The following is a 49,965-nucleotide window of genomic DNA, read 5'->3' on the forward strand; positions in this document are numbered from 1 at the left end:
CGGCCCCGCCGACCCGGGCCCGGCCACCGGGCGCACCGGGGGGGACCTGGGCTCCGCCCTGGAGCACGGCCCCCGGGGCCGGCCCGGGCCCCCCGGGGGGCGCCGGGCCGGCCCTCCCGCCTCTTCGCCCCCCCCATTTCCACCCCCCATCTCCTCCCCCTCCTGAACTCCCACCGAGAGGTGAACACATGAGCAGCGCGGTGCCGCCCGGCGGGGCGGGCCCCGGCCTCGACGACCCGCGCGGGACGGTCGAGGCCCAGGCCGCCCGACTGGCCGCGTCCGGCCTCGACACGCCCGGCCCCTACCTGATCGGGGTGCGCCACCACGCGCCCTCGCTCAGCGCCGTCGTGCCCGCCCTGCTCGACGCCGCCGCACCCGAGGTGCTGCTGGTCGAGCTCCCCGCCGAGTTCCAGCCCTGGCTCGGCCTGCTCGCCGACGAGGCCACCACGGCCCCGGTCGCCCTCGCCGCGGCTCCCGCCGCCGACCGCTCGGACGAGGACGCCGACGGGATCGGCGCCGAGGCCGGCCACGGCACCGGCCTCGCCTTCTACCCCTTCGCCGACTTCTCGCCCGAACTGGCCGCCCTGCGCTGGGCGCGCCGCCACGGCGTCGAGACCATCGCCTGCGACCTCCCCCTCGCCGTCCGCGACCGGTACCGCGAGCGTGAGCACCACCACCCCGACGGTGAGGCCCGCCCCGGTGTCGCCGACGCGCTGCGCCACCGCCTCACCGGGCGCGACGACGACGAGGACCTCTGGGACCGCCTCGTCGAGACCGCCGCCCCCGGCTCCACCCCGGAGGCCGTCCGGCGCGCCGCCCTGCTGGTCGGCTGGGCGATGCGCCAGGACGCCGAGGACGGCCGCGGCGTCGACCCCTACGACCTGCGGCGCGAGGCCTGGATGCGCGAGCGCATCCGGGAGGCGGGCGCCGGCGGCCGCCGGGTCGCCGCCGTCATCGGCGCCTTCCACGCCCCCGCGCTCACCGGGGACGAGCCCGCCGCGCCGGCCGAGCGCCCGGCCGAGGCCGCCCCTGACGCCCGGCACGTGGTCTCCCTGATCCCGTACACCTATCCGCTGCTCGATGCCCGCTCCGGCTACCCGGCCGGCATCCGCGACCCCGAGTGGCAGCACACCGTGCTCGACGCCGGGGGCGATCCGGACCGGCTCGCCGAGGCGCTCGTCCGCACCGCCGTGCGCATCTGCGAGGCGCTGCGCTCCCAGGACCACCCCTCCGGCCCGGCCGACGCGCGCGAGATCGTCCGGCTCGCCGGTGACCTCTCCCGGCTGCGCGGCCTCGCCGCCCCCGGGCGCGGCGAACTCGTCGAGGCGGTGCAGACCGTCCTCGCCCAGGGCGAACCCCTCGGCCGCGGCCGGGCGGTGGCCCGCGCGCTGGAGAAGGTCCTGATCGGCACCCGCACCGGCGAGCCCACCCCGGCCGCCCCGCGCAGCGGGCTCGCCCCCGCCGTCGAGCGGCTGCTCGCCGAGCTCGGCCTCCCCGGCCCCGGCGACACCGCCGAGTCCGCCCCCCGTGAACTCCGCCTCGACCCGCTCCGCTCGCCCCTCGACCGGCGCCGCGAACTGCTCCTCCACCGCCTCGGCGCGTGCGGTGTCCCCTACGCCGAGTCCGTCGAGACCACCGGCGCGGGCGGCACCGAGACCCTCACCACCCGTTGGCGCGTCCGCTGGACCCCGGCCGTCGCCGCCATGCTCACCGTCGCCGGAACCCGGGGTGTCACCCCGGCCCAGGCCGCCGAGGGCGTCCTGCGTGAACGGCTCCGCCGCGAACAGCAGGCGGACGGCCCCACCGCCCGCGAAGTCCTCCGGGGCCTCGCCGACGCCGCCGCCTGCGGCCTCCCCGCCCTCACCGGCACCCGCCTCACCCAACTCACCGCCGTCCTCCCCGCGAGCGGCACCCTCCCCGACCTCCTCGACGCCCTCGCCCTCCTCGACCGCCTCACCGCCACCCACCACTCCACCCACCCCGACACCCCCACCCCCGCCCTGCCCACCGGCACCGGAGCCGCCACCTCGTCCGCTGCGCCGCAGGTCCGGGCGGACCTGTCCGCCGGTTCGGGGGCCGGCGACACGTCGGCTGCGCCGTACGTCGGGACGGACCAGCGCGCCGGTTCGGTCCCGTCCTCGGATGGCGCGTTGTCCGCTGTGCCGCAGGTCCGGGCGGACCTGTCCGCCGGTTCGGGGGCCGGCGACACGTCGGCTGCGTTGCAGGTCGGGACGGACCCGCTTGCCGGTTCGGTCCCGTCCTCGGATGGCGCGTTGTCCGCTGTGCCGCAGGTCCGGGCGGGCCTGTCCGCCGGTTCGGGGGCTGCTTCTGCCGCGTCCTCCGGCGGGGGGCTGCCGGGCGAGGTCGCCGCGTCCTCCGGGGGAGGGGCTGCGGGGATGGCCGGCGAGGGATTCCCGGACGGGGCCGGTGGCCCCTCCGCGCAGCCGGGCCCGGACGAGGACCCGGCGCTCGCCGTGCTGGCGGCGGCGGCCGAGGTGGTGACGGTGGCGGCGGTTCGTCAGCTGGAGGGACTGGGCGGGTCCGACGAGGCGGACGACGCCCGGGCGCTGGTGGAGCTGGCGCGGCGGGCGGACCTCTCAGGAGGCGTGCGGCTGCGGCACACGCTCACCGAACTCGCCGACGGCGGAAGCCCCTTGGTGCGCGGTGCGGCCGGGGCGGTGCGGGTGCTGCTGCGGCAGGAGGATCCGGCGGTGTTCGGCGACCGGACCGCCTCCTGGGTCGACGGCGCCACCGGGCCCGAGGCCCGGCACGCCCTCGGGCGGTCCCTGGTCGGGCTGCTCACGGCGGCGGAGGGACTGTTCTCGACCGCCCCCGAGGTGCTCGAACCGGTGCTGGAGCGGGTGGTCGGCCTCCCCGACACCGCTTTCCTGGACCGCCTGCCGGCACTGCGCGGCGGGTTCGACACGCTCAGCCCGGCCGCCCGCGACCGGTTGCTGCACCTGGTCGAGGAACGCCTCGGCACCCGGTTGGACACCCTCCCCGCGGAGCTGCCGCCCGCGCTGCTCGCCGACTGGTCCCGCGCCGACCTGGCCGCCCGCGCCGCGCTCGCCCGCCGCGGACTGCTGCCCGCGCCGCTCCCGGCACCCACGACGGACGCGCCCATGACGGACGCGCCCACCACGGACGCGCCCACGACGGACGCGCCCACGACGGACGCGCCCGCCCACACCCACGAGCACACCGGCACCCACGCCCTCGGCCCGGCCGAGCGCTGGCGGCTGCTGCTCGGCCGACCGGGCAGCGGCGGCCTCGGCGGCCGGGCCTCGCGCCTGGCGATCGCGCTCGACGAGCTGTACGGCACGGGCCACGGCGAGGGCTCCGGCCCGGGTCTGGACGGCCGCGGCGGTGCGGGCGGCAACCGGGGCGGGCGCGAGGCGCCGTACCCGGGCGTGCGCGAGTGGTCCGAGGAACTGGAGGCGCTGTTCGGGCCGGGTCTCCGCGAGGAGGTGCTCGCGGCCGCCGTCGCCCAGGGCCGCGGGGACGTGCTGGAGGCGGTCGACCCGGACGCCGTCCGCCCGTCGGTCGACCTGCTGCGGGCCGTCCTGGAGCACGCGGGCGGCCTGCCCGAGGCCCGGTTGGCGGCGCTGCGTCCGCTGGTCCGACGCCTGGTCGACGAGCTGAGCCGGGAGCTGGCGACCAGGCTGCGCCCCGCCCTCACCGGAATCAGCGTGCCGCGCCCGAGCCGCCGCCCCGGCGGTGGTCTGGACCTGCACCGGACCATTCGCGCCAATCTCGCCACCGCCCGCCCGGTCGACGGTGACCCGGGCGCGATGACGATCGTGCCGGAGCGCCCGGTCTTCCGGACCAGGGCCCGGCAGGCGTCCGACTGGCGGATGATCCTGGTCGTGGACGTCTCCGGCTCGATGGAGGCGTCGACCATCTGGGCGGCGCTGACCGCCTCCATCCTGGCCGGGGTGCCCTCGCTGAGCACCCACTTCGTCGCCTTCTCCACCGAGGTGGTCGACCTGACCGACCGGGTGACGGACCCGCTGGGCCTGCTCCTGGAGGTTCAGGTGGGCGGCGGCACGGACATCGCGGGCGGACTGCGGTACGCGCGGAGCCTGGTGACCGTGCCGTCCCGCACGCTGATCGCGGTGGTCAGCGACTTCGAGGAGGGCGGCCCGGTCGGCGGGCTGCTCGCGCAGACCCGGGCACTGGTCGGCTCCGGCTGCCACCTGCTGGGCTGCGCCGCACTGGACGACACCGGGAACGCCCGGTACTCGAAGGCGGTCGCGGGCCAACTGGTCGCCGCCGGGATGCCGGTGGCGGCGCTCAGCCCGCAGGAACTGGCCCGCTGGGTGGGGGAGAAGGTCCGATGACGGAGGTGGCAGGGGCAGTGACGGTGACGGGCACGGACGCGCAGTGGCCGGCGGTGCGGCCGGAGGTGGTCGCCGAGGTGGTGGCCGGGCTGTCGGCACGGTTGCAGAAGCGCCTGGACGGCGCCGCCGCCAAGCTGGCCGGGCGGCCGGTGGAACGGGACGGCGAGGACTGGCGGATCGCCCTCGACGAGGAGACGGTGCTCGTGCTGCACGCGCCGGGCGGGGTGCTCGCCGACCAGGCGGACGTGCGCTGCGGCTGTCTGCTGGCGCCCGCCTGTGTGCACCGGGCCGCGGCGGTCACGGTCTGCCCGCTCGCGGACGACGAGCCGCCCGCCGAGCCGCCAGCCGAGCTGCCCACCGAGGCGCCGTCGCCCGACCGGACGGACCGGGAGAGCTCGACGGACCGGACGGCCACGGCACCTGAGCCCGGCCCCGCCCGGCCCGCCGGGGCCGCGACCGCCGGGGCCCCCACCCCCGCCGAACGGGCCGCCGCCGAGCACCTGCACCGGGTGGGCGCCGCCGTGCTGGCGGCGGGCGTCGGCGGCGCGGGCGCGGTGCTCCAGGCGGAGCTGCTGCGGGCGGCCCACCGGGCCCGGCTGGCGGGCCTGTACCGGCCGGCGGCCGCGGCGGTGGCCGTGGTCACCCGGATCCGCGCCGCCCGCTCGGGCGAGCCGGACCACCGGCTCGCCGACCTGGTGGCCGGTCTGCGCGAACTCCTCGGTCTCAGCACGGCGCTGGCCCTCGCCGCCACCCCGGCCGCCACCCCGGACGCCGGGCCGGCCGTCGCGGAGCTGCGCGGCACGGCCCGCCAGAGCTATGCGCCGGCGGGCGGCCTGCGGCTCTACGGGTTGTTCTCCGAGCCGGTGCTGACGGCCACCCACGCGGGGGTGCTCACCTGGGCGGTGGACGCGGGCGGCGGGCTGCACACGATGGCGGAGATCATGCCGCACAGCGACGCCGCGGCGGCGGCGCCGCAGGCCGTGGGCGCCGGGAACCGCACGGTGCGGCTGGGGGACGCGATGCTCAGCCACCGCGAGTTCACGCGGGCCGGGCTGGCCGTGCAGGGGGCGACCAGGTCGCCGGCCGGACGGCTCGGGGCGGGCGCCTCGGTCCGGGCGGTCCGCGTGGCGGGCGCGGCCTGGACGGCGGAGCCGCTCGCGGGGCTCTGGGGCGAGCCGCGGGCCGCCCAGGTGGCCCGGGCCCTCGCGGCGGGGGCGCTGCCGCCGGAGGCCCGGCCGGCCGGGAGCGAGCTGCTGTTCCTGGACGTCACGCTGCTCGGCGCGGTGCCGTACGGGCCGGGGGGAGAGGCGCGGCTGCTGGCGGAGTGCGAAGGGGTGGTGCTGGCGCTGCGCGCTGCGCACGACCACCCGGGGCTGGCGCACCGGGGCAACCTGGCGCTGCTCGCCACCGCCCCCGGCCTGCGGCTGCGGGTGATCGGCCGGCTGGAGCGCTCGGCCCGCCCGGAGCTGCGGCTGCTGGCCGTCGGCCTGCCGCCCGCGTCCGCGACCCCGGAGGAGCCCTCCCTCGCGCTGCCCGCCGACCGCGCGGGCCGGGTCAACCTGGGCCTGGAGCGGCTCCAGACGGCGGACCTCGTCCTTCCGCCCGCCACCGGCCTCGTCGACACCGGCCTGCCCGCCACCGGCCCGACCGGGTCCGTACCGCCGGCGCCGTCCGGCGTGCCGGCCGCCGGTGAGGCTCCGACCACCCCCGTGCATCTGCTCGCCCGCCGGGTGGAGCAGGCGGTGACCGGCGGCCGGGCCGCGCTGGCGCTCGGCTCCCGGGCGACCGGGGGCGACCGGGCCCGGCTGCGTTCGGCGGGGCTGGCCACCGGTGCGGCGCTGCTGGACGGGCTGCTCGCGGCGGCGGCGGACCAGCCGCGCGACGTGTTCGGCCGGGTGGTCACGGACGACCACGGCGCCTTCGCGGCCGCCTGGCTGGCGGCGGCCTGGTACGAGGAGGAACTGGCCTCGGCGCTCTGCGTGACCGGTTGGGAGCCCGGAGAAAACTAATTGCACAAGCAGGTAAGCCGCGCTGAGTGGCATAATCGGGCAGAGAAGGACGTTCCACCGCGTGAGCGGAACCGACCACAGAGAGGCGAGCCATGGGGATCCAGGACGACGCCGCCGAGATCCGCGCCGGCGGCTGGCGGACGCTCGCCGCGCTTCACGGGCTGATCGACTCGGCGCTGGAGAAGACGCTGCAGGCGGAGCACCGGCTCTCGGTGGTCGAGTACACCGTGCTGGAGGCGCTGTCGCGGCAGGACGGCTGGCACATGCGGATGCAGCAGCTGGCCCGCGCGGCCGCGCTGAGCAGCAGCGCGACCACCCGGCTGGTGAGCCGGCTGGAGGAACGGGGGCTGCTCAGCCGCTACCTCTGTGCGGACGACCGGCGCGGCATCTACACCGAGCTGACCCCGCAGGGGCGCGAACTGCTGGCGGCGGCCCGTCCGACGCACGACGCGACCCTGGAGGCGACGCTCACCGAGGCCGCCGACCTCCCCGAGCTGGCGCCGCTGGTCCGGGCCCTGTACGAGCTGGAGCTGGCCCCGACGGTCCCGGCCACGTCCTGACGGGCCGGCCCTCCCCGGGGCCCGGGCCTGCCCGGCCCGTCCGGGTCGCCCGGGTCGCCCGGTTTCACCGGTGCGCGGCGAGCGCGTCCCGGTGGACCCGGTCGAGCAGGGCGAGCAGCAGTTCCTTGCTGGACGCGCGCTCCCGGACGTCGCAGAGCACCACGGGGACGTCCGGGTCCAGGTCCAGCGCGCGTCGGACGTCCTCGGGGGCACAGTCGCGGCGCCCGTAGAAGCAGTTGACGCCGACGGCGAAGGGGATGCCGCGCTGCTCGAAGAAGTCCACGGCGGCGAAGCTGGACTCCAGCCGCCGGGTGTCGGCCAGCACGATGGCACCGAGCGCGCCGAGCGCCAGGTCGTCCCACATGAACCAGAAGCGGAACTGTCCCGGGGTGCCGAACAGGTAGAGCACCAGGTCCTCGCGGACGGTGATCCGCCCGAAGTCCATCGCCACGGTGGTGGTCGACTTCTCCTGGACGCCGTCGAGGCTGTCGACCCCGATGCTGGCGCGGGTCATCCGCTCCTCGGTCTGCAACGGCTCGATCTCGCTGACCGAGCCGACCATGGTGGTCTTGCCGACGCCGAAGCCGCCGGCGACGAGGATCTTGACCGCGCCCGGCACCAGGCTCTGGGTCGTCACGTCGGGTCTCCTGAAAGGGGGAACGGGGCGGGGCGAGGGGAAGCGGGGGCGGCCGAGCGGGGCGGCTCAGAGCCGCCGCACGCCCTCGATCACGGCCTGGATGAGCGCGATGTCCGGCGCCTCGGCGAGCTCGACGGGCGCCCGGGTGAGGATCATCCGGGCCTCGGCGAGGTCGTCGAGCAGCACCTTGACCACGCTCACCGGGAGATCCAGGACGGCCGCGATCTCGGCCACCGCGAGCGGGCGTTCGCGGCAGAGGTCCAGGATCGCGGCCGGCTCGGGCGTCATCCGGCTGGTGTCCGTGCGCGGGTCGGCGGTGACGACCAGGGTGATCAGCGCGAAGCCGTCACGGACCGGGCCGGTGCGCCCGTTGGTGATGGCGTAGGGGCGGACCAGGTGGCCGGCCTCCTTGTCGAAGAACCAGGCCTCGGCAGCGTCGACGGTCACGCACCGCCACCCGCATCCGGTTGGCCGGCGTCGCTGCGCGGCGCTGCGGTGAGGTACTGGCCGACCTGCTTGACGAGCATGTTGATCTCGTAGGCCATCAGCCCGGCGTCGACCGCCTCGCTGGTGAGCACGGCGAGCCGGGCGCCCTGGCCGGCGGTCGTGACGAACAGGAACAGCTGGTCCATCTCGATCACGGTCTGCCGCACCCGCCCGCCGCCGAACCGCTGGCCGGCGCCGCGCGCGAGGCTCTGCAGGCCGGAGGCGACGGCCGACAGGTGCTCGGCGTCGGCCCGGTCGAGGCCCTGGGAGAGCCCGACCAGCAGGCCGTCCTCGGAGAGCACGATGGCGTGCCGGGTCTCCGGGACGCGTGCCACCAGCTGGTCCAGCAGCCAGTTGAGGTCGCGCTCGGTGTCGGTGTGCTGCGTCGTCATCGCTGTTCCTTAGCTGTGGGGGGCGCGTCCGGGTCGGGTGTGGCGGCACGGGCCGTGCGGGTGCCGTGCTGGATGGCGGCCATGGTGGCCCGTGAGCGCTGCGGCGAGGGGTCCTCGCCGGGCTGCGCGGGGGAGCCGGGCGGTCCGTACGGGGCGGTGGGGGACGCCTGGGACTCGCGCAACTGTTCGGCGAGGCTGGCGTTGCGGACCCGCCGGGGCAGGACGCGCGGGGTGCGAAGCTCACCCTCGGGCCCGTACTCCGCCAGGGCCTCCTCGGGACGCTGGTGCGTGGGAGCGGGAGTCGGCGTGGGTGCCGGCGATCCGGCCTGTGCGGCCGACGGCTCGCCGGTCCCGCCCCAGAACCCGGCCCCGCCCCCGAGGACGTCCGGGCCGGGCTCGCCCGCCGGGTCCTGGAACGGCCGGGGCCGTCCGGGCCGGGCCACGACCACCGCGCCCGGCAGGCCGGGGATCGGGGAGCCCACCGGCAGACCGCCGTTGACCGCCGGATCGCCCTCGTCCTGCGCGCCGCCGTCCCGCGCGCCGCCGTTCGCAGGGTAGTGCGCGACCAGCTCGCCGATCACGACACCGCCGTCGACCGCCCCGCCACCGCCGACCCCACCGACCCCTCCGGCCTCTGGGGAGACGGCCGGCCCGGGAACGGCCACCCGGCCCGATGCCGCCACCGGCTCCGCCACCGGCCCGGGGCCGGGCAGCCCGTCGCGCACCCCGGAGAGCGCACCCGGCACCTCCCGGCCGCCCGCACGGCCGCCCGCACGACCACCCGGCGCGAGGCCCGCGCCCGAGCCGCCGTCTGTCCCGGCGCCCGCGCGGCCCGTCCCGGCCCCCGTCCCGATCCCGGCCCCCGCCACCGTGTCCGCCCCGGCCCCCGGCCGCAGGTCCGGCACCGGCGAGCGGGTGACCCGGGCGCCCGCCGGCAGTCCGCTGAAGGCGCACGGCGGCTCGGCCTGCTGCAGCAGCACCGCCGGCACCAGCACCACGGCCCGCGTCCCGCCGTACGGCGAGGGCCGCAGGGTGACCTGGACGTCGTGCCGGGCGGCCAGCCGGGCGACCACGAAGAGCCCGAGCCGCAGGTCGTCGCCGAGCGCGGAGACGTCCAGCTCGGGCGGGTTGGCCAGGTAGTCGTTGAGCCGCTGGTACTCCTCCTCGACCATGCCGAGGCCGCGGTCCTCGACCTCCACCACCAGGCCCTTGGGCACCTCCTGCGCGGAGACCTGCACCTGGGTGTAGGGCGGGGAGAAGGTGGTGCCGTTCTCGATCAGCTCGGCGACGAGGTGGATCACGTCGGCGACCGCCTGACCGCTGAGCGAGGTGCGGGGCACGCCCTGGACGACGACCCGCGAGTAGTTCTCGGTCTCGGAGACGGCGCTGCGCAGCACGTTGACCATGGGCACGGCGTTGCGCCAGCGCCGGGCGGGCAGCGCGCCGCCGAGGATGACCAGGTTCTCCGCGTTGCGCCGCATCCGGGTGGCGAGGTGGTCGACGGCGAACAGCTCGCGCAGCAGGTCGGGTTCCTCGTGCTCGCGCTCCAGCGCGTCCAGCATGCTGATCTGGCGGTGGATCAGGATCTGGGTGCGGCGCGCGATGTTGAGGAAGACCTTCTTCGTCCCCTCGCGCCCCTGGGCCTGGTGGACGATGGCGGCGACGGCGGCCTGCCGGATGCCGGCGAGGCTGTCCGCGGCCTGCTGGAGTTCGTCGCCGCCCCGCCGCGGCGGGGTCCGGGCGGGGGGCGGCACGGGGACCGACTCGCCCGCCCGCAGCCGGCCGACGACCCCCGGGATCTCGTGCTGGGCGAGCGCCAGGGCGTCGACGTGCAGGGCGGCGATCCGGGCCGGCAGGGTGCGGGCGGTGCGCAGACCGCGCACCAGGCTCCAGAGCAGGACCACGCCGACCGCCGCGCTGCCGGCGTACAGGGCGGTGCGCTCCCCGGCGTCGCGCAGCAGGTAGGCGGCGTAGCCCCAGGCGGCGGCGAGGCCGAGGCCCGGGACCAGGGCGAGGGCGAGGAGCGAGCTGCGTAGGGAGCCGGACCGGCCGGCGCGGTGGCCCGTCCGGGGAGCCGATATGCCTGGCATCTGATTCCTTGTAGCAGGGCGAACGGCGGGGTGTCCGTGTGCGGTCCGGCCGGGGCTGCTGGGGTGCCACGGCCGACGGTGCCCGGAGGGTTGCCGGAGGTGGTGACCCGTGGGGTCACCGTCCGGACGGATGCAGCACGGCCGCCGACTTCAGGCACGCTACCAGCCCCGGGTGCCCTTCGGGCAACATCAACTGACCATATGTGAACGCCTGATGACAGCGTGTCGGGAACACCGGAGGGTGTCCCTCCGGGCATTCGCACTGGTCAGCGAAGTGCGGCGAGTGCCGGGGGAGCGCCGGACGGCTTTCCGGCGGCCGGATCCGGCCGCCGGAAAGCCGTCAGGGACAGGTCAAGGAATGGAATCCCGCGGTCAGCCCGCCAGCGGCATCCGCAGCACGGCCGCCGACCCGGCCTGGAGCTCCGCCTCCGCGCGCGCCTCGCGTTCGGCCGCCTCGCTCCACGCCCAGCCCGCCAGGCCGGCGAGTTCGGCCGACCACTGCTTGCCGTAGGTGCCCGAGGCCACCTGGCCGAGCCGCAGCCGCTGGACGTCCGAGGTGCCGGCCGGCGGGTAGGTGTGGGTGGCGTCGCGCAGGTAGCGCTCGATGTGGAACTCCGCCTGCAGCCCGCGGGCCGCGTGGATCTCCATGGCGTTGCGCGCCGAGTCCATCGCGTACTCGGTGTTGATCAGCTTGGCGTTCATCAGTTCGGCGTCGCAGGCCTTGCCGTGGTCCAGCAGGTGCGAGGCGTGGTACGCGGCGAGCTTGGCGGTCATCAGCCGGGACTGCATCTCGCCCAGCTTCAGTGCGATGTTGGGCAGTTGGGAGAGCGGCTTGCCGTAGAGCATCCGCGCCTCGGCGAACCGCACGGTGTCCTCCACGATCGCCACGTGGAGGCCGAGGGCGACCGCCGCCAGGTTCAGCCGCCCGTACAGCGTGGACGAGGAGTAGGCGACGTCCAGGCCCTGGCCCTCCCGGCCGAGCAGGTTGCCGGCCGGGATCCGGCAGTCCTCGAATACCAGTTCGCCGAAGCTGAAGCCGTGCAGGCCGCTCTGCGAGCCGAGGGCGCCGGTGCGGAAGCCCGGGCGGTCGCTCTCGACCAGGAAGGCGGACAGGCCCCGGCTGCCCTGGCCGGTGCGCAGCACCACGCCGTGCACGTCGCCGATGTGGGAGTTCCCCACGAACCACTTGCGGCCGTCGAGCACGTACTCGTCGCCCTCGCGCCGGGCGGTGCCGCTCATGCCGAGCACATGACCGCCGGACTCCGGTTCGGTGACGGCGATCGTGGGCAGCGCCGCTCCGGAGGCGAACCTGGGCAGCCAGTACCGGCGTTGGGCGTCGTTGCCGAAGTGGATGACCTTGGCGACGCCGAGCTGCGAGGCCTGCGCCACCGCCCCCATGGCGCCGCTGACACGGGACAGCTCCTCGACGATGACGGTCTTGGCGAGATGCCCCAGCCCCAGCCCGCCGAACTCGCGCGGGATGGTCACTCCGATCCAGCCCCGGCGGGCGATCTCCCGCGCGAGTGCGAACTCGACCTGGCGCTCGGCCTCCATTCTGGCCACCTGCGGGCGCACTTCCTTCTCCGCGAACTCGCGCACCTCCGCACGGAGGTGCTCGTGTCGTTCGTCGGTGAAGTAGTCCATCGCCATGCCCCGGTCCTCTCGGGTTCGGTTCGTTCGGTGGAAGTGCCTCCGTCCGTGCAGCCGATCCGCTCGGCCGCCGAGGGCGTGGGGGAGGTGACGGTGGCGGCCGGGTGCCCCGTTGCATCCGGGTGCGCGCGGAGTGCCGGCGGTGGCCCACGCTGCCCATGGGGACCGCCGATTTTCGGCAGGGCTCATTGTCATATGTGTGTCGAAAGTGCTCTACGGAGGATCTTGGATTGGCGCGATCGGGTCGTTCGGGGACTGCCGAGGGTTGAAACGCCGGAAGAAGGGGATACGACGTTCCCCCGATTCCCGGATCCACCGGAGCCGAGGGTTCCGCTTCCGGTTCCCCTCCCGTTCCCGTCCGGAGGTCCGCCCGCCGTCTCGCCGTCCGCCGTGTGGCTTTGACGGAGCATCAACAGGCGCGGTGGTGCGGACGGAGAAAGCCGAAGGTGCCGGATGTCTGATTACATGTGCGCCATGACTGATGTGATGAGCACTCAAGGCCAGTTCCCGGGTGCCGCCGGGGAGTCGGAGCGGGCCCGCAGGCTTCGCAGCCTGGGCCTCGACGAGCCCACCGCGGACGAGGCCTTCGACCGCTTCGCCCACCTGGCCGCCAGCATCACCCGCGCCCCCATCGCGATGGTCAACTTCATCAACGACGAGCGCCAGATGTTCCGGGGGCTCTACATTCCGCCAACCTCCCCCGACATTCCGGCCGACGAGGGCTCCTCCTGGGCCGACCGGGGCATCGCTTTCGACCTGCCGACCCGTCAGATGCCGCTGAGCCACGGCTTCTGCCCCCACGTCGTCGCCCAGCGCTCCCCCCTCGCGCTGGACGACATCCTCGCCTACCCCCGGTTCTCCGGGAATCCGGTCGTCGACGAGCTGGGCGTGCGCGCGTACCTCGGCGCCCCGCTGGTCGACGACACCAACACCGTCATCGGCACCGTCTGCGTCCTCGACCGCGAACCCCGCCAGTGGGGCCGCGAGCGCCTGCGCGACATCCAGCACCTCGCCGAGGCGCTGCTCTCCGAGATCCGGCTGCGCGACAACCTGCTCGCCCAGCAGCAGGAGATGTTCGCGGCCTTCGACGGCTCGCCCTTCCCGATCATGCTCACCGACGGCCCCGGCCAGGAGATCCGCTACGCCAACGCCCAGCACGCCGAGGTCTTCGGCGCCCCGGCGGCGTACGGCACCATCGGCCAGGCCTACCCCCAGCTCGGCGCCGCCGGCCTCCAGCAGGCGGTCTCCGAGGCCTACCGCACCGGCCGCGCCACCGTCCTCAACGACGTGCGCGTCCAGTCCCTGCGCCCCGACGCCCAGCGCGGCCAGCAGATCTTCAGCTTCACCAGCAGCCCGCTGCGCGCCGTCCGCACCGGCCAGGTCAGCGGCGTGCTGACGGTCGGCATGGACGTCACCGCGCAGTCCCGCACCGAGGAGGAGCTCGGCACCCTGGCCGCGCTCCTGGTCGACCGCCTCCAGCAGAGCGGCGGCGCCTCCGCCGTCCGCCCGGGCACCGGCGGCGGCGACACCGGGCTCGTCCTGCCGGCCTGAGCACGGGCCGCCCGGACCACCCGGTCCGGTCTCCCACCCGTTCTCGTGGTACCGCTCGACCCTGCACCACCCGGCACGACCCAGCACCACCCGGTACCGCCCAGCACCACCCGGTACCGCCCAGCACCACCCGGTACCGCCCAGCACCACTCGGAACCACCCGCTCCACCCGCTCCACCGCGTCCGCGACGGCTCCCGCCACCGCGGCGGGGCGCCTCTCACCCCCGAGGAGAGGCCCCCCGCCACGGTGCAGTACCGCCGGACGCCGTCCGCGTCGAACGCCGTCCGCGTCGACGCCCATCGGGTGAACGCCCGCCGTCGCTCCGCCGTCCGGGTGAAAGCCGTCCGGGTGAACCGCCGGGCGCCCTCCCGCCGCACCCGCCCGCACGGCACGGCCGGTGGTAGGCATGGGCCGCATGCAGTGGTTCGCCGCCCCCGAGTACTGGCTCAGCAGACTGCTCGTGCAACGGCTGCTGGCCGCCCTCTACCTCACCGGCTTCCTCGCCGCGGCCCTCCAGTTCCGCGCCCTCCTCGGCAGCCGCGGCATGCTCCCCGTCCCCCGCTTCACCGCCCGGGTCCCGTTCCGCCACGCCCCCGGCCTCTTCCACCTCCACTACAGCGACCGCTTCTTCGCCGCCGTCGCCTGGAGCGGCGCCGCCCTCTCCGCCGCCCTCGTCGGCGGCCTCGGCGACGTAGTCCCGCTGTGGACGGCCATGCTCTGCTGGGCGGCGCTGTGGGCCCTCTACCTCTCGATCGTCAACGTCGGACAGACGTGGTACTCGTTCGGCTGGGAGTCGCTGCTGCTGGAGGCGGGCTTCCTGGCCGTCTTCCTCGGCAACGCCGACACCGCCCCGCCGGCCCCCGTGCTCTGGCTGCTGCGCTGGCTGGTCTTCCGGGTCGAGTTCGGCGCCGGGCTGATCAAACTGCGCGGCGACAGCTGCTGGCGCGACCTGACCTGTCTGCGCTACCACCACGAGACCCAGCCGATGCCCGGCCCGCTCAGCTGGTTCTTCCACCACCTGCCCGACCCGCTGCACCGCGTCGAGGCGGCCGCCAACCACCTCACCCAACTCCTCGTGCCGGTCGGCCTGCTGCTCCCGCAGCCGGTCGCCACCTACGCCGCCTGCGTCGTCGTCGCCACCCAGCTCTGGCTGGTCGCCTCCGGCAACTTCGCCTGGCTCAACTGGCTCACCATCGCCCTCGCCCTCGCCGCCGTCGACCCCGCCCGCCTCGGCCTGCCCGTCCACCCGCGCGCCTACGCCGCCACCCCCGTCTGGTTCGAGGCCCTGGCGCTCGCCCTCACCGCCGCCGTCCTCGTCCTCAGCTACTGGCCGGTGCGCAACATGGTCTCCCGCCGCCAGGTCATGAACCGCTCCTTCAACCGCCTCCACCTGGTCAACACCTACGGCGCGTTCGGCAGCGTCAACCGGACCCGCCAGGAGGTCGTCGTCGAGGGCACCGACGACGCGGTGGTCACCCGGCACAGCGTGTGGAAGGAGTACGGGTTCAAGGGCAAGCCCGGCGACGTGCGCCGCCTGCCGCGCCAGTACGCCCCGTACCACCTGCGGCTCGACTGGCTGATGTGGTTCGCCGGCATCTCGCCCGGCTACGCCCGGCCGTGGTTCCTGCCGTTCGCCGCCCGGCTGCTGGTCAACGACCCGGACACGCTGCGCCTGCTGCGCCACAACCCCTTCCCGGACGGCCCGCCGACCCACGTCCGGGCGACCCTGCACCTGTACCGGTTCACCGATTGGCGCGAACTGCGGCAAACCGGCGCCTGGTGGCACCGCACGGCGCTCTACGAATACCTCGCGCCGGTCGACCTCGCGACCCTGGCCCGCGCCGGCCACCGGCCGCCGCCCGCGCAATAGGCGTACGGCGGCCGCCGGTGTACGGCGACCGGCCCACGGGCGACCACCCGACCGGCCCTCCCGGGTGGCGTCCGGGCGGGCGGTACGGCACGCCACACCGGCCCGAGGGGCGGTGGGTGCGTGCATGGCTCGAACGGGCACCCGTATTCTTGGCCTCCGACCGGCAGCCCGACCGCGCGCCCCCCGGCCCTCACTCCGAGACCCACCGCGCACCCGGACCGCCACCCCCTCGCCGCCCGTCCACGCCCCCGCCGCAGCCGCCCAGAACCGGACCTCACATGACAGTGCTTCACTCCCGCAACGCCGACGCGGCCGACGCAGCCGGCTCCGCAGACGTCAAGGACACCACGGACACGGACACGGACACCAAGGCAGCCACGGAGACCGCCGACACCACGGACACCTCGGACACGACGGACACGACGGACACGACGATGGACACCACGCACACGACGGACGTCGCGGACACCGCGGCCGCGGCCGACACCGACCTCCGCGAGGACCTCGGCCGCTACGCCGAACTCGGCGCCTTCACGCTCACCACCGAGGCCCACCCCTGGTACGCGGCCCTCGACACCGTCGCCACCCCCGAGGACGCCCGCGCCGCGTCCACCGTCCTCGCCGAACTGCGCGGCCACGACCTCCAGCAGGTCTGGGAGGACGTCACCACGCTCGCCGCCGACGTCAAGCTCGACGCACCGGACACCGTCGGCAAGACCGCCGTACTGGTCGAGATGCTCCAGCTCGTCCGCCGCACCTCGGCCGTCCTCGCCCCCGCCGCGTACGACGCCGACCTCGAATCCCTGATCGCCGCCACCGCCGACCGCAACTGGCGGCGCGAGCGCGGCGTCAAGCTCTCCTGGCTGCGCGGCCGCTCCCTGCGCAAGCAGGCCGCCGCCCTCGCCGCCACCAGCACCGGCCGCCCCCGCGCGCAGGACCTCCACGAGGCCCTTGCCTCCGCCGAGGTCGAGCGCCGCGCCTGGACCGCCCTGGCGCCCTCCGGCACGCTGCCCACCGCGCCGTCCGACGCCGACCTGGCCCACCGTACGGCGCAGAGCTTCGAGGCCGTCAACACCGGAGTGCGCGAACTCGCCCGCCTGCTGCCCGGCCAGGACCTCGACGCGCTGTCCTTCCCGGACCTGATCGACCTGGTCGAGCGCCTCGCCGCCGACGAGGGCACCCTCTACCGCCTGCCCACCCTCCGCGGCCTGCGCACCACCCTGGAGGAGGCCGGCCTCGCCGAGCTCCTCACCGAACTCGCCGCCTCCCACGCCGACCGCCGCGCCGCCGAGGCCGCCTACACGGCTCGCCAGGCGCTGGCGGGCGGACAGCGCGACGGCCTGACGCCGGAGACGGCGGAGGAGCCGGAGGCGGTCGCCACCGGGACGCCGACCGAGGCGGAGGAGGAGCCCGGGGCGAAGGCCGAGACGAAGGCGGAGCCGGAGACGGCGGACGCGGAGACGGCGGCGGAGAACCCGGCCGAGGAGCAGCCGCTCACCGTCACCCTCCCCGCCCCCTCGCCGGCCGCCGACGACCTGGTCGGCATCACCACCGCCCCGCCGGCCCAGCCCTCCGCCCCGGACGCCGAGACCATCGACCCCGCCGACGCGGAGGCCGAGGAGACCCCCGAGCCGGCCGTCGCCGCCGTCGCCGTCACCACCGAGGACGACAGCGCGCCGGAGCCGGTGGCCGCCGCGGCCGAGGCGGAAGCGGAGGCGGAGCCCGCCGCGAAGGCCGAGGTCGAGCCCGAGGTCGAGCCGGTTGCCGAGGTTGCGGTCGAGGTTGTTGCGGAGTCGGTGGCGGAGGCGGTCGTCGAGACCGAGCCCGCTGCGAAGGCTGAGGCCGAGGTCGTTGAGGATGTTGTGCCCGAGGCGGTCACCGAGGCACCCGTCGAGGCCGAGCCGGTGACCGAGGTTGCCGTCGAGGATCTTGCGGAGCCCGTTGCGGAGGAGCGGGCCGAGCCGGTGGCCGCTGCTGCCGAGGTGGAGGCGGAGCCTGCCGCGAAGGGCGAGGTCGAGCCGGTTGCCGAGGTTGCGGTCGAGGTTGTTGCGGAGCCGGTGGCGGAGGCGGTCGTCGAGACCGAGCTCGCCGCGAAGGCCGAGGCCGAGGTCGTTGAGGGTGTTGTGCCCGAGGCGGTCACCGAGGCGCCGGTCGAGGTCGAGCCGGTTGCCGAGGGTGCCGTCGAGGATGTTGTGGAGGCCCCGGCCGAGGAGCCGGCCGAGCCGGTGGCCCTTGCCGCCGAGGTGGAGCCGGAGCCCGCTGCGAAGGCCGAGGCCGAGCCCGAGGCGTCGGTCGAGCCGGTTGCCGAGGTTGCGGTCGAGGTTGTTGCGGAGCCCGTCGCGGAGGCCCCGGCCGAGGATGACACCGCGCCGGAGCCGGTGGCGGAGGTCCCGGCCGCCAAGGCCGAGGTCGAGCCCGAGCCCGAGCCGGTGGCCGAGGCCGTCGTCGAGTCGTCGGCCGAGCCGGTCACCGAGGTTGCGGCCGAGGTCGTGGCGGAGCCCGTCGCGGAGGCCCCGGCCGAGACCGAGGTTGTCGAGGCCGTTGCGGCCGAGCCGGTCACCGAGGACGCCGTCGAGGTCGCTGCGGAGCCCGCCCCCGAGGTCCCGGCGGCAGCCGAGACCCCCGAGCCGGCCGTCGGGACCGCCCCCGGGGCCGGTGGGCGGCCGGAGAAGCCGGACTTCACGCCGGGGCGGCCGGTGACCGCGTACTCGGCGGAGGAACTGCTCGCGATCGTGCGCTGGGTCGACGGCGACGGGGTCGAGCGGAGTGACGAGGAGCTGCTGCGCGCGGCGATGAAGGAGCTCGGCTTCGCCCGCCTCGGGCCGCGCATCAAGGAGGCGCTCGGCGGCGCCGTCGCGGCCGCACGCGGCTGACACGCACGACGGAAGGCTCCGGGTGGCACGGTCGTTCACCGGCCGCGCCACCCGGGGCCTTCCCGCGTGTCCACCCACCGAAATCCGATTGCCGCACAACCGTGGGCCGTTGAGACTCGGCGAGGGTCGGCCGGTCGGACGGGCGATCCGACCGACCCCGACCGAGCGGAGCCCGCCCGTGCCCGACGTCCTGCGCCCCCGCGCCCTCGCCCCGGGCGACCTCGTCGCCGTCGCGGCGCCCGCCGGACCGCTGGAGGCCGACGCCGTCCCGCTGCTGGAGCGCGGCGTCGCCACGCTCACGGCCATGGGGTTCCGGGTGCGCCGCACACCGCTGACGGAGCCGGGGCGCCGCCGCTGGTGGGCGGCGGACGGGCCCGACGCGCAGGCCGAGGAGTTCAACCGGCTCTTGCGCGACCCCGAGGTCCGGGCGGTCGTCGCGCACACCGGCGGGCAGGCCACCGCCGGCTGGCTGGACCGGGTGGACGTCGACGCCGTGCGCGCCGACCCCAAGCCGGTGCTCGGGTGCAGCGACGTCTCGCTGCTCCTGCTCGCGCTGCACGCCCGCACCGGCCTCGCCGCGCTGCACGGCGACATGGCGACCTACGGCCTCGGCGGTTCGTGGCACGCCGCCCCCGGACCGACCGCCGCCACGCTCACCGGTCTCTACCGCCGCGCCCTCACCGACCCGGCGGCGCCGCTCGGACCGCTCCCGGAACTCCGCACGTCCGGCGACGGCCGGGAGTGCTGGCGGCCGGGACGGGCCTCCGGGCCGCTGCTCGGCGGCCTGCTCGGGCGGCTGGTCGCGCTCCAGGCGACGCCCTGCGCGCTGCCCGCCGAACGCTTCGACGGGGCGGTGCTGTTCTGGGAGGAGGTGGAGCGTCCGCTCTCCGCCGTCTGGCAGGACCTCCACCTGCTCCGGATGTCCGGCGTGTTCGACCGGATCGCCGCCATGGTCGTCGGTGTCCCGCACCTGGTCACCACGGCCGGCTGCGCGGACGACGCCCCGGCGCCGTCGCTGCGCGAGGTCGTGCTCGACGTGCTCGGCGACCGGCCGCTGCCGGTGCTCGGCCGGCTGGAGCTCGGGCACGCCGGCCCCAACCTGCCCCTGCCGCTCGGCGTCCGCGCCACCGTCGACGCCACCGCCCGCACCCTGAGCCTGGACGAGCCGGCCGTCGCCCCGCGCCGACCGAGCCACCGGGGGCTGTCCGGACTGCCCTGAAGGCGTGGCGGTCTGGGAGCATGGGGCGATGGATCACGATCGACAGACGATCTCCTCGGGCTCGCCGCTCGAACCTCGGATCGGATTCTCCCGGGCGGTCCGCAAGGGGGCGCACGTCGCGGTCGCCGGGACCGCTCCCCTCGGGGACGACGGGACGACCGTGGGGCCGGGCGACGTCCACGCCCAGACCGTCAGGTGTCTCGACATCGCGGAAGCCGCGCTGAAGGCGGCGGGCGCCTCGCTGGGGGACGTCGTGCGGACCCGCATCATGCTCACCGACGTGACCCGCTGGAGGGAAGCCGCGCGGGCGCACGGCGAGCGGTTCGCGTCCGTCCGCCCGGCCTGCACCTTCGTCGAGGTCTCACGCTTCATCGATCCCGAGTGGCTCGTCGAGGTGGAGCTCGACGCCATCCTCGACTGACTCCCGATCACGTCTGCCCCGATCACGTCTGCCCAGATCACGCCTGCCCCGACCCCGAACCGCCCCGCCCCACCCCGAGCTGCGCCGCCAGCACCGTCGGGGCCTCCACCAGCGACGGCCCGTACCAGGTGAGGTGGCGGCCGCTCACCAGGGCCGCCGGGACGCCGGGGAAGGCCTCGGGGCCGTCGTCGGCGGTGAAGCGGTAGGGCTCGTCCGGCAGGACGACCAACTCCGGCCGGGCGGCGAGCAGTTCGGGGAGCGGGACGGCAGGGTAGCGCTCCGGGCGGGCCGGGTCCTCGGCGTGCGGCAGGTGCAGGCCGAGGCGGCGCAGCAGGTCGCCGGCGAAGGTGTCGTGGCCGAGCACCATCCAGGGGCGGCGCCAGATCGGCACCACCGCCCGCCGGGCCGGACCGGGCAGCGGGCGGACCGCGGCCCAGGCGGCCTCGGCGGCGTCCAGCCAGGGCGGGCGGGGCAGGCCGCAGCCCGCGGTGAGCAGCCGGTCCAGCGAGCGGACCGCCTGGTCGAGGGCGCGGACGTCGGTGACCCAGACCGGCTGGCCGGCCGCCCGCAGGGCGTCCAGGTCGGGGCGGCGGTTCTCCTCGTCGTTGGCGATCACGAGGTCCGGGGCGAGCGCCACGATCCGGGCGACGTCCGGGTTCTTGGTGCCGCCGATCCGGGGCACGTCCAGGTCGGCGGGGTGGCTGCACCAGTCGGTGGCCCCGGCCAGCAGCCCGGGTGCGGTGGCGGCGACCGCCTCGGTGAGCGAGGGCACCAGCGACACCACCCGGCGCACCGGCCCCGGGCCGAGCGGCACCGCCGACCCGAGGTCGTCGACCGCCGGGGGACCGCCGGGCGCGTGGAGGGACGTCATCGCACCACCCTAACCACCCCGGCCGTCATCGCACCGTCACCCGACCGCTTCCCGGATGCCGCCCGTACGGGCAAACTCACGGGAACCGGCCGGGCACAGTGGCCGACTACTGGTCCGGGTTCACCGGACGGACCCGAGCACAACCATTGACCAGGAGAGTTTCTGATGCGCCCTCGCGTCTTCTGCGGTATCGCGGCCGCCGTCGCCCTGTTCACGACGGCCTGCTCCGGCGGTGGTGACGGGGCCGGGGACGCCGCGGGGGGCGGCGGGAGCACGCAGCAGGCGCGGGCCGGCGGCGCGTTCCCGGTCAAGGTGGCCGACTGCGCGGGCAAGGAGACCGGCGTCAAGCAGGCACCGCAGCGGATCGTCACCAGTGACGCGGCCGGGCTGGAGATGCTGCTCCAACTCGGCGTCGGCGACCGGGTCATCGGCACCGGGTTCCCGCCCGGGAAGGGCAGCCTGCCGGCCGCCGTGGCCGACCAGGGCGCCAAGGTGCCGGTGCTGGGCGACACGCTGATCCCGAAGGAGAAGCTGCTCGGCTCCGGCGCCGATCTGTACGTGGACACCTTCGGGCCGATGCCGGGGATGGGCGCGGCGGGCGCCGGGCCGAGCGAGGAGGAGCTGAAGGCGGTCGGCATCCAGCACGTGCTGCTGCTCTCCACGGCCTGTGCCACCGGCCCCAAGGCCGCCCAGGGCCCGCGCACCGACCTCGCCGCGGTGGAGGAGGACGTCCGCCGCCTCGGGGCGGTCACCGGGACGGCCGCCCGGGCCGAGGAGCTGGTCGGTGCGATGGAGAAGCAGATCACGGACGTCAAGAACGCCACCGCGGGCGTACCGGAGGCGCAGCGTCCCGGGTACTTCCTCTTCGACTTCGATGCCGGTACAAAGCAACCGATGGCCGTCTGCGGCAAGCAGGTCGCCAACGCCGTGATCACCCTGGCCGGGGCTCGCAACGTGTTCGCCGACTGCGACGCCGACTTCCGGCCCGTCTCCTGGGAGGACGTGGTGGCCAAGAACCCGGACTGGATCCAGCTCGCGGTGCGCAACCGCGGCAGCGAGGAGGCGACCCGCAAGGCGTTCGACGAGGCCGAGGCGTTCCTCAAGGGATTCCCGGCCACCCAGGGGCTGAAGGCCGTGCAGGAGGGGCACCTGCTGCGGATCGGTTCCGAGGCCACCACGATCGCCGGGACCCGCACCGCCGACACGGTGCGGCAGATCGCCGCGGCGGTCCACCCGACGCTCGTCAAGAACGGGCAGTAGCCGATGGCCGGGGCCACCACCGCCACCACCGGTGCCGCGGGCACCGCCGTGCGGCGCACACGCGTCCGGGCGCTGCGGGCCGGACCGCTCGCCGCCCTGCTCACCGCCGCCCTGGTCGTGGCCCTGACCGCCGCCGTGTCGCTCGGCGCGGTGGACATCCCGCCCGGCGAGGTGTGGGAGGTGGTCGGGCGCCGGATCACCGGGCAGCGGCCGGCGGCCGGCACCCGGGACCTCATCGTCTGGCAGCTGCGGGTGCCGCGCGCCCTGCTGGCGGCCGTCGTGGGGGCCGGACTCGGTGTGGTCGGCACCGCCGTGCAGGCGCTGGTCCGCAATCCGCTCGCCGACCCGTTCCTGCTCGGCATCTCCTCCGGGGCCTCGCTCGGCGCGGTCGGCGTGATCGTGCTCGGGGCCGGCCTCGGGCTGGAGCTGACCATCGGCGGGATCGCCGGGATCACCGTCTCGGTGGCGGCCTTCCTCGGCGCGCTGGCCGCGTTCTCGCTGGTGTGGCTGCTGGCCCGGCGCGGCGGCGGGTTCTCCCCGTTACGCCTGGTGCTGGCCGGCATCGGCATCGGCCAGTTCCTCACCGGCCTCACCAGCTACCTGGTGCTGCAGACCGGCGACGAGCAGCAGACCCGGGGCGTGCTGTTCTGGCTGATGGGCAGCCTGAGCGGGGCCACCTGGGGTCAACTCGCCGTCCCCGCGGTGGCCGTGGTCCTCGGCACGGTCCTGCTCCAGGGCCGCGCCCGGGGGCTGAACGCGATGCTGATGGGCGACGAGACGGCGGCCGGCCTCGGCGTGGACGTGGCCCGGCTGCGCCGCGAGATCTTCGCCGTCACCAGCGTGCTCACCGGTGTGCTGGTCGCCGTCTCCGGGGCGATCGGCTTCGTCGGACTGATGGTCCCGCACGTGTGCCGGATGCTGGTCGGCGGCGACCACCGCCGGCTGCTGCCGCTGTCCGCCCTCACCGGCGCGGTCCTGCTGGTGGTCGTCGACCTGCTCGCCCGCACCGCGCTGGACGGCCAGGAGGTGCCGATCGGCGTGGTGACCGCCCTGCTCGGCGCGCCCACCCTGCTCTACCTGCTGGACCGACGACTGGAGCGGAATTGAGAATCGCCGTCGAAGACGTGAGCGTCGCCCTGGCCGGGCGGACCGTGGTCGCCGGGGTCCACCTGGTGGCCAAGGAGGGCGAGATCGCCGGCCTGGTCGGTCCCAACGGCAGTGGCAAGTCCAGCCTGCTGCGCACCGTGTACCGGCATCTGCGGCCGAGCGCGGGGCGGGTGCTGCTGGCGGGGCGGGAGCTGTCCGGGCTGAGCCCCGCGCAGTCCGCCCGGCACATCGGGGCGCTGCCCCAGGAGCGCGGCGGGGACTTCGAGTTGACCGTCCGCGAGGTGGTCGCGATGGGCCGCACCCCGTACAAGCGGGCATTCGCCAAGGACGACGCCGAGGACCACCGGCTGGTCGCCGAGGCGCTGGAGCGGGTCGGCATGGCGCACGCGCCGGACCGCCGGTTCGCCCAGCTCTCCGGCGGCGAGCGCCAGCGGGTGCTGCTGGCGCGGGCGTTGGCCCAGCAGCCGGACGTCCTGGTGCTGGACGAGCCGACCAACCACCTGGACGTCCGGCACCAGGTGGAGCTGCTGGCGCTGCTGCGCGAGCAGCGGCGCACCACGCTGGTCGCGCTGCACGACCTGAACGCGGCCGCCTCGGTGTGCGACCGGCTGCACGTGCTGCACCGCGGCACGCTGGTCGCCTCGGGGGAGCCGCGCGAGGTGCTGACCGCGGAGCTGCTCGCCGAGGTGTTCGGGGTGCGGGCGGCGGTGGTCGACCACCCGTTGACGGGTGACCCGTTGATCGCGTTCGACCACCGCACGCCGGCCGGGGCGCCGGAACCGGTGAACACCCCCGGTCCCGGCGGCCCCGGGGCGGGGGACCGGGTGTTCACCGAACTCCCGGTCGCCGCCGCCCCGGTCCGTACCGAGTGTCAGGAGGTCTCGTAGTGGCTCGGGCGGCCGTTGCGCTCGACCAGCCGGCCGGTCTTCGCGGCCTCCTCGCTGCGCAGCAGCTCCCAGCCGCCGTCCTGGCGGTGCAGCACCGAGGAGTGCCACGGCGTCATCCACATGTCCGCGTGCTCCAGCAGCCGGATGCCGAACTTCAGCACGCCGACCTTCTGCGGGTGGATGGAGAGCCGGAACGAGCGGGGGTGCTGCTCGGCGATGAGGTCGCCCCAGGCACGGCTGCGCTGGATGACGCCGTAGGCGCGCTGGCGGCAGTCCTTCTGCAGGGCGGACTTGGTGCCGGTCCAGCCGAAGGTGTCCTCGGTGAGGAAGCGGGTGATGCCGCGATAGAGCTTGGCGGTCTCCTCGTCGGTCAGCACCTGCTCGCGCAGCTCCTCCTTGGTGGGCGCGTACTGGGCGTGCACCCGGGCGCGCTTCTCGTCGAAGGGCAGGTCGCCGAGGACGGCCCGCAGGTCGAAGGTGTCGAGGTGGGTCAGGCCCTCGCGCTCGATCAGCGCGGACAGCTCGTCGGAGTACTGGTCGATGTGGTCGTCGGGGACGTGGATGAGGTCGCCGAAGATGTGGCCGTCGGAGCAGATCAGGATCTTGGCGCCGGGCTCGTAGATCTTGCCGATCTGCTGGGCGAGGCCGTTGAGGAAGGTGAGCGAGAGCCGCTCGCCCTCGTCGGGCAGGTGGCCGAGCACCTTGGCGAGGTTGGGGGACTTGCAGGGGAACCCCGGCAGGGTGAACAGGATCGGGTCGCCGGCCGTGATGAAGTCCGCCAGCTGCTCCATCTGGAGCGGGAAGTCGGCGGGCACGGCGTCGACCTCGGGGTCGGAGGCGCGGCGGTGCGGGAGCAGCAGGTCGAGGATCTCGGCCGAGAGCCGGGTGACGGTCTGCTGGTCGGGCACGGTGTACCCGGTGGTGCTGTGCGCGGTGGTCACGTTGCTCTCGTGGCTGTCGGCCTGGGAGTTGCTGGAGTCGGTGGTGACGGTGCCGGCGCGCGGCATGGTGGTCCTCCATGGAACGTCGAACGGGCTTCGGGCAGGCGGAGCCACGCCCCGGCGGTGTTCGCCGGGACGCTGTGGTGGGTGCAGGGAGAGGCGTGGTCGGCCCTTCGGAGGTGCTCAGACCCGCCGGTCGTAGGCGACCGGGAGCCGGTTCACCCCGCGGGCCAGGACGGCGGGCACCCAGGCGAGCGCGTCGATGCGCTCGTCGTCGGCGACCGAGGGCCGCAGCCCGGGCAGCCGGGTGAGCAGGGTGCCGATGGCGATCTGGAGTTCGGCCCGGGCCAGGGCGGCGCCGGGGCAGAAGTGGATGCCGTGGCCGAAGGCCAGGTGGGCGTTGGGGGAGCGGTCGAAGTCCAGGACGTCGGTGTCCGTGAACTGCTCCTCGTCCCGGTTGGCGGCGCCGAGCGAGACGATCACCGAGTCGCCGGCCGGGACGGTGGTGCCGTGAAGGTCGCTGTCGGTGGCGAAGAAGCGCCAGGTGGTCAGCTCGAACGCGCCGTCGTAGCGGAGCAGTTCCTCGATCGCCCGGGTGAGCAGGCCCGGCTCGGCGCCGGGGTTCTCGGGGTCGAGGGAGGCGCGCAGCCGGTCGAGCTGCTCCGGGTGGCGCAGCAGGGTGATCAGCATGGTGGTGATCTGGTTGGTGACCGGCTCCTGGCCGGCGACCAGCAGCTGGAACACCATCGAGTCGAGCTCCTCGGGGCTCAACTCGCCGGCGTCGCAGGCCGCGACGAGCCGGCCGAGCAGGTCCACGCCCGGCCCGGCGGGGTCGTGGGTGGCGCGCTTGTGGGCGACCACGTCGGCGATGTAGGTCTGCAGGCCGCGCAGCCGGCCCTCGTACGCCGGTCGGCCCGGGTCCTGCGGGCCGACCGGTTGCACCACCTTGCCCCAGTCGCGGTCGAACTTGACCGCCAGCTCCTGCGGGAGGCCGATCACCTCGGCCAGCACCCGGAAGGGGTAGTGGGCCGCGAATCCGGCGACCAGGTCGCTGCCGCCGGCCGGGGCGGTCGGCGGAAGCTCGTCGACCAGGGCGTCGGCGAGCTCCTGGATGCGCGGGCGCAGGGCCTCCACCCGGCGCGGTGAGAAGGCCTCCAGGACGAGCTTGCGCATCGTGGTGTGCTTCGGCGGGTCCTGGTGCAGCAGGTGGACCTGGAGCTGGGAGTGCTGCGGCTCGGGCATGATCGAGGCGAGCCGGCGCCACTCGTCGTTGCCGAGTTCGTGGTTCTTGCCGAGCCGGGGGTCGTTGAGCGCCTCGTGGGCGGCCTTGTAGCCGGTGACCAGCCAGGCGCCGACGCCGCTCGGGAAGGTCACCCGGTGGACGGGGCCCGCCGCCCGCATCCGCCGGTACAGGGGGTAGGGGTCGCTCTTGTACTCCGGGCCGAACAGCGGCACGGGGTCGGGGAGTTCGTCGTAGCCGAACGGGCAGCGGGGCCCGTCGGGGGCCTCGCCGGCCGCGGTCGGCTCGTGGACGGTGTCGGTCATTGCGGATGTTCCTCCGGTGTGGATCTGTGGTGTGCAGGCCCGGTCGTGACGCTGCGTCAGGCCGGGCTGCCGATCGTCCGGTCGTTCTCTTCGTTCGCCGGCGTGCTCCCGGCGGTGCCGGTGGTGCCGGTGGTGCGGTCGGTGGGCTTGGCGCCCCGGTCGGTGCGGTGGTGCAGGGTCAGCAGGGCCACGGCGAGGGCGGCGGCGGCCGCGGCGAGGGCGAGGCCGGCCCGGACGCCGGCGATGTCGGTGGTGCCGTACAGGGTGGCGGCGGTGGCCAGCGCGGGGCCGAGCGCGAAGCCGAGGCTGCGCGACAGCTGGACGGCCGAGCCCGCGGTGGCGAGCTGGTCCGGCGGGGCCGAGGTCATCACCAGGGCCTGGACCGGGCCGCCGTTGAGGCCCATGCCGACGCCGGCCACCGCGAGCCGCCAGGCGATGTCGGGCGAGGACCAGTCGGTGTCCACCGGGATCAGCAGCAGCATGCCGAGGGCGGTCACGGCGGCGCCGGTGAGCGCGGTCGGACGGGCGCCCCAGCGGTCCGCGAGCCGTCCGCCGAAGCGGCCGGCCACCACCATGCCGAGCGGGAACGCCAGCATGGTGAGGGCGGTGGCGGTCGCGCTCTCGCCGTCCTCCCGGCGCAGGTACTGGGCGAGCAGGAAGTGGTTGGCCGCGAAGCCGGCGGCGAGCGCCAGCACCGAGCCGTTCACGGCGGCGGTGCCGGAGGTGCGCAGCACGGTGGCGACCGGGCGCCCGCCGGGGCGGCGCAGCCAGAACAGCAGCAGCGGCACGGAGGGCAGCGCGAGCAGCAGCCACAGCGGGGCGTCGGGGGCGAGGGTGAGGCCGAGCAGCACGGCGGCGATCGCCGAGCCGATCAGCGCGGCGTCGCCGAGCGACCCGCGGTCGGGCAGCCGCAGCCGCCCGCCGCCGCGCGGGGCGTCGCGGTGGGCGATCAGCCAGGCGGCCAGGCAGATCGGCAGCTTGACCAGGAAGATCGCCCGCCAGCCGACGTGGTCCAGCAGCAGGCCGCCGATCACCGGGCCGAGCACCGCGCCGAGCGGGCCCAGGGTGGCGGGCACGCTCATCGCCCGTCCGCGCAGCTCCGGGCGGACGGCGGTGGCGGCGAGCACCGGCATCAGGACGAACAGCACGGCGCCGAACGCGCCCTGGGCGAGGCGGGCGGCGATCAGCCAGCTCGCCCAGGGCGCCGCCGCGGCCAGCGCGCTGCAGAGCGCGAAGCAGCCGACGGACAGCAGTAGGGCGGCGCGCAGGCCGACCTGGTCCAGCCACCGCCCGGCGGGCAGCAGCAGGGCGACCAGGGGGAGCTGGTAGCCGAGCACGGCCCACTGGGCGGTGGTGGGGGAGACGTCGAGGGCGTTCGCGATGTCCGTGAGCGCGAGGTTGACGACGTTCATGTCGAGCATCGCGACGAAGGAGATCAGGCCCGCGGCGAAGACCAGACTCCACCGGTCCACCACCCCGGCCGAGTCGTCACCCGGTGTGCCGGTCGCGGGCGACTGCTGCGTTGCCATGGGTCATCCTCCGTTCCCCCGTGCTGTCCGGACGCCACCTCGGCGGCGGCGTCCGGTACAGCAGTCGGAGGCACCCGGGCCCCGGTTCCGAACAGGTGGGGGATTTTTACGGCTTGGCCGGATCATGACGACGGTGGCCGATCTTGCCCGCCCGTCCGGAGCGCCCGTCGCGGGCCCCGGGCGGGCGGGGCCGCCGGGGTGACGACCGCCCGGCGGGTCTCAGCCGACGGCCGCCAGTTCGGCCGCCGAGGCCGCTGCCGGCTCCCCGGCCTCGGCCGCCCGCAGCCGGGCTATCAGCTCCTCGCGGGCCCGGGCCACCCGGGAGCGGACGGTGCCGACCGGGCAGCCGGCCACCTCGGCGGCCTCGGCGTAGCTCAGCCCGACGACCTGGGTGAGCACGAAGGCCTCGCGCCGCTGGGCGGGCACCCGGTCCAGCAGGTCGCCGAGCGCCACACCGTCCTCGAAGCCCGCGGCGGGCGCGGTGCCCTGCCGCTCGGCGGCCTCCTGCCAGTCCGGCAGTGCGGCGCAGCGCGGCCGGGCGGCGGCGGTGCGGTAGCGGTCGATGACGGTCCGCCGGGCGATGGACAGCAGCCAGGTGCGGGCGGAGGAGCGTCCGGCGAACCCGGGCAGGCTGCGCAGGGCCCGCAGGAAGGTCTCCTGGGCGAGGTCGTCGGCGGACTGCACGTCGGTGAGGTGGGCGACGAACCGCCAGACGTCCCGCTGGGTGGCCCGGACGAAGGCCTCGACGTCGGCGGACCGGCCCTCGCGGGCGGCCAGCGCGAGCGCGGTCAGCTGGTCGTCATCCACGACGGCCCCCCACCCGGTCGGTCCCAGCTCGGAGAAGGTGCGGGACGATGGTCATATGAGATGCGCGCAACTCCGTACCGCTCTGTCCGCCCGCCTCGACGGCGAACCGGCCGGTGTGCCGGACCGCCGGCTGGACAAGCACGTCGCGCGGTGCGCGGCCTGCCGGGAGTGGCTGGAGCGGGCGGAGCGACTGCGCGCCCCGCTGCTCGCGGACGGGGCCGACGAGCCGTCGGCGGAGTGGACGGCCGGGCTCCTCGCGCGCATCGGGGGCCTCGGCGGGGAGGACGCCGGCGTGGTCGAGGACGGTGGAGCCGAGGAGGGCCGCCCCGGGCAGGGGGGCGGCGGGCGGACGCGGTAGGACGGTGGCGCCGGGCGAGGCCGGTGCGCCGTCGAAGTCAGGCATGAAGAGGTCCTGAGAGGAAGACGGGGTGCGGTGCCGCTGCGGGCGGCACCGGCGGCGTCGGTGGGCGGCCGCGCGGCTCCCGGCCCCGGCCGGCAGGGCGGCGGGGACGGTCGGCACGCGCGGGCCCGGGCCCCGGCGGCAGCGGCCTCCGTCGGCACCGGCGGCTGTCCCGCTCCCGGCGCACCGGCCGCCCGTGGCGGCCCCGGCCTTCCCGGCGCACGGCACGGGAGGGCGGGGGAGCACGGTCGGCCGGCGCTCGTCCGGGGCGGGCGGCGGTACCCGGCGGCGCGGCTGCGGCGCGGGGCGACCTGCCCACCGCGCGGCGGACACCGGCGGTGTCCGCGGACGGCGGCGGGCGCGTCAGCGGGCGAACGCGGCCGCGGGAGGTCCACGGCGGGCCAGGGCGTGCGCGAGCAGCACCGACCGCGGCAGCCGGGCCCGGTGGCCGACGGGTCTGGGCGCGTCGGGCGGCCGGAAGCCGGTCGAACGGGCGAACAGCACGAGCAGCGGCGTCAGCAGCGCCCCCGCCAGCACCGAACCCAGTGCGCCGAGCAGGTCGAACAGCCGCACCAGCGCGGTCTCACCGCGCCACAGCAGCAGCGCGCAGGCCAGTGCGGCGATCACGTGCGCGGTGATCATGCCGGTGGACATGCCGTGCGCGGCCATGTCGTGGCCGCCCATGCCGTTCGACCCGCCGGCTCCGGTCATGCCGGTCATCCCGCTCATCCCGTGCCCGGCCATCCCGGACGCGGCCGCGGAGCCGGAGCCCGGCACCGGCGTGCCCGCGGCGGCCGTGAGGTCGGCGGCGGGCGCCGCCCCGTGGGTGTGGGCGACGGCGGCGGCGCCGGTCGGCGGGACGTCCGGGTCCAGCCCGGCCATCAGCGCCAGGTCGTCCGAGGACAGCCCGGTGGGCGTCGCGTCCGGATTGCACAGCAGCAGCGAGGCCCAGTCCGTCGCCGGGGCGCCGGCGAGGCCACCGCCCCCGAACAGCGAGCCCGCCTGTTCGAACGTCAGGTGCAGCCCGGTCTGCGCGGCCACCATCCAGCAGCTGATCACCGTGAGCCCCCGGCGCCGGCCGGCCAGCAGCCAGGTGAGACCGAGGGTGAGACCGAACGCGCCCGCCAGGACCGGGGCCGAGACCCCGGAACCGGCCATGGTGACGTGCGCCGTGGCGGCCAGCGCCACGCAGAGCGCGGCGAAGACCACGGCGCGCAGCGAGCGGATCCGGTCGGTCATCACGATGACACTCATCGTCGCACCCGCCTCCGCCGACCTGTACCGCACCCTCCGGTATTGGCCGGTTCCGCCCCTGTCGGGGCATGTCCGGGCACCTGGGGGCCGCTCCGTCCGGGCAAGCCGTTCGGGCACCCGCCCCGCCCCGGGGCCGGTGGGGGCGCTGGTGGGAGCGGTGACGGCGCGGTGGCCGGATCCCGACGGTGCGCGAGCGACCACGGTGCGCAGCGTGCCGGACTGGTCCCGGAAGAGATGTTCTTCATGCCGTCATATCGGTTTGACACCTCCGTGCAGATACGTACTGAATGTGACGCCCCGAATGTGACGGCGCACACGCAGGACGGGTGCCGACGACGACAGGCGACAGGCGACAGGCGACAGGAGACGGACCCGGCATGGACACCACCGCACCCGAGGCCGGCACCGCACCCGGGGCCGCCGTGCCCCCGGCACCCGGAGCCGCGGACGTCGATCTCGCCGACCCCGCGTTCTGGGGGCTGCCCGACCGGGACCGCGCCGCCGCCTTCGCCGTGCTGCGCCGCCTGCCCGCCCCGGCCCGCTTCGGCGACGCCCCGGGCTTCCACGCCCTCGTCCGGCACGCCGACGTCGTCGAGGCCAGCCGCAATCCCGCCGTCTTCCTCAGCGGACCCGGCGTCACCACCCCCGAACCGGCCCGCTGGGTGCGCCTGCTGTTCGGCGACTCGATGGTGAACCTGGACGACCCCCGGCACGCCCAGCTGCGCCGCATCGTCTCCCGCGCCTTCACCCCGCGTCTGATCTCCCGGGTGGAGGACGACATCCGCCTGGTCGCCGCCGAACTGGTCGACCGCGTCGAGCGCGAGCGCCCGGCGGACTTCGTCAAGGCGGTCGCCGCCGAACTCCCCTTCCGGGTGATCTGCAACATGATGGGCATCCCCGAGGAGCCCCGTCGCGCCGTCCTCGACCAGATCGACCACGCCTCCGAGCACACCGGCGTCCGGCGCCCGCTGCTCCGGCGGATCCGGATCCCCGGCCGCGGACTGCGGGCCCTGGCCCGGATGCAGGGCATGGTCGCCGAGCTCGGCCGCGAACGCCGCCGCCGGCCCACCGACGACCTGATCTCCGCCCTGGTCACCGCCGACGTCGACGGCCGCCGCCTCACCGGCCGCGAACTCGGCGCCTTCTTCTCCCTGCTGCTCGTCGCCGGCGTCGAGACCACCCGCAACGCCCTCGCGCACGGCCTGCACCTGCTCACCACCCACCCCGACCAGCGCGCCCTGCTCCTCGGCGACCTCGACGGGCGGCTCGGGGGCGCGGTCGACGAGATCGTCCGCCACGCCACGCCGATCATCCAGTTCCGCCGCACCCTGGCCGTCGACCACCGGCTCGGCGGCCCCGACGGGCCGCTGCTGCGGGCGGGGGAGAAGGTGGTGCTCTACTACGGCTCCGCCAACCGCGACGAGACCGTCTTCACCGACCCCGAGGCCTTCGACATCACCCGCAGCCCCAACCCCCACCTCGGCTTCGGCGGTGGCGGGCCGCACTACTGCCTCGGCGCGCACCTCGCCCGGCAGGAGATGAAGGTGCTCTACCGGGAGCTGTTCACCCGGCTCCCCGAGGTCCGCTCGCTCGGCGAACCGGAGTTCGTCCCGTCCAGCTTCGACCACCGGATCCGCTCGCTCCGGTTCGCCTTCTGACCCCCGCCCCGGCCCCTCACCCCTCCGCGGCCGGCTCCCAGACGGCGTGGTCGTGCGCGAACAGCACCCGGCGCGGCCCGAACCGCGCCAGCCGGTCCAGCCAGGCCGGGTAGCCGGGCAGCGGCGCGCCGACCACCCCCTCCCGGGCCGCCCGCCGCGCCAGCGCGGCCGCACCGAACGCGGACGCCGTGTCGAACGCCTGGCCGGCCAGCACCGTGCAGCCGTCCGGACCGGTCACCACCAGCGACTGGTGGCCCGCGGTGTGACCGGGCGTCGGCACCACCCGCACACCCGGCCACACCTCCGCCTCCCCGTCCAGCTCCCGGTGGCGCACGCCCGGCGGGTCCACCAGCGCGTCGATCGTGTAGCCGCCCGCCCGGGCCTGGGCCAGCTCCACCGCCTGCGTCCACACCGGCACCCCGGCCAGCAGCGGGTTGCCGCCGCAGTGGTCGAAGTGCAGATGGCAGTTGACGACCGCGGCCACGTCCCCCGGTGCCGCACCCGCCGCCGCCAGCGCCGCCGTCAGCGGCCGCCGCACCGGGCGGTAGTGCGCGTCCGCCTCCGGATCGCCCTCGCCGAGACCGGTGTCGAACAGCAGCAGCCCCTCCGGCCGGCGCACCAGGTACGCCAGCACCGGCTCCACCCGGGGCTCCGGATTGTCCGCCTCCCCCGCAGGGCGGACGAAGTAGCCGAGGTCGAGCCGCCGGATCGCGGACGCCGGGCCGGGGCGGGACCCGTTCATGCTGCTCCTCCTGAGGGGCGCGGTGGCGGACGTCACTGCGTCTACCCACCACACGGAGCACAATGCCGACATGACCGACCGTCCGCTCCCCGCACCGTCCGGCCCCGACGACCCGCTCCCGCCGCAGGCCGACCTCCCCACCGCCGACGCCTGGCGCGCCCTCGGCGGGCCGGCCGCGCTGCTGGAGCGGGTCTCCTTCCACGGCCCCGACGCCGTGCTGCCCTCCCGGCTGCCCGTCCGGCGCCTCGCCCGGGCCACCGTCGCCGCCTGCTCGCTGGCCGCCGCCGAACTCGCCGCGCTGCGCTGCGGCGGCGCCGTGCCCCGGGTGCGGATCGACCAGGGCGCCGTCGCCACGGCCTTCGTCAGCGAGCGCCACCTGCGGATCGACGGCCGCGCCCCGGTCTCCTTCGCGCCGCTCTCCGGCTTCTGGCCGGCCGCCGACGGCTGGCTGCGCACCCACGCCAACTACCCCCACCACCGCGACCGGCTGCTCACCGCCCTCGGCCTGCCCGGTGACACCGGGCCCGAACGGCTCGCCGCCGTGCTGCGCGAGCTCCCGGCCGCAGCCGTCCAGGAGCGCGCGTACGCGGCGGGGGCGCTCGCCGTCGCGGTCGCGCCGGTCCGGGACACCGTGCTGCCGCTGGTCGACGTCCGCGCCGTCGACGAGACCGCGCCCCGCCCGCTCGCCGCCGCCCCCGGCCCGGCCTCCGCCTCCGTCGGGCAGCCCGCCGCCGGGATCCGCGTCCTCGACCTCACCCGGGTGATCGCCGGCCCGGTCGCCACCCGCACCCTCGCCCTGCTCGGCGCCGAGGTGCTGCGCCTCGACCCGCCGCGCCTGCCCGAGGCCGACGACGCCCACGCCGACACCGGCTTCGGCAAGCGCTCCGCCCGGCTCGACCTCGCCGACGGCGCCGGGCGGGCCGCCTTCGAGGAGCTGCTCGCCACCGCCGACGTCGTGGTCACCGGCTACCGCCCCGGCGCGCTCGACGCGTACGGGCTGGCCGCCGGGGCCCTGCTCGCCCGTCGGCCGGGCCTGGTCGTCGCCGAGCTGAACGCCTGGGGCTGGACCGGCCCGTGGGCCGGGCGGCGCGGCTTCGACAGCCTGGTCCAGGCCGGTTGCGGCATCGCCGCGACCGAGGCCGGCGCCGACGGCCGCCCCGGCGCCCTGCCCGCCCAGGCCCTCGACCACGGCACCGGCTACCTGGTCGCGGCCGGTGTGCTGCGCGCCCTCACCGAGCAGCGCACCGGCCGCCCCGGCGGGCGCCACCTGCGCTATTCCCTGGCCGGCACGGCCTCCTGGCTGCTGCACGGCATCGCGCCCACCGCCGACCCGCACCAGCCGCCCAACGAGGAGCGCCACGACCCGGCCCGGTGGCTCACCGAGACGGACGCGCCGTACGGCCGGCTCCGGTACGCGCTGCCGCCCGTCGGGTACGACGGCGCCCCGGCGGACTGGACCCGCCCGCCGGGGCGCTGGGGCACGGACGCGCCGCGCTGGGCCTGAGGGCGGCCGGCCGGTTCAGACGCCGGAGGGGATCTGCTCGGCGGTGCGGTGCACCTGGAACGCCGTCACGATCTCGATCAGCCCCAGGATCACCAGCCAGCAGCCGGCCAGCACGGTCAGCGCGGTGATCGAACCGGCCGGCCAGACCATCAGCAGCACCCCGGCCAGGGTGTTCGCCGCGCCCGCGAACGCCTGCCAGCCGCGGGCCGGCATGGCCTCGTCCGAGAGGGCGGCGGCGATCTGCGTGATGCCGCGGAACAGCCAGCCGATGCCGATCCAGATCGCGAGCAGCAGCACCGACTGCGCCGCGCTGCGGAAGCAGAGCAGGCCGAGCAGCACACAGATCGCGCCGCTGATGAACGCCAGCACCCGCATCGCGGTGGCGGCGTGCGTGCCGAACGCGGCGACCAGCTGCACGATGCCGATGACCAGCAGGTAGAGGCCGAACAGCACGCCGACCACCAGCAGCGTCTCCTCCGGCCACACGAACACGACGATCCCGAGGCCCAGCGAGACGAGTCCGGCGACCAGCAGGACCTGCCAGGCGGCCTTGGCGAGCAGCCCGAGCGGGCCCCGGACCGGGGAGCCGTCGGGGGTGATGATCGGGGAGACCACAGGGCGTCCTCCAGGGGAGCGGACGCCCCGGCGTGTGCGCGGGCGCCCTCGGCGTGCGGGTTTCGGGCGCTCCTCACAATCGCTCCACGCGCCCGCGTCCGCGCGTCGGATGCACCCGTTCGGGCGACCCGGCGGGTTTCCCCCGGGATTCCCCCGGGATTCCCGGAACGCCATCTGGGCCTCATGTGCCATCGATAGGATCCGGCGATATGACTTCTGAAGGGTGGGGGACCCCTCCGGTCGAGCCGATCAGCCAGCACTACATCGTCTGCGGCGGCAATGCGCTCGCCCACCGCCTGGCCCACGAACTCGTCGAGCACTACGACGTCCCGGTCGTCGTCCTCGTCCCGGACCGCGCCCGCGACCACGCGCCCCGGATCGAACAGCTGGAGGGCGTCGCCGCCGTCGTCGAGTACAGCAGCGTCACCGAGGAGGCCCTGCGCGCCGTCCGGGTGGAGACCGCCCGCGGCATCGCCTTCGTCGACGGCAACGACCAGGAGAACATCCACGCCGCGCTGTCCGCGCAGGGACACAACCCCGCCATCCGCATCGTCCTGCGGATGTTCAACCAGCGGCTCGGCGCCAACATCGAACGCCTGCTCAGGAACGGCACCGCGCTGTCCGGCTCCGCCACCGCCGCCCCCGCCTTCGCCGACGCCGCCCTCTCCCGCCCCAACTCCGTCCAGGTCGGCGACCGCTTCCTGCACATCGCCTACGACGACGACATCCAGTCCGACCGGCTCTGCATCGTCGCCGACCGGATCGACCGCCAGGACCTCGGCCGGATCCGGCTGCTGCCCGAGCAGGAGGGCGACTCCGCCTCCTTCGTCCGGCTGGCCAGCGAGTTCGGCGACGACGGGCCGATCCGCTCCGCCGCCGAGGCCCGCCGTGCCGCCGAGGCGTCCTCCGGCGCGTCGTCCGACCCGGCCGGGCCCGGCGGCGGCATCGCCGCGCTGCAGACCCTGCGCAGCGAGCCCGCCGTACGGATCGCCTGGTGGCGGCGGCTGCGCTGGCGGCTGCTCGACACCCTGCGCTTCTTCACCAGCGCCCGGCTCCGGGTGGTGCTGATCACCGCGCTGGCCGCGGTGCTGCTCGCCTTCGCCCTGCTCTGGCACCTGAACGGCAACTTCGCCTGGACGCTCTACACCTCGCTGCTCGACCTCGCCGGCGCCGCCCAGCCGGACCAGCCCGGCGAGGCCGGCGGAACCGGGGGCACCTGGCAGCGGGTCGCCCAGGTCGTGATCACCTTCTGCGGCATCACCTTCGCCCCGGTCGCCACCGCCATCATGGTCGAGGTGCTCGCCTCCGGCCGCCGCGGCCAGCACCGCAACCCGGGCGCCGGCACCCGCGACCACGTCGTCGTGGTCGGCCTCGGCAACGTCGGCACCCGGGTGGTCAGCCGGCTGCACGGCCTCGGCGTGCCGGTGGTCGGCCTGGAGAGCGACCCCCAGGCGCGCGGCATCTCCGCCGTGCGCGCGCTCGGCGTCCCGGTGGTCGTCGACGACGGACCGCTCGCCGAACAGCTGCGCCGGGCCCGGCTCAAGCACAGCCGCGCGGTGGTCGCGGTCAGCGGCGACGACGCCACCAACCTGGAGGCGGCCCTGGAGGCGCGCGCCGGACGCCCCGACGTCCGGGTGGTGCTGCGGCTCTTCGACGACAGCTTCGCGAGCCATGTGTACGCCACGCTGGACAACGTGGCCTCGCGGTCCACCTCCTACCTCTCCGCCCCGGCCTTCGCCGCCGCGCTGATGGGCCGTGAGGTGCTCGGCACGCTCTCGGTGTTCCGGCACGTGCTGCTGATCGCCGAACTACCGGCCGAGCTCGGCAGCGGCCTGATCGGCCTCAACCGCCACGACCTGGAGGACGGCGGCGGCGTGCGGGTCCTCGCCGTCCGGCTGGCCCGCAGCCCCCGGATCTACCAGTGGCGGTACGCCGACCGCAGCCGCGTCCTGGAGCCCGGCGACAGCGTCGTGGTCGCCGCCACCCGCAGCGGCCTGGCCCGGCTCAACACGGCGCTGGTGGCGGGCAACTGAGCGTCCGTGGGGGCCGGTGAAGCCATCACGTCGCATTCCGGTTGTGAAGGGACGGAAACGGTCGTCATCCGTCTTTCTTGGGGCCGTCGGCGTGCGTGAGGATCCTGTGCTCCGACGCCGCCCGGCCGGGGGGTCGGGCGTATCCGAACCCGCGGAGAGGCGGAGCACGTGGCACTGGTACTGCGGCGAGGAACGGCGGCGACCGTGACGGCCGCGGTGCTGGGCAGCCTGGGCGCGGTCGTCCCGGCCGCGACCGGACGAAGCCTCGCCGACACCGGGACCACCGCGTTCACCACGGCGACGATCAGCGCCGCCCTGCTGATCCTCGGCGGCCTCGCCGTCGCCCTCGGCCGCCGCCGTCGCCGGCACGGCTGAGCCGGTAGGGCCGCACGGGTGGGGTGGTCGTGGCATCCAGCCTCGACCGCCCCACCAGCGTTACCCTGCCTCCTGGAGCCGTCCGCGGAGCGGAAGGGGTGCAGGCGGTGCCTCTTGAGGGCGAGTACGACCCGAGTCCGGCGCAGTGGATCCGCGAGCAGGTCGAGCTGTACGAGAGCTCGGGCGGCACACGGGGCACGACGCTCTGGGACACCGGTCTGCCGGTCGTCATCGTCACGATGCGCGGCGCGAGGAGCGGCCGGATCCGCAAGATCCCGTTGATGCGCGTGGAGCACGGGGGACGGTACGCGGCGGTGGCCTCGAAGGGCGGCTTCCCGAGCCACCCGGACTGGTACTTCAACCTCAGGGCCAATCCCGAGGTGGATCTCCAGGACGGCCCGGAGGTCCGGAGCATGACGGCCCGGGAGCTCACCGGCGACGAGCGGGACCGGTGGTGGGAGCGCGCGGTCGCCGCGTACCCGACCTACGCCGAGTACCAGGAGAAGACCGACCGCGTGATCCCGGTCTTCGTCCTCGAACCGACCGGCACCTGAGCGACGGCCCCCGCCCGGCGGCCCCACCTCAGCTCGCCGGCCCGATCCCCTCGGGCAGGGCGGCCACCACCAGGGCGACGGCCTCCTCCGCGGTCCCGGTGCGGGCCACCACGTCGCCCCCCTTCCCCACCGAGTACGGCCCGTCGTGGTCCACGGCGATCACATAGCCGACGTTCGCCGTCCAGGGCCGCTCGATCCTGGTGGAGAACCAGAGGTCGAAGTGGCTGTTGACCGGCATCAGCCGGCGGAGCACCGGCTGGGCGTACGCGGCCGCCAGCAGGGCGTGGGCCCGCGGGTGCCGGTCGTAGGGCGGCATGTGGACGCGGTCGAGCTTGATCCGCCACGTCAACTCCACGCCCACGAAGGGCTCCCGCTCATGGTCGAGGGCCCAGGGCCGGAACCGGACGAACGGGGCGCGCGCCCTGGTCCGCTCCAGGCCATCTCCGCCCAGCCACGCCGTCGTCGCCCCGACCACCTCGGCCAGGTCCGAGGTCCGCCCGTAGGCCAGGCGCGTGCGGCGGTCCTGCAGACTCACCTCGAAGGTCCGCCGCCTCCCGGCGGGCGGATCCACCTGCACCCGCCGCCCGCTCCCCGCGTCGACGTACGTCGCGCGCTCACCCGGCAGCTCCTCCGCCCCGGGCAACACGAGCCCGAGCCCCTCCGCCGTCCGGCTCAACGCCGCCCGAAGAGCCCGGCCCCCGCCACCATCATCCCGATCACCCATCCCCCCAGTATCGGGCTCCGGACGGCCCCTGCGGAGGCTCCGGCTCACGGACCGGAGCCGCTGATCCCTGCCCGCGCCACCGTCGCAGCGGCGGCGCGGGCAGGGCCTTCCGGCGGGGTGTCAGCGGTGCTTGAAGACCGCCGGGCGCTTCTCGGCGAAGGCGGTCATGCCTTCCTTCTGGTCGGCGGTGGCGAAGGCGGCGTGGAAGAGGCGGCGTTCGAAGCGGACGCCCTCGGCGAGGGTGGTCTCGAAGGCGCGGTTGACGCTCTCCTTCATCATGATCGCGGCCGGGGTGGACATCTCGGCGACCTTCTCGGCGGTGGCGAGGGCCTCGGCGAGGAGGTCGTCGGCGGGGACGATGCGGGAGACCAGGCCGGCGCGTTCGGCCTCCTCGGCGCCCATCATCCGGCCGGTGAGGCACAGTTCCATGGCCTTGGCCTTGCCGACCGCCCGGGTGAGGCGCTGGGAGCCGCCGATGCCCGGGATCACGCCGAGCTTGATCTCCGGCTGGCCGAACTTGGCGGTGTCGGCGGCGATCAGGATGTCGCAGAGCATCGCCAGCTCGCAGCCGCCGCCGAGCGCGAAGCCGGCCACCGCCGCGACGACCGGCTTGCGCAGCGCGCCCAGGCGGTCCCACGGGCCCAGCCAGTCGTCCAGGTAGACGTCCGGGAACCGGTTGCCCTGCATCTCCTTGATGTCGGCGCCCGCCGCGAAGGCCTTCGCCGATCCGGTGATCACCAGACAGCCGATCTCCGGGTCCCGGTCGAAGGCGGTGGCCGCGGCCACGACCTCGTTCATCAGCCGGTTGTTGAGCGCGTTGAGCGCCTCCGGCCGGTTGAGCGTGATCAGCCCGACCCGGCCCTTGCGGTCCACCAGGATCGTCTCGTAGGTCTCGGTCATCGCCGTTGACTCCCATTCCGTTGTGCTCCGACGGACCCAACGATCTCCGAACCGGACCGCCTCGCGCCAGTCTCGATCCGCGAGACGGTCGTCACCCGAGCCGCAGGTCACCACCGTGCGGCGGCTCGAAGAACGCGGCCACCGTCCGCGGGCCGACCTCGGCGAGGGTGGCCGGCGACCAGTGCGGGTCGCGGTCCTTGTCGACGACCTGGGCGCGGATGCCCTCGACCAGGTCGTGGTGGCCGAGCGCGGCGCAGGACACCCGGTATTCCTGCGTCAGGCCCTCCTCCAGGGAGCCGTGCGTCCGGGCCCGGCGCAGGGCGGCCAGGGTGACCTTCAGCATCGTCGGCGAGCGCTCGGCGAGCTCCTCGGCGGCCTGCTTGGCCTCGGGCACGCCGCTCGCCGTCAGCCGCGCGACGATCTCCTCGACGGAGTCGGCCGCGTAGCAGGTGTCGATCCAGGCGCGACGGTCGGCGAGCGGCGCGGCCGGGGCGGGCTCCGCGTACCGGCGCAGGACCTCGTCGACGGGCGCGCCGGCCAGGTCGGCCAGCAGCGCGGGCAGCTTCTCCGACGGCACGAAGTGGTCGGCGAACCCGCACAGCAGCGCGTCCCCGGCGGTCATCGAGGCGGCGGTGAGCCCGAGGTGGGTGCCCAGCTCGCCCGGCGCGCGCGACAGCAGCCACGTCCCGCCGACGTCCGGCACCAGGCCGATCCGGGTCTCCGGCATGGCCACCACCGAGCGCTCGGTGACGATCCGCACCGACCCGTGGGCCGAGACCCCGACGCCGCCGCCCATGGTGATGCCGTCCATCACCGCGACGTAGGGCTTGGGGTAGCGGGAGACCAGCGCGTTCAGCCGGTACTCGTCCCGGAAGAACGCGCGCGTCCCGGCCCCGCCCACCTTGGCGTCGTCGTGCATCGTCCGGATGTCGCCGCCCGCGCACAGCCCGCGCTCCCCGGCCCCGGTCAGCACCACCACCCGCACCGCGTCGTCCCCGGCCCACTCCTCCAGCACCGTCCGCATCCGCACCACCATCCCGTGCGTCAGCGAGTTGAGCGCCCTCGGCCGGTCGAGCACGATCCGCCCCACCCCGCCGTCCCGCGACGCCCGCACCTCGTCAGCCATCGTCCCCACTCCCGTTCGTCCTCGACCGGCCGTACTCGCGTCAAGACTTCAAGACTTCAAGAATTCAAGACTTCAAGGCTTCACGATTCCAGGGTTTCAAGCCAAGCACGAAGGGCGGCTCCGGTGGTGACCGGGGCCGCCCTTCGTCCGGCGGGGGAAAATGGTTCGGGGGTCCTCAGGGGAGGATGCGGCCGGAGACGTCGCCGAAGCCGACGACGGTGCCGTCGGGGCCGGGGGCGGTGGCGGTGATGGTCACCTCGTCGTCGTTCTCCAGGAAGGCGCGGGTCGTGCCGTCCGGGAGCTTGAGCGGGTTCTCGCCGTTCCAGGTGAGCTCGATGAGGGCGCCGCGGGTCTCGACGTCGGGGCCGCTGACGGTGCCGGAGGCGAAGAGGTCGCCGGTGCGCAGGGAGGCGCCGTTGACCGTCATGTGGGTGAGCTGCTGGGCCGCCGTCCAGTACATGGAGGCGAACGGCGGGCGGGAGACGGTGTGGCCGTTGAGGCGGATCTCCATCGCGAGGTCCAGGCCCCACGGCTCGCCGTCGCGGTCGTCGAGGTAGGGGAGCGGCTCGACGTCGCGGGCGGGCGGGGCGACCCGGGCGTGCTCCAGGGCGTCCAGCGGCACGATCCACGGCGAGACGGAGGTGGCGAAGGACTTGCCGAGGAACGGGCCGAGCGGCACGTACTCCCAGCCCTGGATGTCGCGCGCGGACCAGTCGTTGACCAGGCAGACGCCGAAGACGTGCTCGCGGAAGGCGTCCAGGGCGACGGGCTCGCCGAGCACGGAGGGCGTGCCGACGACGAAGCCGACCTCGGCCTCGATGTCCAGCCGGCGGGTCGGGCCGAAGGACGGAACGGCGTCCGCCGGGGCCTTGCGCTGGCCGTGCGGGCGGACCACCGGCGTGCCGGAGACCACGACGGTGCCGGAGCGGCCGTGGTAACCGATCGGCAGGTGTTTCCAGTTGGGGGTGAGCGGCTCGGAGCCGGGGCGCAGGATCCGGCCCAGGTTGGTGGCGTGGTGCTCGGAGGCGTAGAAGTCGACGTAGTCGGCGACCTCGAACGGCAGGTGCAGTTCCACCTCGGCGAGCGGCAGCAGCAGCGGGGTGAGGGCCTCGCGGTGGGACTCCTCGGTCAGCCAGCGGGTGAGCGAGGCCCGCACCTCGGTCCACACCGGGCGGCCGGCGGCCAGCAGCGGGTTGAGCGAGTCCGCGTCGAGGAGCACCGACGGCTCCCCGGCGGCGCGGGCGGCGGCGCCGGCGTCCAGGACGAAGTCGCCGACGCGCACGCCGATCCGCCGCTGCCCCGGCCGGTCGCCGGCCGTGAAGACGCCGTACGGCAGGTTGTGCACGCCGAACGGCGAGTCGTTCGCGGGGGCGAGCCAGCTGCGGGGGGTGGTCAACGGTCCTCCTGGGGCTTCGGGTCGGGCGACAGCAGGCCGAGGGCGGCCAGGTCTTCCAGGGGCTCGGCGATGCTACAGGTGCCGAACGCGGTGAACGAGTTGCGGATCACCGTGACCTGACGGTCGCTCAGGGCCTGCACGGCCTTGGCGAGCACCTCGCCGGAGCGTTCGGCGAGCACCTCGGCGGCCGCGGCCGGGTCGGTCTCCTGGGCGGCCAGCAGGACGTTCAGGAAGCCGTGGTGCTCGAAGCCGGTCACCGGGTCGGTGTGCCGGACGGCGTGGTGCAGCCCGGCCGTGCACTTGTACGGCAGGCCGCGCTGGGCGCACCCGGTGAGGAAGCCGGCCAGCTCCCGCTCGTCCGGGAAGGCTCCGGCGACGATCCCGCCGGTGCGGAACTTGGCCCGGTAGGGGCTGTCGACCAGCACGTCCAGGACCTCGTCCAGGCCGTCGCCGCGCAGCAGTTCGCGCGGCAGCTCGACGGCCGCCGGCACGTCGGCCGGTAGCAGCAGGTCGAGCGCGGCGACCGCCTCCCGGGCGTCCCGGGTGGCGAGTTCGACGCCGGCCACCTCGAAGGGGGCGGCGGCGGCCAGTGCCGGGCCGAGCTCGGAGCTGCCCCCCGGCAGCACCAGCCCGACCCGGAGGGCGGGGGCGGGGGCCTGGGCCGCGGCAGGGCCGGCGCCCTGCGCCGCGGCCGCCAACTCGCCCAGCCGGCCCGCCCCGCAGAGCAACGGGCCGACCGCGTCGGCGTACCAGGCGGTGCGGTGCGCGCGGTGCGCGGGCACCGCGTCGGCGACCGGCAGGTTCCCGGGCGGGAACACCGCCGCGTCGTCGAAGAGCCCCTGGAACAGCGGCGGGATCACGGGGGTGGTGCTCACTGCTGCGGCCCCCGACCGGACCAGGTCCAGGCGTAGCCGGAGTCCTCCGAGGCGCGGCCGCCCTCGCCCAGCTCCAGCGGGCGGAAGGTGTCCACCATGACCGCGAGCTCGTCGAAGAACTCCACGCCGATGGACCGCTCGTACGCGCCCGGCTGCGGGCCGTGGGTGTGGCCGCCCGGGTGCAGCGAGATCGAGCCCTGGCCGATGCCCGAACCCTTGCGCGCCGCGTAGTCGCCGCCGCAGTAGAACATGACCTCGTCGCTGTCCACGTTGGCGTGGTAGTACGGCACCGGGATCGACAGCGGGTGGTAGTCCACCTTGCGGGGAACGAAGTTGCAGATCACGAACCCGTTGCCCTCGAACACCTGGTGGGCCGGCGGCGGCTGGTGGATCCGCCCGGTGATCGGCTCGAAGTCCCGGATGTTGAACGCGTACGGGTACAGGCAGCCGTCCCAGCCGACCACGTCGAACGGGTGGTGCGGCACGGTGTACCGGGTGCCGGAGATCCCGTTCGGGCCGCGGTGCTTGACCAGGACGTCGACGTCGCCGCCGTCGACGAGCAGCGGGCCGGACGGGCCGCGGAGGTCCCGCTCGCAGTACGGCGCGTGCTCCAGCAGCTGGCCGTACTTGGAGAGGTAGCGCTTGACCGGGGTGATGTGGCTGTTCGCCTCGATGCAGTAGGCGCGCAGCGGTTCGTCGCCGGACGGCACCCAGCGGTGGGTGGTCGCCCGGGGGATGACCACGTAATCGCCCTGGCCGACCTCCAGCGCGCCGAAGACCGTCTCCACGGTGCCGGAGCCGGACTCCACGTACACGCACTCGTCGCCGAGCCCGTTGCGGTACAGCTCGCTCGGCGCCCCGGCGGCGACGTAGGAGATCCGCACGTCGCCGTTGCCGAGGACGAGCCGGCGCGAGGCCACGACGTCCGCGGACTTCCACTCCTGGCCCGCGAACAGCTCGTGCAGCTTGAGGTGGCGGGGGAGCAGGGGATGGTTGGGCACCGTCGACTGGTCGGGCAGTTCCCACGGCACGGCGTTCACGACGGCCGAGGGGATGCCCCGGTGGTAGAGCAGCGAGGAGTCCGAGGAGAACCCCTCCTCGCCCATCAACTCCTCGTAGTACAGCCCGCCCTCGGGCGTGCGGTGCTGCGTGTGCCGCTTGGGCGGGATGCTGCCCAGCTGCCGGTAGTACGCCATCGTCCCTGCTCCTCCCGGACCTTCCTGTGGCCCAGCGCTTCCTACGGCTCCAGCGGTGGCTGCGTGCCCCGGAGATCGCCGGCCCCGGAGACCGGCGGCCTCCGGGGCGGCCCGCCTCAGAGGTTGCCGCGGCGCTCCTGCTCGCGCTCGATGGCCTCGAAGAGCGCCTTGAAGTTGCCCTTCCCGAAGCCCAGCGAACCATGCCGCTCGATGAACTCGTAGAAGACGGTCGGGCGGTCGCCGATCGGCTTGGTGAAGATCTGCAGCAGGTAGCCGTCCTCGTCGCGGTCGACCAGGATGCCGCGGCTCTTCAGCTCCTCGATCGGCACCCGGACCTTGCCGATCCGCTCGCGCAGCTCCGGGTCGTCGTAGTACGAGTCGGGGGTGTTGAGGAACTCGACGCCGCGCGAGCGCAGCACGTCGACGGTGGTGAGGATGTCGTTGGTGGCCAGCGCCATGTGCTGGCAGCCCGCGCCGGTGTAGAACTCCAGGTACTCGTCGATCTGGGACTTCTTCTTGGCGACGGCCGGCTCGTTGAGCGGGAACTTCACCCGGTGGTTGCCGCTGGCGACGACCTTCGACATCAGCGCGGAGTAGTCGGTGGCGATGTCGTCGCCCACGAACTCGGCCATGTTCACGAAGCCCATGACCTTGTTGTAGAAGGTGACCCACTCGTCCATCTTGCCGAGCTCGACGTTGCCGACCGCGTGGTCCAGGGCCTGGAACAGGCGGCGCGGCGAGCCCTCCGGGTGCTGCACCTTGCTCCGGGCGGTGATGTAGCCGGGCAGGTACGGGCCGGTGTAGCGGGAGCGGTCGATCAGGGTGTGGCGGGTCTCGCCGTAGGTGGCGATCGCGGCGCGGCGCACGGTGCCGTTCTCGTCGGAGACGTCGTTCGGCTCCTCCAGGACGGTGGCGCCCTGGGCGCGGGCGTGCGCGATGCACTTGTCGACGTCCGGGACCTCCAGGGCCAGGTCGACGACGCCGTCGCCGTGGCGGCGGTGGTGGTCCAGCAGCGGGCTGTCGGGGGAGACACCGCCCTTGATCACGAAGCGGCAGGAGCCGGAGCGCAGCACGAAGGCCTTGCGGTCGCGGCGGCCGGTCTCCGGGCCGGAGTAGGCGACCAGCTCCATGCCGAAGACGGCCTGGTAGAACTGGGCCGTCTGGGTGGCGTTGCCGACCACGAACACGACGGCGTCCTGCGCGGTGACCGGGAACGGGTCGCTGGCGGGGTCGTGCTCGACGAGGCCGACGAGGCGGCGCAGCTGCTCGGCGTCGAGACCGGCCTCGCGCTCCTCGGGGGTCAGCTCAAGGGCGTGGGACTGCGGGGTCATCGGTCGTTCCTCCACATTGAGGCCTCGGCATTGAGGCATCCGCTTGAGGCTGCCGCTCCGCGGGGTTGGGGTGGGGGCGGATGCGGGCGGCTGAGCGGAGAGCTTGCTCCAGTCGGGCGGATTGGGCAACAGATCGGGTTTTCACTGTTCAATGTGTACAAGGTGATCAGGAAATCGCTGGTCGTGCTGTGCAGAATGCTCGGTGGATCGGGGGGGTTTCACGAGTTCTGCGCATCGGCCCCGATCGGGCGAGTGCGCTGGTCAGGGCGGTGGAGCCGGGTGGAGGGGGTGGAGGCAGGTGGAGGGGGGAGGGGCGGTGGGAGCGGCTCAGGGCGGGGGAGCGCAGGGGGCGAGGTGGCCGTCGAACCAGTCGCGGGCCAGCTCGGCGACCCGGTCCAGCGTCCCGGGCTCCTCGAACAGGTGCCCGGCGTGCGGGACGACGGCCAGCTCACTCTCGCAGCGCAGCCGCTCGCGCGCCCGCCGGTTGAGGTCGATCACCACCTCGTCCCGGCCGCCGACGATCAGCAGCGTCGGCGCGAGCACCGTGCCCAGCGCCTCCTCCCCGGCGAGGTCCGGCCGCCCGCCCCGGGAGACCACCGCGCCCACCCCGTGCCCGAGCCGGGCGGCCGTCCACAGCGCGGCGGCGGCGCCGGTGCTCGCACCGAACAGCCCGAGCGGCAGGAACGCGCCTCCGGCCGCGCGGGCCTGCTCGGCGGGCAGCGCGCGGGCCACGTCGGTCAGCCGGGCGCCCAGCAGCTCGACGTCGAAGACGTTGCGCCGGTCCTCCTCCTCGTCCTCGGTGAGCAGGTCGAACAGGAAGGTGGCCAGCCCGGCGTCGTTCAGGCGGGCGGCCACGTGGCGGTTGCGCGGGCTGTGCCGGCCGCTGCCGCTGCCGTGCGCGAACACCACGATGCCGCGGGCGCCGGCGGGCACCGTCAGCCGGCCGGTCAGCCGGGCGCCGGCGGCGGGCAGCGTCACCTCGCGGTCGGACGCCGGAACCCCGTCGTCGTCGGCTCCCGGTGGGTCGGTGGACGCCGCCCCACCGCCGGACCCCGCTTCGCCGCCGGACCTCGCCCCACCGCCGGACCCCGCTTCGCCGGCGCGGGCCGCGGCGAGGTGGCGCAGCACCTCCGCGTCCTCGGTCTGCGAGAAGTCCGCGTAGAACTCGCCGATCGCGAAGAACGGCGACGGCGTGCCCACGCACACCAGCTCGTCGGCGACCCCGCTCAGCCGCTCCGTCCACTCCCGCGGCGCCACCGGCACGGCCAGCACCACCCGCTCCGCCCCGCGCGCCCGCACGATCAGGCAGGCGGCCCGGGCGGTCGAGCCGGTCGCGATGCCGTCGTCGACCACGACCACCGTCCGCCCGCGCAGGTCCACCGGCGGGCGCCCGCCCCGGTAGCGGTGCGCCCGGCGTTCCAGCTCGGTCCGCTCCCGGGCCTCCACCGCGGCCAGCTGCTCCGGCGTCACCCCGGCGGGCCGCAGCACGTGGTCGTTGATCACCCGCACCCCGTCCTCGCCGATCGCCCCCATGCCCAGCTCCGGCTGGTACGGGACGCCCAGCTTGCGGATCACGCAGATGTCCAGCGGCGCGCCGAGCGCGGCGGCCACCTCGGCGGCCACCGGGACGCCGCCGCGCGGCAGGGCCACCACCACGGTGCGGGGGCCGCGCAGGTGGCCCAGCAGGGCGGCCAGCCGGCGTCCCGCGTCGGTGCGGTCGGTGAAGTGGGTACCGGTGGCGTGCATGGTGTCGGCCTCCGGTTCCACCGTACGTCGCCGGGGTGGCGCGCGGCGCGACCGGGAGGCCCGGGGCCCGGCCCGTCCACCCACGTCCCGGGCGGGGCCGGGACGGTCCGGGACGCGGATGGGGCCGGCCGCCCGTGCGTCCGGGACGACGGGCGGTCCAGCGTGGTGCACACCGGTCCGGTGGGCCCTCCCTCACCCGCCGGGCCGTCCGATCCGCCGACCCCGCCGAAGGAGCCGACCCGTGTCCTTCCCCCACCCGCAGCACCACCCCGCCCCCGACGTCGCCGCCGCGCCCGTCCCCGCACACGTCCCCGCGCCGCACGACCCCGCCGCGCACGTCCCCGGCCTGCACGCCACCGGCAACCCGGTGAACGGCGCCCCCGCCACCGGCTGGACCGTCGCCACCGCGCTGCCCGTCAGCTACCGGGTCCGCTTCACCCCCGGGGTGCTGGACCCGCGCAACCCGGCGCTCGCCCGGGCCGGCGGCCCGCCCGGGCGCCGGCTCGTCGTCGTCGACGCCCGCGTCCACGACCTGCACGGCGAACGCCTGCGCCGCTACCTGGCCGCCCAGGGCGTCGAGCACGAGACGCACGTCCTGCTCGCCCACGAGCAGGTGAAGACCATGGACGCGGTCTTCCAGGTCGCCGACCGGATGGACTCCTTCGGGATCTCCCGCCGAGGCGAGCCGGTGATCGCGGTCGGCGGGGGCGTGCTCACCGACGTCGTCGGCCTCGCCTGCAGCCTCTACCGCCGCTCCACGCCCTTCGTGCGCGTCCCCACCACGCTGATCGGCCTGGTCGACGCGGGCGTCGGCGCCAAGACCGGGGTGAACCACGGCCGTCACAAGAACCGCCTCGGCACCTACCACCCCGCCGTCGACACCCTGCTCGACCCGGCCTTCCTCGCCACCCTGGACCGGCGCCACATCGGCAACGGGCTCGCCGAGATCCTCAAGGTCGCGCTGATCAAGGACGCCGACCTCTTCGTCCTGCTGGAACGCCACGGGCGCGACCTGCTCGACACCGGCTTCCAGTCCCCGGGCGCCGGCGCCGCCGTGCTCGGCCGCGCCGTGCACGGCATGCTCCAGGAGCTCCAGCCCAACCTCTGGGAACACCGCCTGGAACGCCTGATGGACTACGGCCACTCGTTCAGCCCGACCGTCGAGATGCGCGCGCTGCCCGAGCTCCTGCACGGCGAGGCGGTCTGCGCCGACATGGCGCTCACCACCGTCGTCGCCCGGCGCCGCGGCCTGGTCGACGCCGGGCAGGCCGAACGGATCCTGCGGCTGATGCGGCGGCTCGAACTGCCCGTCTGGCACCCGCTGATGGAGCCCGTCACGCTCGGCGAGGCGCTCGCCGACACCGTCCGCCACCGCGACGGGCGGCAACGGCTGCCGCTGCCCCGCGGGATCGGGGCGGGCGTCTTCGTGGACGACCTCGACGGGGCCGAACTCGCCGACGCGGCCGGGTGGCTGCGCGCCTGGTCGGCCGGGGACGGTGCCGGTGCCGGTCCCGGTGCCGGCGCCGGTGCGGGGGCTGCGGAGGGGAGGGGGACGCGTGCGTAGCGCCGTCGTGATCGCCGACACCACCGCACCGGCCGACGTCCACGGGGTGCACGGCGCCCCCGGGACCACCCGGTGGACCTGCCTCGCGCGCCGTGCCGGACTCGCCGGGGACTGGGAAGCCGTCGAATGGGCGAGCATCCCGGCGGGCGGCGTCAGCGGCGAACACCTCCACACCCGCACCCGCGAGGTGTACGTCCTGCTCGCCGGGGAGGGCGAGGTCACCCTCGACGGCCGCCCGCACACCGTCCGCGCGGGCGACGCCGTCCTGACGGCGGTCGGCACCCGGCACGGGCTGCGCAACACCGGGACCGGGCCGCTGGACTGGCTGGTGATCGAACTGCCCGCCGATCCGCCCGCCGACCCGGCGGCCGCCGCCCCGGTGGGCAGCACCGTGGTCCGCGACCTGCGACGCACCGGCCCGATCGACCCGTCCGCCGTCGTCGGCGGACCGCTGCGCTTGCTGCGGCACGTCGAACTCGCCACCGGGGAGCGCGACTTCCTGCTCGCCGACGGCGTCGAGCACACCGCCTTCGTCGTCGGCGGCAACGGGCGGGCGGGCGCCGGGGACGTCCGGGTGCCGCTGCGCCCGGGCACCGCGTTCACCCTGCCGCTCGGCACCGACCTCCACCTCGCGGCCGGCCCCGGCGGCCTCGTCTACCTGCACGCGGAACTCGTGCCGAAGAGCGGGGGGCGGCGATGATCGTCACCCGGACGGCCGCACCCCGCCTGCTCCTCGGCCCCGGCACCCAGCGGATCCGCACCCGCTGCCTCGCCCGCCGCGGCATGCTGCACAGCGAGTGCGAGGCCTTCGAACACATCAGCCTCGGGCCGGGTGCCTGTTACGACCTCACCGGCCGTGAGTCCACCGAGGCGGCCTGGTACGTGCTGCGCGGCCCGGTCGTCCTGGTCGACTGCCCGGACCACCC

Annotated in this window: 40 protein-coding genes and 1 pseudogene; 20 read left to right on the plus strand and 21 right to left on the minus strand. The window is 75.4% G+C overall.

Annotated features, from left to right (window positions below):
• The first annotated feature begins 188 nt into the window (after positions 1-188).
• From ACFVVL_RS06640 to ACFVVL_RS06650, 3 genes are all read left to right on the plus strand, one after another.
• Positions 189-4,340, plus strand: a complete 4,152-nt coding sequence (locus tag ACFVVL_RS06640) for a DUF5682 family protein (RefSeq protein ID WP_387671763.1) — start codon at positions 189-191, stop codon at positions 4,338-4,340.
• Positions 4,337-6,349, plus strand: coding sequence for a hypothetical protein (locus ACFVVL_RS06645; RefSeq protein ID WP_387671765.1), 2,013 nt, complete (start codon positions 4,337-4,339; stop codon positions 6,347-6,349). The genes ACFVVL_RS06640 and ACFVVL_RS06645 overlap by 4 nt, the downstream gene beginning before the upstream one ends.
• A 92-nt stretch (positions 6,350-6,441) precedes the next feature.
• The gene (locus ACFVVL_RS06650; protein ID WP_380289571.1) at positions 6,442-6,909 is read left to right on the plus strand and encodes a MarR family winged helix-turn-helix transcriptional regulator; all 468 of its coding nucleotides are present in this window, start codon (positions 6,442-6,444) and stop codon (positions 6,907-6,909) included.
• 64 nt (positions 6,910-6,973) lie between these two features.
• On the opposite strand, the gene ACFVVL_RS06655 is transcribed toward ACFVVL_RS06650, so the two are convergent.
• The 5 genes from ACFVVL_RS06655 to ACFVVL_RS06675 form a co-directional block, all read right to left on the minus strand.
• Entirely contained in the window at positions 6,974-7,546 is a 573-nt protein-coding gene (locus ACFVVL_RS06655) for an ATP/GTP-binding protein (protein WP_380289573.1), read from the minus strand.
• A 66-nt stretch (positions 7,547-7,612) separates the two neighbouring features.
• A complete protein-coding gene (locus ACFVVL_RS06660) occupies positions 7,613-7,993 on the minus strand; it encodes a DUF742 domain-containing protein (RefSeq protein WP_380289575.1) in 381 nt (126 codons plus the stop codon).
• Positions 7,990-8,424, minus strand: a complete 435-nt coding sequence (locus ACFVVL_RS06665; protein WP_380289577.1) for a roadblock/LC7 domain-containing protein — start codon at positions 8,422-8,424, stop codon at positions 7,990-7,992. The genes ACFVVL_RS06660 and ACFVVL_RS06665 overlap by 4 nt, the downstream gene beginning before the upstream one ends.
• Positions 8,421-10,514, minus strand: a complete 2,094-nt coding sequence (locus ACFVVL_RS06670) for an ATP-binding protein (RefSeq protein ID WP_387671767.1) — start codon at positions 10,512-10,514, stop codon at positions 8,421-8,423. The genes ACFVVL_RS06665 and ACFVVL_RS06670 overlap by 4 nt, the downstream gene beginning before the upstream one ends.
• A 372-nt stretch (positions 10,515-10,886) precedes the next feature.
• Positions 10,887-12,158: an acyl-CoA dehydrogenase family protein gene (locus ACFVVL_RS06675; RefSeq protein ID WP_387672199.1), complete on the minus strand. Its 1,272-nt coding sequence runs from the start codon at positions 12,156-12,158 to the stop codon at positions 10,887-10,889.
• 480 nt (positions 12,159-12,638) lie between these two features.
• Between ACFVVL_RS06675 and ACFVVL_RS06680 the strand changes: the two genes are divergently transcribed.
• The 5 genes from ACFVVL_RS06680 (at position 12,639) to ACFVVL_RS06700 (ending at position 20,099) form a co-directional block, all read left to right on the plus strand.
• Complete coding sequence (locus ACFVVL_RS06680) at positions 12,639-13,715, plus strand: GAF domain-containing protein (protein ID WP_380289583.1); 1,077 nt, start codon at positions 12,639-12,641, stop codon at positions 13,713-13,715.
• A 416-nt stretch (positions 13,716-14,131) separates the two neighbouring features.
• The gene (locus ACFVVL_RS06685) at positions 14,132-15,586 is read left to right on the plus strand and encodes a lipase maturation factor family protein (RefSeq protein ID WP_387672202.1); all 1,455 of its coding nucleotides are present in this window, start codon (positions 14,132-14,134) and stop codon (positions 15,584-15,586) included.
• 278 nt (positions 15,587-15,864) lie between these two features.
• On the plus strand, positions 15,865-18,459 hold the full coding sequence (locus tag ACFVVL_RS06690; RefSeq protein WP_387671770.1) for a hypothetical protein: 2,595 nt from the start codon (positions 15,865-15,867) through the stop codon (positions 18,457-18,459).
• 178 nt (positions 18,460-18,637) lie between these two features.
• The gene (locus tag ACFVVL_RS06695) at positions 18,638-19,678 is read left to right on the plus strand and encodes an LD-carboxypeptidase (protein WP_387671772.1); all 1,041 of its coding nucleotides are present in this window, start codon (positions 18,638-18,640) and stop codon (positions 19,676-19,678) included.
• A gap of 28 nt (positions 19,679-19,706) precedes the next feature.
• Positions 19,707-20,099: a RidA family protein gene (locus tag ACFVVL_RS06700; protein ID WP_380289589.1), complete on the plus strand. Its 393-nt coding sequence runs from the start codon at positions 19,707-19,709 to the stop codon at positions 20,097-20,099.
• A 37-nt stretch (positions 20,100-20,136) separates the two neighbouring features.
• Here the strand turns inward: ACFVVL_RS06700 and ACFVVL_RS06705 are convergent, their stop codons facing one another.
• Positions 20,137-20,970, minus strand: coding sequence for a helical backbone metal receptor (locus ACFVVL_RS06705; protein WP_387671774.1), 834 nt, complete (start codon positions 20,968-20,970; stop codon positions 20,137-20,139).
• A gap of 165 nt (positions 20,971-21,135) precedes the next feature.
• Between ACFVVL_RS06705 and ACFVVL_RS06710 the strand changes: the two genes are divergently transcribed.
• The 3 genes from ACFVVL_RS06710 to ACFVVL_RS06720 are packed head-to-tail and all read left to right on the plus strand — an operon-like array spanning position 21,136 to position 24,224.
• Complete coding sequence (locus tag ACFVVL_RS06710) at positions 21,136-22,230, plus strand: ABC transporter substrate-binding protein (RefSeq protein ID WP_387671776.1); 1,095 nt, start codon at positions 21,136-21,138, stop codon at positions 22,228-22,230.
• 3 nt (positions 22,231-22,233) lie between these two features.
• Complete coding sequence (locus ACFVVL_RS06715) at positions 22,234-23,337, plus strand: FecCD family ABC transporter permease (protein WP_387671778.1); 1,104 nt, start codon at positions 22,234-22,236, stop codon at positions 23,335-23,337.
• Positions 23,334-24,224, plus strand: a complete 891-nt coding sequence (locus ACFVVL_RS06720) for an ABC transporter ATP-binding protein (RefSeq protein ID WP_380289596.1) — start codon at positions 23,334-23,336, stop codon at positions 24,222-24,224. The genes ACFVVL_RS06715 and ACFVVL_RS06720 overlap by 4 nt, the downstream gene beginning before the upstream one ends.
• Here the strand turns inward: ACFVVL_RS06720 and ACFVVL_RS06725 are convergent.
• The 4 genes from ACFVVL_RS06725 to ACFVVL_RS06740 form a co-directional block, all read right to left on the minus strand.
• Positions 24,209-25,231, minus strand: coding sequence for an L-tyrosine/L-tryptophan isonitrile synthase family protein (locus ACFVVL_RS06725; protein ID WP_380289598.1), 1,023 nt, complete (start codon positions 25,229-25,231; stop codon positions 24,209-24,211). The genes ACFVVL_RS06720 and ACFVVL_RS06725 overlap by 16 nt on opposite strands.
• A gap of 117 nt (positions 25,232-25,348) precedes the next feature.
• Positions 25,349-26,710, minus strand: a complete 1,362-nt coding sequence (locus ACFVVL_RS06730; protein ID WP_387671781.1) for a cytochrome P450 — start codon at positions 26,708-26,710, stop codon at positions 25,349-25,351.
• Positions 26,711-26,766: 56 nt separating this feature from the next.
• Positions 26,767-28,239 carry an MFS transporter gene (locus ACFVVL_RS06735; RefSeq protein WP_380289602.1) on the minus strand — a complete coding sequence of 491 codons (1,473 nt, stop codon included), beginning with the start codon at positions 28,237-28,239 and terminating at the stop codon, positions 26,767-26,769.
• A gap of 219 nt (positions 28,240-28,458) precedes the next feature.
• Positions 28,459-29,046, minus strand: a complete 588-nt coding sequence (locus ACFVVL_RS06740) for a sigma-70 family RNA polymerase sigma factor (protein WP_380289604.1) — start codon at positions 29,044-29,046, stop codon at positions 28,459-28,461.
• A 55-nt stretch (positions 29,047-29,101) separates the two neighbouring features.
• On the opposite strand from ACFVVL_RS06740, the gene ACFVVL_RS06745 reads away from it, so the two are divergent.
• Complete coding sequence (locus ACFVVL_RS06745; protein ID WP_387671784.1) at positions 29,102-29,404, plus strand: zf-HC2 domain-containing protein; 303 nt, start codon at positions 29,102-29,104, stop codon at positions 29,402-29,404.
• A 405-nt stretch (positions 29,405-29,809) separates the two neighbouring features.
• Here ACFVVL_RS06745 and ACFVVL_RS06750 read toward each other — a convergent pair whose 3' ends face one another.
• Positions 29,810-30,700, minus strand: coding sequence for a hypothetical protein (locus ACFVVL_RS06750; protein ID WP_387671786.1), 891 nt, complete (start codon positions 30,698-30,700; stop codon positions 29,810-29,812).
• A gap of 377 nt (positions 30,701-31,077) precedes the next feature.
• Between ACFVVL_RS06750 and ACFVVL_RS06755 the strand changes: the two genes are divergently transcribed.
• Complete coding sequence (locus ACFVVL_RS06755; RefSeq protein WP_387671788.1) at positions 31,078-32,358, plus strand: cytochrome P450; 1,281 nt, start codon at positions 31,078-31,080, stop codon at positions 32,356-32,358.
• A gap of 16 nt (positions 32,359-32,374) precedes the next feature.
• On the opposite strand, the gene ACFVVL_RS06760 is transcribed toward ACFVVL_RS06755, so the two are convergent.
• Positions 32,375-33,100, minus strand: a complete 726-nt coding sequence (locus ACFVVL_RS06760) for an MBL fold metallo-hydrolase (RefSeq protein ID WP_387671790.1) — start codon at positions 33,098-33,100, stop codon at positions 32,375-32,377.
• Positions 33,101-33,170: 70 nt separating this feature from the next.
• On the opposite strand from ACFVVL_RS06760, the gene ACFVVL_RS06765 reads away from it, so the two are divergent.
• On the plus strand, positions 33,171-34,604 hold the full coding sequence (locus ACFVVL_RS06765) for a CoA transferase (protein WP_387671792.1): 1,434 nt from the start codon (positions 33,171-33,173) through the stop codon (positions 34,602-34,604).
• A 15-nt stretch (positions 34,605-34,619) separates the two neighbouring features.
• Here ACFVVL_RS06765 and ACFVVL_RS06770 read toward each other — a convergent pair whose 3' ends face one another.
• Positions 34,620-35,219, minus strand: a complete 600-nt coding sequence (locus tag ACFVVL_RS06770) for an HdeD family acid-resistance protein (protein WP_380289616.1) — start codon at positions 35,217-35,219, stop codon at positions 34,620-34,622.
• Between the two features lie 209 nt (positions 35,220-35,428).
• On the opposite strand from ACFVVL_RS06770, the gene ACFVVL_RS06775 reads away from it, so the two are divergent.
• The 3 genes from ACFVVL_RS06775 to ACFVVL_RS06785 all read left to right on the plus strand — a co-directional run bounded on the left by ACFVVL_RS06775 (position 35,429) and on the right by ACFVVL_RS06785 (position 38,181).
• Complete coding sequence (locus tag ACFVVL_RS06775) at positions 35,429-37,252, plus strand: NAD-binding protein (RefSeq protein WP_380289618.1); 1,824 nt, start codon at positions 35,429-35,431, stop codon at positions 37,250-37,252.
• Between the two features lie 168 nt (positions 37,253-37,420).
• Entirely contained in the window at positions 37,421-37,627 is a 207-nt protein-coding gene (locus ACFVVL_RS06780; RefSeq protein ID WP_387671794.1) for an LPXTG cell wall anchor domain-containing protein, read from the plus strand.
• A 107-nt stretch (positions 37,628-37,734) separates the two neighbouring features.
• Complete coding sequence (locus tag ACFVVL_RS06785; RefSeq protein WP_380289622.1) at positions 37,735-38,181, plus strand: nitroreductase family deazaflavin-dependent oxidoreductase; 447 nt, start codon at positions 37,735-37,737, stop codon at positions 38,179-38,181.
• A gap of 28 nt (positions 38,182-38,209) precedes the next feature.
• Here the strand turns inward: ACFVVL_RS06785 and ACFVVL_RS06790 are convergent, their stop codons facing one another.
• The 8 genes from ACFVVL_RS06790 to ACFVVL_RS06825 form a co-directional block, all read right to left on the minus strand.
• The gene (locus ACFVVL_RS06790) at positions 38,210-38,716 is read right to left on the minus strand and encodes a DUF6193 family natural product biosynthesis protein (RefSeq protein WP_387671796.1); all 507 of its coding nucleotides are present in this window, start codon (positions 38,714-38,716) and stop codon (positions 38,210-38,212) included.
• Positions 38,717-39,025: 309 nt separating this feature from the next.
• A complete protein-coding gene (locus tag ACFVVL_RS06795) occupies positions 39,026-39,805 on the minus strand; it encodes an enoyl-CoA hydratase (RefSeq protein ID WP_387671797.1) in 780 nt (259 codons plus the stop codon).
• Between the two features lie 91 nt (positions 39,806-39,896).
• Positions 39,897-40,931: an enoyl-CoA hydratase/isomerase family protein gene (locus tag ACFVVL_RS06800; RefSeq protein ID WP_387671799.1), complete on the minus strand. Its 1,035-nt coding sequence runs from the start codon at positions 40,929-40,931 to the stop codon at positions 39,897-39,899.
• Between the two features lie 175 nt (positions 40,932-41,106).
• Entirely contained in the window at positions 41,107-42,327 is a 1,221-nt protein-coding gene (gene fahA, locus ACFVVL_RS06805; RefSeq protein ID WP_387671801.1) for a fumarylacetoacetase, read from the minus strand.
• On the minus strand, positions 42,324-43,202 hold the full coding sequence (locus ACFVVL_RS06810) for a hypothetical protein (protein ID WP_387671802.1): 879 nt from the start codon (positions 43,200-43,202) through the stop codon (positions 42,324-42,326). Before ACFVVL_RS06810 ends, fahA begins: the two co-directional genes overlap by 4 nt.
• Complete coding sequence (locus ACFVVL_RS06815) at positions 43,199-44,398, minus strand: homogentisate 1,2-dioxygenase (protein ID WP_380289634.1); 1,200 nt, start codon at positions 44,396-44,398, stop codon at positions 43,199-43,201. Before ACFVVL_RS06815 ends, ACFVVL_RS06810 begins: the two co-directional genes overlap by 4 nt.
• A gap of 116 nt (positions 44,399-44,514) precedes the next feature.
• Entirely contained in the window at positions 44,515-45,729 is a 1,215-nt protein-coding gene (hppD, locus tag ACFVVL_RS06820; RefSeq protein WP_380289636.1) for a 4-hydroxyphenylpyruvate dioxygenase, read from the minus strand.
• 327 nt (positions 45,730-46,056) lie between these two features.
• On the minus strand, positions 46,057-47,475 hold the full coding sequence (locus ACFVVL_RS06825) for a phosphoribosyltransferase family protein (protein ID WP_387671805.1): 1,419 nt from the start codon (positions 47,473-47,475) through the stop codon (positions 46,057-46,059).
• Between the two features lie 346 nt (positions 47,476-47,821).
• Between ACFVVL_RS06825 and ACFVVL_RS06830 the strand changes: the two genes are divergently transcribed.
• The 3 genes and pseudogenes from ACFVVL_RS06830 to ACFVVL_RS06840 all read left to right on the plus strand — a co-directional run.
• Positions 47,822-49,039 (plus strand): sedoheptulose 7-phosphate cyclase, encoded by a 1,218-nt coding sequence (locus ACFVVL_RS06830; protein WP_387672205.1) that lies wholly within the window; start codon positions 47,822-47,824, stop codon positions 49,037-49,039.
• Positions 49,032-49,739 carry a cupin domain-containing protein gene (locus ACFVVL_RS06835; protein WP_387671807.1) on the plus strand — a complete coding sequence of 236 codons (708 nt, stop codon included), beginning with the start codon at positions 49,032-49,034 and terminating at the stop codon, positions 49,737-49,739. Before ACFVVL_RS06830 ends, ACFVVL_RS06835 begins: the two co-directional genes overlap by 8 nt.
• Positions 49,736-49,965: pseudogene (locus tag ACFVVL_RS06840) on the plus strand (hypothetical protein); the annotation flags it as partial. The gene ACFVVL_RS06835 and the pseudogene ACFVVL_RS06840, both read left to right, overlap by 4 nt.

It is taken from the genome of Kitasatospora sp. NPDC058115 (assembly GCF_042884635.1).
Taxonomy (GTDB): domain Bacteria; phylum Actinomycetota; class Actinomycetes; order Streptomycetales; family Streptomycetaceae; genus Kitasatospora.

What these genes read in the sequence shown, in the direction of transcription:
- ACFVVL_RS06775 (WP_380289618.1), top strand. Translation starts at nt 35,429, where the DNA reads ATGACTTCTGAAGGGTGGGGGACCCCTCCGGTCGAGCCGATCAGCCAG.
- ACFVVL_RS06670 (WP_387671767.1), bottom strand. Translation starts at nt 10,514, where the DNA reads ATGCCAGGCATATCGGCTCCCCGGACGGGCCACCGCGCCGGCCGGTCC.
- ACFVVL_RS06700 (WP_380289589.1), top strand. Translation starts at nt 19,707, where the DNA reads ATGGATCACGATCGACAGACGATCTCCTCGGGCTCGCCGCTCGAACCT.
- ACFVVL_RS06645 (WP_387671765.1), top strand. Translation starts at nt 4,337, where the DNA reads ATGACGGAGGTGGCAGGGGCAGTGACGGTGACGGGCACGGACGCGCAG.
- ACFVVL_RS06705 (WP_387671774.1), bottom strand. Translation starts at nt 20,970, where the DNA reads ATGACGTCCCTCCACGCGCCCGGCGGTCCCCCGGCGGTCGACGACCTC.
- ACFVVL_RS06675 (WP_387672199.1), bottom strand. Translation starts at nt 12,158, where the DNA reads ATGGACTACTTCACCGACGAACGACACGAGCACCTCCGTGCGGAGGTG.
- ACFVVL_RS06640 (WP_387671763.1), top strand. Translation starts at nt 189, where the DNA reads ATGAGCAGCGCGGTGCCGCCCGGCGGGGCGGGCCCCGGCCTCGACGAC.
- ACFVVL_RS06795 (WP_387671797.1), bottom strand. Translation starts at nt 39,805, where the DNA reads ATGACCGAGACCTACGAGACGATCCTGGTGGACCGCAAGGGCCGGGTC.
- ACFVVL_RS06815 (WP_380289634.1), bottom strand. Translation starts at nt 44,398, where the DNA reads ATGGCGTACTACCGGCAGCTGGGCAGCATCCCGCCCAAGCGGCACACG.
- ACFVVL_RS06690 (WP_387671770.1), top strand. Translation starts at nt 15,865, where the DNA reads ATGACAGTGCTTCACTCCCGCAACGCCGACGCGGCCGACGCAGCCGGC.
- ACFVVL_RS06730 (WP_387671781.1), bottom strand. Translation starts at nt 26,710, where the DNA reads ATGACCGACACCGTCCACGAGCCGACCGCGGCCGGCGAGGCCCCCGAC.
- ACFVVL_RS06760 (WP_387671790.1), bottom strand. Translation starts at nt 33,100, where the DNA reads ATGAACGGGTCCCGCCCCGGCCCGGCGTCCGCGATCCGGCGGCTCGAC.
- ACFVVL_RS06680 (WP_380289583.1), top strand. Translation starts at nt 12,639, where the DNA reads ATGACTGATGTGATGAGCACTCAAGGCCAGTTCCCGGGTGCCGCCGGG.
- ACFVVL_RS06800 (WP_387671799.1), bottom strand. Translation starts at nt 40,931, where the DNA reads ATGGCTGACGAGGTGCGGGCGTCGCGGGACGGCGGGGTGGGGCGGATC.
- ACFVVL_RS06725 (WP_380289598.1), bottom strand. Translation starts at nt 25,231, where the DNA reads ATGCCGCGCGCCGGCACCGTCACCACCGACTCCAGCAACTCCCAGGCC.
- ACFVVL_RS06735 (WP_380289602.1), bottom strand. Translation starts at nt 28,239, where the DNA reads ATGGCAACGCAGCAGTCGCCCGCGACCGGCACACCGGGTGACGACTCG.
- ACFVVL_RS06745 (WP_387671784.1), top strand. Translation starts at nt 29,102, where the DNA reads ATGAGATGCGCGCAACTCCGTACCGCTCTGTCCGCCCGCCTCGACGGC.
- hppD (WP_380289636.1), bottom strand. Translation starts at nt 45,729, where the DNA reads ATGACCCCGCAGTCCCACGCCCTTGAGCTGACCCCCGAGGAGCGCGAG.
- ACFVVL_RS06765 (WP_387671792.1), top strand. Translation starts at nt 33,171, where the DNA reads ATGACCGACCGTCCGCTCCCCGCACCGTCCGGCCCCGACGACCCGCTC.
- ACFVVL_RS06750 (WP_387671786.1), bottom strand. Translation starts at nt 30,700, where the DNA reads ATGAGTGTCATCGTGATGACCGACCGGATCCGCTCGCTGCGCGCCGTG.
- ACFVVL_RS06710 (WP_387671776.1), top strand. Translation starts at nt 21,136, where the DNA reads ATGCGCCCTCGCGTCTTCTGCGGTATCGCGGCCGCCGTCGCCCTGTTC.
- ACFVVL_RS06715 (WP_387671778.1), top strand. Translation starts at nt 22,234, where the DNA reads ATGGCCGGGGCCACCACCGCCACCACCGGTGCCGCGGGCACCGCCGTG.
- ACFVVL_RS06665 (WP_380289577.1), bottom strand. Translation starts at nt 8,424, where the DNA reads ATGACGACGCAGCACACCGACACCGAGCGCGACCTCAACTGGCTGCTG.
- ACFVVL_RS06685 (WP_387672202.1), top strand. Translation starts at nt 14,132, where the DNA reads ATGCAGTGGTTCGCCGCCCCCGAGTACTGGCTCAGCAGACTGCTCGTG.
- ACFVVL_RS06650 (WP_380289571.1), top strand. Translation starts at nt 6,442, where the DNA reads ATGGGGATCCAGGACGACGCCGCCGAGATCCGCGCCGGCGGCTGGCGG.
- ACFVVL_RS06755 (WP_387671788.1), top strand. Translation starts at nt 31,078, where the DNA reads ATGGACACCACCGCACCCGAGGCCGGCACCGCACCCGGGGCCGCCGTG.
- ACFVVL_RS06825 (WP_387671805.1), bottom strand. Translation starts at nt 47,475, where the DNA reads ATGCACGCCACCGGTACCCACTTCACCGACCGCACCGACGCGGGACGC.